This window comes from Streptomyces sp. NPDC045470, from assembly GCF_040646595.1.
GTDB lineage: Bacteria > Actinomycetota > Actinomycetes > Streptomycetales > Streptomycetaceae > Streptomyces.
Window position 1 is genome coordinate 645,374 of record NZ_JBEZAN010000001.1, and the last position, 45,643, is coordinate 691,016.

43 protein-coding genes and 1 riboswitch (1 of these 44 only partly in view) are annotated in these 45,643 nt (G+C 73.2%); of the genes, 22 read left to right on the forward strand and 21 right to left on the reverse strand.

Going from position 1 to position 45,643, the window contains the following annotated elements; genetic code table 11:
* Nucleotides 1-561, reverse strand: the 5' portion of a protein-coding gene (locus AB0A97_RS02780; protein WP_361143491.1) for a maleylpyruvate isomerase N-terminal domain-containing protein. 243 nt of this gene lie to the left of the window's left edge; only the first 561 of its 804 coding nucleotides appear in the window; the start codon lies at nucleotides 559-561; the stop codon falls past the left edge of the window.
* 108 nt (nucleotides 562-669) lie between these two features.
* Here AB0A97_RS02780 and AB0A97_RS02785 point away from each other — a divergent pair, with 108 nt between their 5' ends.
* A complete protein-coding gene (locus tag AB0A97_RS02785) occupies nucleotides 670-969 on the forward strand; it encodes a hypothetical protein (RefSeq protein WP_361143494.1) in 300 nt (99 codons plus the stop codon).
* A 34-nt stretch (nucleotides 970-1,003) separates the two neighbouring features.
* On the opposite strand, the gene AB0A97_RS02790 is transcribed toward AB0A97_RS02785, so the two are convergent.
* The 3 genes from AB0A97_RS02790 to AB0A97_RS02800 all read right to left on the reverse strand — a co-directional run bounded on the left by AB0A97_RS02790 (nucleotide 1,004) and on the right by AB0A97_RS02800 (nucleotide 4,398).
* Entirely contained in the window at nucleotides 1,004-2,074 is a 1,071-nt protein-coding gene (locus AB0A97_RS02790; protein ID WP_361143496.1) for a prenyltransferase, read from the reverse strand.
* Nucleotides 2,071-2,862: a class I SAM-dependent methyltransferase gene (locus AB0A97_RS02795; protein WP_361143499.1), complete on the reverse strand. Its 792-nt coding sequence runs from the start codon at nucleotides 2,860-2,862 to the stop codon at nucleotides 2,071-2,073. Before AB0A97_RS02795 ends, AB0A97_RS02790 begins: the two co-directional genes overlap by 4 nt.
* Nucleotides 2,863-2,985: 123 nt before the next feature.
* Entirely contained in the window at nucleotides 2,986-4,398 is a 1,413-nt protein-coding gene (locus AB0A97_RS02800; protein ID WP_361143502.1) for a glycosyltransferase family 4 protein, read from the reverse strand.
* Nucleotides 4,399-4,681: 283 nt separating this feature from the next.
* On the opposite strand from AB0A97_RS02800, the gene AB0A97_RS02805 reads away from it, so the two are divergent.
* Together AB0A97_RS02805 and AB0A97_RS02810 are read left to right on the forward strand one after the other, a co-directional pair.
* Nucleotides 4,682-5,314: a TetR family transcriptional regulator gene (locus AB0A97_RS02805; RefSeq protein ID WP_361143505.1), complete on the forward strand. Its 633-nt coding sequence runs from the start codon at nucleotides 4,682-4,684 to the stop codon at nucleotides 5,312-5,314.
* Nucleotides 5,315-5,492: 178 nt separating this feature from the next.
* Nucleotides 5,493-6,110, forward strand: a complete 618-nt coding sequence (locus AB0A97_RS02810) for a response regulator transcription factor (RefSeq protein ID WP_361143508.1) — start codon at nucleotides 5,493-5,495, stop codon at nucleotides 6,108-6,110.
* Between the two features lie 84 nt (nucleotides 6,111-6,194).
* Here the strand turns inward: AB0A97_RS02810 and AB0A97_RS02815 are convergent, their stop codons facing one another.
* The 6 genes from AB0A97_RS02815 to AB0A97_RS02840 form a co-directional block, all read right to left on the reverse strand.
* Nucleotides 6,195-7,982 carry an ABC transporter ATP-binding protein gene (locus AB0A97_RS02815; protein WP_361143511.1) on the reverse strand — a complete coding sequence of 596 codons (1,788 nt, stop codon included), beginning with the start codon at nucleotides 7,980-7,982 and terminating at the stop codon, nucleotides 6,195-6,197.
* Nucleotides 7,975-9,681 carry an ABC transporter ATP-binding protein gene (locus AB0A97_RS02820; RefSeq protein WP_361143513.1) on the reverse strand — a complete coding sequence of 569 codons (1,707 nt, stop codon included), beginning with the start codon at nucleotides 9,679-9,681 and terminating at the stop codon, nucleotides 7,975-7,977. The genes AB0A97_RS02815 and AB0A97_RS02820 overlap by 8 nt, the downstream gene beginning before the upstream one ends.
* Nucleotides 9,682-9,799: 118 nt before the next feature.
* Nucleotides 9,800-9,916, reverse strand: a complete 117-nt coding sequence (locus tag AB0A97_RS02825; RefSeq protein WP_063726143.1) for a SapB/AmfS family lanthipeptide — start codon at nucleotides 9,914-9,916, stop codon at nucleotides 9,800-9,802.
* A 148-nt stretch (nucleotides 9,917-10,064) separates the two neighbouring features.
* On the reverse strand, nucleotides 10,065-12,725 hold the full coding sequence (gene lanKC / locus AB0A97_RS02830) for a class III lanthionine synthetase LanKC (RefSeq protein WP_361143516.1): 2,661 nt from the start codon (nucleotides 12,723-12,725) through the stop codon (nucleotides 10,065-10,067).
* Nucleotides 12,726-12,948: 223 nt separating this feature from the next.
* The gene (locus AB0A97_RS02835) at nucleotides 12,949-13,230 is read right to left on the reverse strand and encodes a ferredoxin (protein WP_361143519.1); all 282 of its coding nucleotides are present in this window, start codon (nucleotides 13,228-13,230) and stop codon (nucleotides 12,949-12,951) included.
* Between the two features lie 8 nt (nucleotides 13,231-13,238).
* On the reverse strand, nucleotides 13,239-14,690 hold the full coding sequence (locus AB0A97_RS02840; protein WP_361143522.1) for an aldehyde dehydrogenase: 1,452 nt from the start codon (nucleotides 14,688-14,690) through the stop codon (nucleotides 13,239-13,241).
* Nucleotides 14,691-14,898: 208 nt separating this feature from the next.
* Here AB0A97_RS02840 and AB0A97_RS02845 point away from each other — a divergent pair, with 208 nt between their 5' ends.
* The 7 genes from AB0A97_RS02845 to AB0A97_RS02875 all read left to right on the forward strand — a co-directional run bounded on the left by AB0A97_RS02845 (nucleotide 14,899) and on the right by AB0A97_RS02875 (nucleotide 23,216).
* A complete protein-coding gene (locus tag AB0A97_RS02845; protein ID WP_361143525.1) occupies nucleotides 14,899-15,972 on the forward strand; it encodes an MBL fold metallo-hydrolase in 1,074 nt (357 codons plus the stop codon).
* 134 nt (nucleotides 15,973-16,106) lie between these two features.
* A riboswitch (cobalamin riboswitch) is annotated at nucleotides 16,107-16,242 on the forward strand.
* Nucleotides 16,243-16,448: 206 nt separating this feature from the next.
* Nucleotides 16,449-17,780 carry a prenyltransferase/squalene oxidase repeat-containing protein gene (locus tag AB0A97_RS02850; RefSeq protein WP_361143528.1) on the forward strand — a complete coding sequence of 444 codons (1,332 nt, stop codon included), beginning with the start codon at nucleotides 16,449-16,451 and terminating at the stop codon, nucleotides 17,778-17,780.
* On the forward strand, nucleotides 17,780-18,493 hold the full coding sequence (locus AB0A97_RS02855; RefSeq protein WP_361143531.1) for an SCO2322 family protein: 714 nt from the start codon (nucleotides 17,780-17,782) through the stop codon (nucleotides 18,491-18,493). Before AB0A97_RS02850 ends, AB0A97_RS02855 begins: the two co-directional genes overlap by 1 nt.
* Nucleotides 18,490-19,692, forward strand: a complete 1,203-nt coding sequence (locus AB0A97_RS02860) for a CbiQ family ECF transporter T component (RefSeq protein ID WP_361143534.1) — start codon at nucleotides 18,490-18,492, stop codon at nucleotides 19,690-19,692. Before AB0A97_RS02855 ends, AB0A97_RS02860 begins: the two co-directional genes overlap by 4 nt.
* Nucleotides 19,689-21,527 carry an ATP-binding cassette domain-containing protein gene (locus AB0A97_RS02865; RefSeq protein ID WP_361143537.1) on the forward strand — a complete coding sequence of 613 codons (1,839 nt, stop codon included), beginning with the start codon at nucleotides 19,689-19,691 and terminating at the stop codon, nucleotides 21,525-21,527. Before AB0A97_RS02860 ends, AB0A97_RS02865 begins: the two co-directional genes overlap by 4 nt.
* Nucleotides 21,524-22,414, forward strand: a complete 891-nt coding sequence (locus AB0A97_RS02870) for an ECF transporter S component (protein WP_361143540.1) — start codon at nucleotides 21,524-21,526, stop codon at nucleotides 22,412-22,414. The genes AB0A97_RS02865 and AB0A97_RS02870 overlap by 4 nt, the downstream gene beginning before the upstream one ends.
* A gap of 355 nt (nucleotides 22,415-22,769) precedes the next feature.
* Complete coding sequence (locus tag AB0A97_RS02875; RefSeq protein ID WP_361143543.1) at nucleotides 22,770-23,216, forward strand: transglycosylase SLT domain-containing protein; 447 nt, start codon at nucleotides 22,770-22,772, stop codon at nucleotides 23,214-23,216.
* A gap of 75 nt (nucleotides 23,217-23,291) precedes the next feature.
* Here the strand turns inward: AB0A97_RS02875 and AB0A97_RS02880 are convergent, their stop codons facing one another.
* Together AB0A97_RS02880 and AB0A97_RS02885 are read right to left on the reverse strand one after the other, a co-directional pair.
* Nucleotides 23,292-23,873: a DinB family protein gene (locus AB0A97_RS02880; RefSeq protein WP_361143546.1), complete on the reverse strand. Its 582-nt coding sequence runs from the start codon at nucleotides 23,871-23,873 to the stop codon at nucleotides 23,292-23,294.
* A gap of 97 nt (nucleotides 23,874-23,970) precedes the next feature.
* Nucleotides 23,971-25,140 (reverse strand): steroid 3-ketoacyl-CoA thiolase, encoded by a 1,170-nt coding sequence (locus AB0A97_RS02885; protein ID WP_361143549.1) that lies wholly within the window; start codon nucleotides 25,138-25,140, stop codon nucleotides 23,971-23,973.
* Nucleotides 25,141-25,459: 319 nt separating this feature from the next.
* Here AB0A97_RS02885 and AB0A97_RS02890 point away from each other — a divergent pair, with 319 nt between their 5' ends.
* From AB0A97_RS02890 to AB0A97_RS02905, 4 genes are all read left to right on the forward strand, one after another.
* Nucleotides 25,460-26,692: a cytochrome P450 gene (locus tag AB0A97_RS02890; protein ID WP_361143552.1), complete on the forward strand. Its 1,233-nt coding sequence runs from the start codon at nucleotides 25,460-25,462 to the stop codon at nucleotides 26,690-26,692.
* Between the two features lie 295 nt (nucleotides 26,693-26,987).
* Nucleotides 26,988-27,608 carry a DUF6230 family protein gene (locus AB0A97_RS02895; RefSeq protein ID WP_361143554.1) on the forward strand — a complete coding sequence of 207 codons (621 nt, stop codon included), beginning with the start codon at nucleotides 26,988-26,990 and terminating at the stop codon, nucleotides 27,606-27,608.
* Entirely contained in the window at nucleotides 27,599-28,096 is a 498-nt protein-coding gene (locus tag AB0A97_RS02900) for a DUF6114 domain-containing protein (protein ID WP_361143557.1), read from the forward strand. The genes AB0A97_RS02895 and AB0A97_RS02900 overlap by 10 nt, the downstream gene beginning before the upstream one ends.
* 341 nt (nucleotides 28,097-28,437) lie before the next feature.
* Nucleotides 28,438-29,148, forward strand: a complete 711-nt coding sequence (locus tag AB0A97_RS02905) for a hypothetical protein (RefSeq protein ID WP_361143560.1) — start codon at nucleotides 28,438-28,440, stop codon at nucleotides 29,146-29,148.
* Nucleotides 29,149-29,285: 137 nt separating this feature from the next.
* Here AB0A97_RS02905 and AB0A97_RS02910 read toward each other — a convergent pair whose 3' ends face one another.
* Nucleotides 29,286-29,639 (reverse strand): hypothetical protein, encoded by a 354-nt coding sequence (locus tag AB0A97_RS02910; protein WP_361143562.1) that lies wholly within the window; start codon nucleotides 29,637-29,639, stop codon nucleotides 29,286-29,288.
* Nucleotides 29,636-31,261 carry a cytochrome c oxidase subunit I gene (ctaD, locus tag AB0A97_RS02915; protein WP_361143565.1) on the reverse strand — a complete coding sequence of 542 codons (1,626 nt, stop codon included), beginning with the start codon at nucleotides 31,259-31,261 and terminating at the stop codon, nucleotides 29,636-29,638. Before ctaD ends, AB0A97_RS02910 begins: the two co-directional genes overlap by 4 nt.
* Nucleotides 31,262-31,342: 81 nt before the next feature.
* Here ctaD and AB0A97_RS02920 point away from each other — a divergent pair, with 81 nt between their 5' ends.
* Nucleotides 31,343-32,071 (forward strand): sigma-70 family RNA polymerase sigma factor, encoded by a 729-nt coding sequence (locus AB0A97_RS02920; protein WP_361143568.1) that lies wholly within the window; start codon nucleotides 31,343-31,345, stop codon nucleotides 32,069-32,071.
* Nucleotides 32,064-33,158 carry a CU044_5270 family protein gene (locus tag AB0A97_RS02925; RefSeq protein WP_361143570.1) on the forward strand — a complete coding sequence of 365 codons (1,095 nt, stop codon included), beginning with the start codon at nucleotides 32,064-32,066 and terminating at the stop codon, nucleotides 33,156-33,158. The genes AB0A97_RS02920 and AB0A97_RS02925 overlap by 8 nt, the downstream gene beginning before the upstream one ends.
* 93 nt (nucleotides 33,159-33,251) lie before the next feature.
* On the opposite strand, the gene AB0A97_RS02930 is transcribed toward AB0A97_RS02925, so the two are convergent.
* Nucleotides 33,252-34,253 carry an aldo/keto reductase gene (locus AB0A97_RS02930; protein ID WP_361143573.1) on the reverse strand — a complete coding sequence of 334 codons (1,002 nt, stop codon included), beginning with the start codon at nucleotides 34,251-34,253 and terminating at the stop codon, nucleotides 33,252-33,254.
* A 160-nt stretch (nucleotides 34,254-34,413) separates the two neighbouring features.
* The gene (locus AB0A97_RS02935) at nucleotides 34,414-34,980 is read right to left on the reverse strand and encodes a superoxide dismutase family protein (protein WP_361143576.1); all 567 of its coding nucleotides are present in this window, start codon (nucleotides 34,978-34,980) and stop codon (nucleotides 34,414-34,416) included.
* Nucleotides 34,981-35,499: 519 nt separating this feature from the next.
* Here AB0A97_RS02935 and proP point away from each other — a divergent pair.
* Entirely contained in the window at nucleotides 35,500-37,077 is a 1,578-nt protein-coding gene (gene proP, locus AB0A97_RS02940) for a glycine betaine/L-proline transporter ProP (protein ID WP_361143578.1), read from the forward strand.
* 104 nt (nucleotides 37,078-37,181) lie between these two features.
* On the opposite strand, the gene AB0A97_RS02945 is transcribed toward proP, so the two are convergent.
* The gene (locus AB0A97_RS02945) at nucleotides 37,182-37,445 is read right to left on the reverse strand and encodes a hypothetical protein (RefSeq protein ID WP_361143581.1); all 264 of its coding nucleotides are present in this window, start codon (nucleotides 37,443-37,445) and stop codon (nucleotides 37,182-37,184) included.
* A gap of 174 nt (nucleotides 37,446-37,619) precedes the next feature.
* Nucleotides 37,620-38,135 (reverse strand): nitroreductase family deazaflavin-dependent oxidoreductase, encoded by a 516-nt coding sequence (locus AB0A97_RS02950; RefSeq protein ID WP_361143583.1) that lies wholly within the window; start codon nucleotides 38,133-38,135, stop codon nucleotides 37,620-37,622.
* Nucleotides 38,136-38,269: 134 nt separating this feature from the next.
* Between AB0A97_RS02950 and AB0A97_RS02955 the strand changes: the two genes are divergently transcribed.
* Nucleotides 38,270-38,734 carry a DUF2000 domain-containing protein gene (locus AB0A97_RS02955; protein WP_361143585.1) on the forward strand — a complete coding sequence of 155 codons (465 nt, stop codon included), beginning with the start codon at nucleotides 38,270-38,272 and terminating at the stop codon, nucleotides 38,732-38,734.
* A 50-nt stretch (nucleotides 38,735-38,784) separates the two neighbouring features.
* Nucleotides 38,785-39,117, forward strand: coding sequence for an antibiotic biosynthesis monooxygenase (locus AB0A97_RS02960; protein WP_361143588.1), 333 nt, complete (start codon nucleotides 38,785-38,787; stop codon nucleotides 39,115-39,117).
* 30 nt (nucleotides 39,118-39,147) lie between these two features.
* On the opposite strand, the gene AB0A97_RS02965 is transcribed toward AB0A97_RS02960, so the two are convergent.
* Together AB0A97_RS02965 and AB0A97_RS02970 are read right to left on the reverse strand one after the other, a co-directional pair.
* Entirely contained in the window at nucleotides 39,148-39,738 is a 591-nt protein-coding gene (locus AB0A97_RS02965; protein ID WP_361143591.1) for a hypothetical protein, read from the reverse strand.
* Nucleotides 39,735-40,520: a hypothetical protein gene (locus tag AB0A97_RS02970; protein ID WP_361143594.1), complete on the reverse strand. Its 786-nt coding sequence runs from the start codon at nucleotides 40,518-40,520 to the stop codon at nucleotides 39,735-39,737. The genes AB0A97_RS02965 and AB0A97_RS02970 overlap by 4 nt, the downstream gene beginning before the upstream one ends.
* A 203-nt stretch (nucleotides 40,521-40,723) precedes the next feature.
* Here AB0A97_RS02970 and AB0A97_RS02975 point away from each other — a divergent pair, with 203 nt between their 5' ends.
* A complete protein-coding gene (locus AB0A97_RS02975; protein ID WP_361143597.1) occupies nucleotides 40,724-41,266 on the forward strand; it encodes a GNAT family N-acetyltransferase in 543 nt (180 codons plus the stop codon).
* A 30-nt stretch (nucleotides 41,267-41,296) separates the two neighbouring features.
* On the opposite strand, the gene AB0A97_RS02980 is transcribed toward AB0A97_RS02975, so the two are convergent.
* Complete coding sequence (locus AB0A97_RS02980) at nucleotides 41,297-43,345, reverse strand: MFS transporter (protein ID WP_361143600.1); 2,049 nt, start codon at nucleotides 43,343-43,345, stop codon at nucleotides 41,297-41,299.
* Between the two features lie 222 nt (nucleotides 43,346-43,567).
* Between AB0A97_RS02980 and AB0A97_RS02985 the strand changes: the two genes are divergently transcribed.
* A complete protein-coding gene (locus tag AB0A97_RS02985; protein ID WP_361143602.1) occupies nucleotides 43,568-44,653 on the forward strand; it encodes a peptidoglycan-binding domain-containing protein in 1,086 nt (361 codons plus the stop codon).
* A gap of 145 nt (nucleotides 44,654-44,798) precedes the next feature.
* Nucleotides 44,799-45,461: an HAD-IA family hydrolase gene (locus AB0A97_RS02990; RefSeq protein ID WP_361143605.1), complete on the forward strand. Its 663-nt coding sequence runs from the start codon at nucleotides 44,799-44,801 to the stop codon at nucleotides 45,459-45,461.
* Nucleotides 45,462-45,643: the final 182 nt, after the last annotated feature.

Consider the following 45,643-nt stretch of genomic DNA (forward strand, 5'->3'; position numbering starts at 1 on the left):
GCGGTCGCCGCCGAGGAGGGTGGTGAGCGGGTGGTCGGGCCGGAGGGTGGGGAGCAGGCACATCAGCTGCGACCACTCCTCTATGGTGTCGGCGGCCACCTCCGGGTCGAGGGGGAAGGCGGCGCCCGTGGTGGCGGCCGCGTCCGCCCGGTGGACGATCGTCTCGTGGGTCATCCGGCGGGGCCAGAAGCCGGAGGGCTGCCCCGGGGCCCAGGCCCAGACCGGCGCGTCGGGGCCCGCCTCGCGCATCGCCCCGGCGGCCAGCCGTGCGCCTTCGTCGAGCCAGGCGTCCAGGGCCGCCGGGTCGTCGGCGGACGGGCCTCGGCCCTCCGGGACCGCCTCGTAGGCCACCATCTCGGTGGCCCGGGTCCGTACGGTCATGGCGGCCCAGCGGTAGGCGCCACCGACGTGCCGGACGAGGTCTTCCAGGGTCCAGTCCGGGCAGGTCGGTACGGTCGCCTTCAGGTCGGCGCCCCGGATGGTCTGCCGGAACCGGTCGCTCTCCACGAGGACTTCGGCACAGTAGCGGTCGTGGTCGAGTGTTCCGTTCATGGTCGTCATGGACCGCACAGTAGCGGCTGAGAGCGGTGGATGCCTCCGTTTATTGTGGAACGGAGGGCGCGGAGCGGGGAGTTGTTTATCACGGGTCGGCGCGGCTACCCGGGGGTCATGTCCAGGAGACACCGGTACGGAAGCAGTCACGCGGCCACGGCCGTCACCGTCGTCGCGGACGTCATGGCCGTCATCCTCGGCCTGTGGATCGCGATGTACCTGCTCGACGCGAACCGCGCCAACGACCTGGTGCACTTCGTCCAGGGCGCGGCGCGGTGGCTGGCGGGCTGGTCCTACAACCTCTTCACCTTCGACGCCGACTGGCTGCGGACGCTGCTGAACTACGGGCTGCCCGCGCTCGTGTACCTGTTCGTCGGCCACGCGCTGGCCGCCCGTATCCGGCGGATCGAGCGGTGAGGAGGGGCGGCCCCGGGGCGCCCCTCCGTACCCGTCAGGCGCAGCAGTCGGGGTCCAGCCCCGTCGGCAGGCGTTCGCCGCCGAAGACGGCGGTGGTGGCCTCGTCTCCCCCCAGCGCGGCCACGGCCAGCAACATCGATCCGGCCGTCCAGGAGGTCTGCTCCTCGGGCCAGACCGCGTCGTCGTCGAAGACGTAGCCGGTCCAGTACATGCCGTTGTCGGCGCGCAGGTGCTGGACCCACTTGAGGATCTGCACGGCGCGGTCGGACTCGCCCATCGCCCAGAGCGCCAGGGCCAGTTCGGCGCTCTCGCCGCCGGTGACCCACGGGTTGGGCAGGACGCAGCGCACGCCGAGGCCGGGGACCACGAAGTCTTCCCAGGCGGACTCGATGCGGTCCTTGGCGGCGGTGCCGCGCAGGGCGCCGCCGAGGACCGGGTAGTACCAGTCCATGGAGTAGCGCGCCTTGTCGAGGAAGCGTTCGGGGTGGTGCCGGACGGCGTGGCCGAGCCGCCCGAGGGCCAGTTCCCAGTCGGGCTGGGGCTCTTCGCGCTGTTCGGCGAGGGCGAGGGCGCAGCGCAGGGCCTGGTAGACCGAGGAGGAGCCGGTCAGCAGGGCGTCGGTGACGGGTGTGCCGTCGTCCTCGCGCTTCCAGCCGATCTCGCCGCCGGGCTGCTGGAGTTCCAGGACGAACTCGATGGCCGCGTACACGGCGGGCCACATGCGGTCGACGAAGGTGTCGTCGCCGGTGGACAGGTAGTGGTGCCAGACGCCGACGGCGAGGTACGCGCAGAAGTTGGTCTCGCGGCCGCGGTCGGTGGGGGCGGCGGCGTCCCCGTCGGCGTAGGCCGCGTACCAGGAGCCGTCCGGGTTCTGGTGCCGGGCCAGCCAGTCGTACGCGGCCTCGGCGCGCTCGTGCTCACCGGCCGCGTCCAGGGCCATGGCGGCCTCGGTGTGGTCCCACGGGTCGAGGTGGTGGCCGCGGAACCAGGTGATGGCGCCGTCCTCGCGCTGGGCCGCCAGGATGCCGGCGACCGTGCGGGCCGCCTGTTCGGCGGTCAGCACTCCGGGCAGGACCAGGCGTTCGGTACGTCCTGGTGTGGTCACTTGGCGGCCCCGGCGGCGGCAGCGTCGGTAGCAGCGGCGGCGTCCCCGGCGGTCGGGCCGGCGGCCTGGGCCGGCAGGTGCGGCTTGGTGGCGTACGCGACGAAGCTCTTGCCGATGACCGGGTTGAGCAGCTGCTCGGCCATCCGCGTGGCCAGCGGCTTCTTCATGATGTCCCAGACCAGCAGCTTGTGGTACGCCTTGACCGGCAGCGCCTGGTCGTTGTCGACGCCGAAGGCGCACTTGAGCCACCAGTAGGGGCTGTGCAGCCCGTGCGCGTGGTGGGTGCCGTACGGCTTCAGGCCCGCCTCGCGCATCTTGCCGAGGAGTTCGTCGGCCTTGTAGATGCGGATGTGGCCGCCCTCGACCTCGTGGTACGCGTCGCTCAGCGCCCAGCAGACCTTCTCCGGACCGTAGCGCGGGACGGTCACCGCGATCCGCCCGCCGGGCCGCAGCACCCGCACCATCTCGGCGAGCACCCCCTTGTCGTCGGGGATGTGCTCCATGACCTCGGAGATGATGACGACGTCGAAGCTCTCGTCGGGGAACGGCAGGGCCAGCGCGTCGCCCTCCATGGCGGTGGCGGTGGCGCCCGCGGGGGCCTCCCCGGCCTCCTTCATCGCGGCGAACCACTTGGCGACCTCGCGGATCTCCTCGGCGTTCTGGTCGAGCGCCACGACCTGCGCGCCGCGCCGGTAGCACTCGAAGGCGTGCCGGCCCGCGCCACAGCCCAGGTCCAGGACGCGGTCGCCCTGCGCCAGCGGGAATCGGGAAAAGTCGACGGTCAGCAAGGGCTCTCTGCTTTCGTCCTGGGGGGGAAGCCGGGGCGGGTTAAGCCCGGCGGCGGCGGGTCCTGGCGGTGGTCGTGACGGTGGTGGTCGTGACGGTGGTGGTCGGTGCCCGTCCGGGCCGCATCAGGCGCGGCCTGCGGGGGCCGGGGCGGACGCGATGGCGCGGCGGGTGCGTGCGGCGCGCCCGCGCGGGTTCTGCAGGGCGATGGCCTCCCGGTAGCGCTCGGCGGTGCCGATGGCGGCCTGGCGCCAGGTGAAGCGGGCGAGGACGCGTTCGCGTCCGGCGGCGCCGAGCCGGCGGCGCAGGTGGTCGTCGTCCAGCAGCCGGGTCAGCCCGGCGGCCAGCGCGTCCGCGTCGCCGGGCGGTACGGACAGACAGGTCTCGCCGTCCGGCCCGGCGACCTCGGGGATGGCGCCGCCGGTGGTGGCCAGCAGCGGCGTACCGGTGGCCATGGCTTCGGCGGCGGGCAGCGAGAAGCCTTCGTAGAGGGACGGGACGCAGGCGATCTGGGCGCCGCGGACCAGGTCCACGAGTTCGGTGTCGCTGATGCCCTTGACGAATTCGATGGCGTCGCCGAGGCCGTGCCGGGCGATGGCGGCGGCCACCGGGCCGTCGTCGGCGCGCTTGCCGACGACCACCAGGTGGGCCCGCGGGTTGCCGGTACGGACCTTGGCGAGGGCTTCGACCAGGTGGACGAGGCCCTTGAGGGGGACGTCGGCGCTGGAGGTGGTGACGATGCGGCCGGGGATCTCGGGGACCGACGGATCCGGCGAGAAGAGGTCGGTGTCGGCGCCGATGTGCACGACGTGGATCCGGCCGTCCCGTACGCCGAGGTGGTCCACGATCTCCTGGCGGGAGGAGCCGGAGACGGTCAGCACCGACGGCAGACGGCGGGCGACGCGCTTCTGCATCCGGGTGAAGCCGTACCAGCGGCGGACCGAGGCGCGCCGCTTCCAGCCGTCGGCGGCGTCGAGGTCGAGCTGCCGGTCGACGGTGATGGGGTGGTGGATGGTGGTGACCAGGGGCGCGCCGAGGTCGCCGAGCAGGCCGTAGCCGAGGGTCTGGTTGTCGTGCACGACGTCGAAGTCGCCGCGGCGGGCGGCGAGGTGGCGGCGGGCGCGCAGGGAGAAGGTGAGCGGTTCGGGGAAGCCGCCGGTCCACATGGTGCCGACCTCGACGGCGTCGATCCAGTCCCGGTACTCGCCGCGCTTCGGCGTGCGGAAGGGGTCGGGCTGCCGGTAGAGGTCGAGGCTGGGCAGTTCGGTGAGGGTGACGCCGCCCCCGGACTCCGTCCGGACGGTGTCCGCGTCGTCGAGGACCGGGTACGGCTGGGCGCCGATCACTTCGACGGTGTGGCCGAGGCAGGCCAGTTCGCGGGAGAGGTGGCGGACGTAGACGCCCTGACCACCGCAGAACGGGTTGCCCTTGTAGGTCAGCAGGGCGATGCGCAGGGGGCGGTCGCCGTCCGGCCCGGCGGAGGCGGCGGGGGCCTCGGCGGGGTGCTGCGCGGCTGCCTGGACGGCCTCGGCGGACACTCTCGGCCCCCTTCTCGCTGGACTTTCGCCGGAGCGTAACCGCTGGCGCTAATCTAGAACAAGTTTCAGTACGGTTCGGCCGCGGCCGGCCGGCGGCACCCGCGGGCCACGGCGGCCGGCAGGCTACTGATCAGTTCAAGGAGCTTCGAATCTACCGGCCGGAAACCCGGCGGAAAGAGCCGCACCAGGTGATTCGCGCCACCACCTGCGCCCCTGCCATGCTGTGCCGATCGCAGGACCGGTACGCGCCGCACCGCGGACGGACTGTCACGGAATGGGACATATGACTACGGACTCCACAGCGGCCGGAGCGGCACTCCCTCCCAGTCCGCCCCTGACCGCACGTCAGGAGGCCCGGCGCCGCCGCATCCTGCACGCCAGTGCCCGGCTGGCGGGCCGCGGCGGGTTCGACGCCGTGCAGATGCGCGAGGTCGCCGAGTCGTCGGACGTGGCGCTCGGCACCCTCTACCGGTACTTCCCCTCCAAGGTGCACCTGCTCGTGGCGACCATGCAGGACCAGTTGCAGCACATGCACGAGACGCTGCGCAAGCGCCCGCCGACGGAGCGGGAGCCGGGCGCCCGGGTGGCGCAGACCCTGATGCGGGCCTTCCGGGCGCTCCAGCGCGAGCCGCAGCTGGCGGACGCGATGGTGCGCGCCCTGACGTTCGCCGACCGCTCGGTCAGCCCGGAGGTGGACACCGTCTCCCGGCTCACCACCGCGATCATCCTGGACGCGATGGGGCTGGACGGCGCGCCGACGCCGGAGCAGCTCTCCGCCGTCCGGGTCATCGAGCACACCTGGCACTCGGCGCTGATCACCTGGCTCTCCGGGCGCGCCTCGATCGCCCAGGTGAAGATCGACATCGAGACCGTCTGCCGGCTCATCGACCTCACCGCGCCGCAGCCCCGCGCCTGACGTAAAGGCTACGAACGGGTAACCCCTGACGTGGCGCATTCGGGGCGCGCACTCCCCCAACGCGCGCCCCCACGCCTCCGCTTGGCCAATTCTCCGGGTCCATGACAGCGGCATTGCCGGTATGAATTCCGGGTACTCGCAACGGTGCCGGTACGCGGGGTCTTGGAGGGGGACTGCAGTGATCCGGGTGCTACTCGTGCATGACATCTGTCTGTTCCGGTGGGCATTGGCAGAGGTGCTCGACCGGGAGAACGACATCGACGTCTCCGCCGCCACCACCCGTGACGCGGCGGAACGGGTGCGCGCCGTGCGCCCCGACGTCTGTGTGGTGGACGCGGAGAGCCCGGAGCCCACCGGGTCAGGCATATTGCGCAAGTTATCCAAACTCGCGAAAGGGAAAGGCCCGGGGAAATCACCGGCCCTGCTGGTGCTGGGCTCGGCACACCGGCCGGGCCCGCTGCGCCGGGCGTTCGAGGCGGAGGCCCTCGGATACGTCGACAAGGAGGCCTCACCGGTGCAGCTGACCACCGGGATACGGCAGGTGGCGGCGGGGAAACGGTTCATCGACGGATCGCTGGGCTTCGGCTTCCTGCAGGCCGCCGACATCCCGCTGACCCGCCGGGAACTGAGCGTGCTGTCACTGGCCGCCGAGGGCTCCTCGGTCTCCGAGATCGCCGGCGTCCTGCACCTGTCGGCCGGGACCGTGCGCAACTACATGTCCGCCATCACCCGCAAGACGGGTGCCCGCAACCGCGTCGACGCCATCCGCATCTCGCGCGGCGAGGGCTGGCTGTAGGGGGTGCCCGATGGAACAGGGGCGGACACGCCGCGGAGTCCGGCGCGGTGCGTCGCGAGGCGCCGGAGCGTCCTGACAGCGGAGCTATCGGGGCGTTTCGGCGACGCCGCGAGGTGCCGTGCCAGGCGTCGCGGCCCCGGCCCCGGCCCAGCGGGCACCCCCTGTCGGCGCGGCGGCCGGGGGCTCCTCGTGGGCCCACCCGCCCGCCAGCTCGCGGTAGAGCGCGGACCGCCGCAGCAGCTCGCCGTGCCGTCCCGTACGGACGTGCGTACCGTCCATCACCAGCACCCGGCCGGCCCGCAGCGCCGAACTGATGCGGTGCGCGACGACGATCAGCGTGCCGCCGGGCCGGGCCGCGAAGGCACGTTCGGCGCGGGCCTCGGCCTCCGGGTCCAGGTGGCAGGTCGCCTCGTCCAGGACCACCAGCGACGCCGGCGCGAGGTAGGCGCGCACCAGCGCGAGCAACTGACGCTCCCCCGCGGACAGTTCGGCGGGGACGAGCGTGGCGTCCGGCCCGCCCAGGCGTGCCAGCAGCGCGCCCGCGCCGAGCTCGGCGGCGGCCGCCAGGAGGTCGGCGTCCGGGACCCGGCCGCCGGGACACAGGTAGGCCAGGTTCTCCCGTACGGTGCCGGAGAAGACGTACGCCTCCTGCGGTACGAGCACCCGGTCCGCGGTGGCGGGGCGGCGGACCTCGCCGCTGCCGGGCTCCAGCATGCCCGCGACCAGCGCGGCGAGGGTGGACTTGCCGATGCCGCTCGGGCCGACGACGGCCAGGTGCCCGCCGGCCGGCACGGTCAGGTCCAGGTTGCGCACGACCGGGTCGGCGTGCGGGCCGTACGCGAAGGTCACACCGGCGAGTTCGACGGCGTACCCGTCGCGGGGCGTACGGTGCGGCCCGGCGTCCGCCGCGCCGGTGGCCGGTTCGGCGGTGAGGCGGCGCAGCACCACACCCAGGCGGGTGCCGGCCGTACCGAGTCCGTGCATCAGGCTCTGCAGCGCGGGCAGCAGCGACTGTGTGAGGTACGCGAGGGCGCCCACCAGCGCGCCGGGCGTCACCCCGCGGTCGAGCAGCCAGGGCGCGGCGAGCAGCAGCAGGACGATGGGCAGCCGGCCGCTGATGCCGAGGGCGAGCACCCGGCTCACGCTCCAGCGGGCCAGGGCGCGGGACGCCCGCAGTTCGGCGTCGAAGCGTTCGCCCGCCGCGGCGGCCACGGTCCGCTCCGCGCCGGCCGCGGTGATGTCGCGCAGCCCGCCGACCGCCGTACCGGTCTCCGTGGCGATGGCCTCGTCCGCGGCGAGGAACGTCTCCTGCCGCCGGGCCATCGGCCGCAGCGCCCCGGCGAACAGCGCCAGGCCGAGCACCAGCGGCGGCACCACCAGCAGCAGGAGTACGGGCGCGAGCGAGCACAGGCCGACCAGCGCGCCGGCGGTGACGAAGACGAACGAGCGGGACACCAGCACCAGTCCGGCGAAGGTGTCGCGGGCGATCTCGACCTGGTGGGTGAGCCGGGAGACCGCCGCGCCGTCCGGGGCGTACAGCCCGCGGGCGACGACCTTGCGCACCAGGGTGTCGCGCAGCGGTTCCACCAGGTCGGCCACGGCCCCGTAGACCCGGGCCGTGCCGTACGCGCCGGCGCCGACGCAGACCGCCGCGGCGGCCAGCCAGGCGGCGCCGACGACGGGGCTGCCGCGCAGGAACCCGTCGTCGATGGCGTGCGCGAGCGCGAACCCGAACAGGAACGTCTGCCCGGACTCGACCAGCGACCACCCCGCGAGCCGGGCCAGGACCGTACGCCGCCGCTTGAGGAAGCGCAGCCCGGACCGCCGCAGCGGGGCCCCCGGGACGACCCCCTGCCGCTGGGCTTCAGACATGCGCGGGCTCCTTCGGGGCCGAGGCGAACAGCGCCCGGTACGCGGGCAGCTCCCACAGTTCGACGTGCGGCGCAAGGGCGCGAATCCGCCCGTCGTCGAGCCAGGCCACCAGGTCGGCGCGGGCGGCGGTGGCGGCGCGGTGCGCGATGACCATCCGGGTGGCGGCCTTGACGTCGTGCAGCAGGGCGCGGGTGACGTTCAGTTCGGTGACGGTGTCCAGGCTGGAGGTGGCGTCGTCGAGGACGAGCAGCCGCTCGGCGTGCGCGAAGGCGCGGGCCAGGCCGAGGCGCTGCGTCTCGCCGCCGGACAGCGGGGCGTCGGCGCACGGGGTCGCGTAGCCGTCGGGCAGCCGGTGGATGAACGGCGCGGCGCAGGCGGCTTCGGCGGCGGCCTCCACCTCCTCGCGCCCGGGGGCGTACGAGCCGAGCGTCAGCGTGTCGCGGAGGGTGGTGCCGAGGAGCGCCGGGCGTTCGAAGGCGTAGCCGACCGCGCGGCGCAGGGCGTCGTGCGACAGGTCGCGCAGCGGTACGTCGTCGAGGGTGATCATTCCGGAGTCGGGGTCGGCCAGCCGTCCGGCGACGGCGGCCAGCACGGACTTGCCGGTGCCGGAGCGGCCGACGACGGCGAGCGAGGTGCCGCCGGGCACGGTGAGGTCCAGGCCGCGCAGCACGGCGCGGTCACCGCGCCGCACGGTCACGCCGTGCAGCTTCAGCGTGCCGTCGCCCGTGCCGAGCTGCCGCCTCCCGTAGGGCATCGCGGGGACCGCCAGGGCCTCCGCGATGCGCCGGGCGGCGGCGCGGGCGTGCACCAGGCTGTTCAGCCGGCCGACGATCTGGCCGACGCCGGTGGCCAGCGCCGCGTAGCGGGAGGCCGCGAGCAGCGCGCCGACGGTCAGCGCGCCCTGTGACAGCCGGACACCCGCCACGCACAGCACGGCGATCTGGAGCAGCGGTACGAGCATGGCGGCCTGGGCCGTGGACCGTCCCAGGACGTGCCACATGCGGTGCCCGTGCCGGGCCAGGCCGGGCAGCGGGGCGAGGATGCGGGCGGCTTCGCGGCGCTGGGTGCCGGCGGCGGCGATGGTACGGGCGCCGCCGACCGCTTCGACCAGGCGTCCGGCCATGTCGCCCTGGCTCTCCTGGTACCGCCCGACGCAGTCGCCGGTGTCGCGCGCGAACGCGCGCAGCAGGAGGGCCAGCAGCGGCATGCCGAGAAGGAAGGCGACGGCGGTCCACACGTCCACCAGCGCGAGGGCGGCCAGCGCGCCGACCGGCGTGATGACGGCGGCGACGGAGGCGGCGAGGGCGGTGGGCGCGGTACCGGCGTGCGTGGCGTTGCCGACGACGCGGGTGACCAGGTCGCCGGTCCCGTACCGCTCGGTGGCGCGCGGTCCGGCGGCGAGCAGATGGTGGGTCAGGCGGCGGCGTATCCAGGCGGTGCCGCGGGCGTCGGTGGTGCCGGTGAGCAGCCCGTCGAGAGCGTCCAGCAGGACGATCAGACAGGTCAGGGCCGCGCAGAGGGTGAGCCAGCCGGCCGCGGGGCGGTGGTCGAGCAGCAGGTCGAGGGTGCGCCCGAGGGCGGCGGGCAGGGCCAGGCCGAGGCCGGCCGATGCGGCGGTGAGCAGCAGGAGCGCGGTGGCGCGCAGGGCACTGTGGCGCAGGGCGCCGGCCAGCAGCCGGTCGGCGGGGGTCACGGTCACAGCCTCTCGACGGGGTGTGCGTGCGGCCCGCGCAGGGGCCGCACGCACGTCCGGATCACAAGTCCCGGATCTGGGCTACCGGTTCAGGCATTCCGGCAGCGGTGTCCGACCGGTCAGGTCAGAGACACAGGACGATGCTGGCCTCGCTCCAGCAGAGCAGCAGGCTGGCCTCGCTGCCGCCACCGCCGCCGCCGTGCTCGGGAGCGTCCATCGCCTGGAGGTCGAGAAGCGCCATGACACTTTCCTCTCACTATGGGGACGTAGTCGTACTGGTGTTGCTGTGTTGCTGGTGGTGCTGTGTTGCGGGTGTTGCTGCGGTTCCGGGTGACGGGTCTCCCCGTGGCACCCGGGGTACGGCTCCGGCACTGCGGCCGGGGCCGGCTCTAGGGCCGCCTGGCCTCCGCGGAGGGGGGCGGCAGGAAGGGCAACTGGACGGGCCGGTCGTGCAGCGCGGCACCGAGGGCCAGCAGGCAGCCCGCCGTACCGGTCGCCAGGTCCATCGACAGGCGCATCATCTGGTCGCCGGGGAAGGCGAGGTGCTTCCGGTAGGGCATGGCGTACCAGCCCAGGTAGGAGATCTGGGCCGCCAGCGCGCCGTCCAGGTCGGCACCCGGTGTGGTCGTACGCGCCAGGTGCAGGACGCATCCCGCGCGGCCGCGGAAGAGGCCGGGCTGCGCGTAGAAGCGGGATCGGGCGGCGGGCAGGATGGCGGTCCGCGCCTCCTGGAACTCCTCGTCCGCGCGGTGCGCCAGGTAGTCGTCCAGCACCGCCGCGATGCCGACACTGCCGGCGCCGAGGTACGGCAGCGTCCGCCAGCCCTCGTCGACGACCAGGGTGCCGTTCTTGTTCCGTACGCAGCGCGCCAGGTCGCGCCGGAGCGCCTCGGCCGCGAGGTCGAGCAGGCCCGGGTCGCCGGTGGCCTCGTACAGCCGCAGGAACAGCAGCGCGGGTCCACTGGCGCCGCGCAGCAGGCCGGCCCGCTTTCCGCAGGCGTCCAACCGGTCGGCGGTGTGCCCGGCGGCCTCCAGGGCCCGGTCGCGCAGTTCCCGTTCGCCGCGGGTGCGGGCGAGGTGGTCGAGGGCCAGGCCGACGCCGGCCAGGCCGCCGTGCAGGTCGGGCGCGAGACGGTGCCACTTCTCGGCGAGGACCCGCTCCATCAGCTCCATGGCCCGCTCGGGGTGGCCCAGCCGGTCCAGTACGCAGGCGACGCCGGACAGCCCGTCGTAGAAGCCCAGCGAGGTGCCGGGAGGAGGCGGGGCGGTCTGCCGCAACAACCACTCCTCGCCTTCCCCGTACCTCCCGGCACCGGTCTCGGCGAGCGCGTACAGGACGCCGGCGGCGCCGTACGCGATCCCCAGCCCGCCGCCGTCCGTGAACTGGGCGATGTCGCCGGGGAAGAGCCGGTCGGTGCGTTCGGGGGTGGCCGAGGCCAGGATGCCGGCGACCATCGCGTCGCGGCTGTGCGGCCAGTCGGCGGGCTCGGCGGGGAGGTAGGGCGCGGGGCCGGTACGGCGCTTCGCGGGCGGGGCCGTCACCGGAGCGCTCCTGGACGCGTCCGGGGCCGTCACCGGCGCGGCCGCGTCGGGGACCGGGGCCCCCTGGATCACGTCCACCGCCTCGGCCAGGAACTCCGCGGGTACGTCGGGGAACTCGTGCGCCACGATCTCGGCGAGGTGCGCGGCCTTGTCCCGGTCGATCACCAGCAGCGTGGTCATCGGCAGGAACAGCGCGAGCCGCAGACAGGCGAGCGCGTACCGGTCGACCTCGAAGCCGGTGCGGTCGGCCGGGGCGATGAAGCCCGGGTGGGCCAGCGTCTGCCGCTGCGCCTCGCCGGCCTCCGCCGCCGCCTCGAAGTCCAGGAGTTTCACGCCGCTCTCGTCGGGCGCGACCATGATGTTGAACATGTGCAGGTCGTTGAAGACGACGCCGCGGCGGTGCACGGCGGCCACCACGTCCTCGACCGCCGCGTGGATGCCCAGCGCCCACCGCGTGTAGTCGGCCAGCGCGGACGGCTCCGGCGCGGGCCCCATCAGCGGGTGCCGCTCGGCGAAGAACGCGTTGAGGGTGCGCCCCTCCAGGAAGTCCATGACCAGGAAGCGGTGGTCGTCCAGGGTGAACCAGTCGCGGACCTCCGGCGCGACGCCGAGCCCGGACAGCTTCTCCAGGGCGGCCCGTTCGCGCTCCAGGCGGGTGACGGCGTCGGCGCGGTCGGCGGCCAGCCCGGCATGCGGACGGGCTTCCTTGAGCACCACCTTGTCGCCGGTGCGCCGGTCGCGGCCGAGGTAGACGCCGCCGCCGTTGGAGAAGTGCAGTGCCGACTCGATCTGGTACGGCAGGTCGGCGACGGTGGTGGAGTTGCGGGCGGCGAGCTGCGGGGCGAGGAAGTCCGGCAGGTCGATCCACTCCGGCACGTGGAACCTCGGCTCGCGCCGGTCGGGAACCAGCTTGCCGTCGGCGTTCTCGATCGCGCCGACCAGGTTGCCGTGCTCGTCGACGCAGTAGCGCCGGGTGAATCCGCCGTACCGCACGTAGAGCGGGCCGTCCTGCCAGCGCAGGTCGCTGAGGATGTACGGGCCCGGCTCGCCGGCCAGCAGCGCGCCCAGCTCCCGCAGGACGGTGTGCAGTTGCTGCTCGTCCGACGGATAGATCGTGGCGAACTTGCCGCTCGAACCGCGGTCGGCGTACTTGGAGTTGCGCAGGTGCAGCGGGCGCGGCCCCGGTACGAACTTGAACGGTATCCGCCGGGCGACGCAGTAGTCCCACACCTGGGACGCCAGCTTCTCGGCGTTGTCCGTACAGGCCGAGACGTGGATCTTCCAGCCCTGCGGGGGCAGTCCGGTACCCGGCTGTCCTTCCGCCTCGACCGGGTTCACGTGGAGCCAGTCCCCGGAGAGGAAACACCGCCACCCTTCGGGGACTGCGCGCTGCGCCGCTTCGTACAGGGGGCCGTGGCCCGACGCGGCTGCGGTCCCTGCGGACAGACGGTCCGGGGTCTCGTAGAAGAACCTGTCGGCGAGACAGTAAACCTCGTACCGCTTGTCCATCGTCTCCCCCCTCGGCGGCGTGGCACAGAGATTTCCACGCCGCCGGGGAGCGTTAACAGTCACAGATGTCACGAGATCACCGTGAGAAGTTCACGGGTTACCGACGGTACGTACCGGTGGGCGCGGGGCTCGCACCCGTACCGCCCGGCGGGGACGGCCACCGCCCCGGTGGCCGGAAGCCGCTCTCCCCGGGCCCGCCCGCGCCCGCGCCGGGCGGGGCCGCTCACTCGTCGGGCGGGAAGACCGCCTCCCCCGTGACGGCGTCCGTCACGGTGATCGCTTCGACGGGGCAGCCCTCGGCCGCCGCCAGCACGTCGTCGGACGCGTCGCACTCGGGCCGTACGGGGTGCGACTGGCGGGCCGCGTCCAGCGCGAAGCCGCCGGGGGCGGTGGCCACGCACAGGCCGGAGCCGATGCAGACGCCCCGGTCGACCGTCACGCGCCAGCGGGGCCCGTCCGGCCCGGCCTCCGCGCCCTTCCTGCCCTTGTCGGCCGTACCGCTCATTCCGTCCCTCACCCCTCCGCCGGCAGATGGATCATCTTGTGCTCCAGGTATTCGCCGAAGCCCTCGGGCCCGAACTCCCGCCCGATTCCGGAGTTCTTGTAACCGCCGAAGGGACCGAGCATGTCGATGCTGAAGGTGTTCACGGAGTACGTACCCGTCCGCACCCGCCGGGCGACGTCGATGCCGCGCTCGGTGTCCGCGGTCCACACCGAGCCGGACAGCCCGTACTCGGAGTCGTTCGCGATCCGGACCGCCTCGGCCTCGTCCTCGTACGGCAGCAGGCAGATCACCGGGCCGAAGATCTCCTCGCGGGCGATGCGCATGGAGTTGGACACCTCGCCGAACAGCGTCGGCTCCACGTACCAGCCGGTCTCCATCCCCTCCGGCCGCCCGCCGCCGGTCAGGATCTTGGCGCCCTCGCGCTGTCCGAGGGCGATGTAGTCCAGCGACCGCTGCTGCTGGCGCCGGGCGACCAGCGGTCCGATCTCGGTCGCCGGGTCCAGCGGGTCGCCCACGCGCAGGGCGGACGCGACGGCGGCGAACCGCTCGGCGATCTCGTCGTAGTGCTCGCGGGGCGCGAGGATGCGCGTCTGCCCGATGCACGCCTGCCCGTTGACCAGCCACGCGAACGGCGCGATGCCCGCCACCGCGGCGTCCAGATCGGCGTCCGGCAGGATGACGGCGGCCGACTTGCCGCCCAGCTCCAGCGTCACCCGCGTCAGGTTGCGCGCCGCGACCTCCATGACGCGCCGGCCCGCGGCGACCGACCCGGTGAAGGCCACCTTGTCCACGTCCGGGTGCCCGACCAGGTACTCGCTCACCTCCCGGTCCGCCGGGAGGATGGACAGCACGCCCGGGGGCAGCCCGGCCTCGCTCACGATGTCCGCCAGCAGATAGGCGTCGAGCGGTGTCTCGGGCGACACCTTGAGGACCACCGAACAGCCGGCCAGCAGCGCCGGCGCCAGCTTGGCCGCCGCGGTGAACTGCGGCACGTTCCACGGCACCACGGCCGCCACCACACCGACCGGCTCGCGCCGTACCAGCAGCGGCCCGAGCACACCGGCCCGGCGTTCCTCGAACGGGAAGTCCCGGGCGACCGTGACCGCCGCGTCCCACGCCATCATCGCGGCCAGCGCCTGCACCATCACGCTGGAGGTGTACGGGGTGCCGTTCTCCGCGCTGATGACCCTGGCGATCTCCTCGCTGCGCACGGCGAACGCGTCCTTGATCCGCGTGACCACCGCGATCCGCTCCGCGAGCGGCGTACCGGCCCACACCCCGGAGCCGAAGGAGGCGCGGGCCGCGGAGACGGCCCGGTCCACATCGGTCCGCGAGGCGTGCGGCACCCGGCCGATGACCTGCTCGGTGTGCGGCGAGACCACCTCGATGTTGCCGCCGCCGGCCGGGTCGGTGAACTCGCCGCCGATGTAGAGCTGTTCGTACTCGACGAGTGCGCTCATGGCTGCCGCCTCCTGAGGGTCGGACGGGGTTCTCGTGGCGATCCAGGACGGTGCGGAGAGTTTCTGACGCCGCATCAGGACTAGTACCAGTTCTAGTTATGCTGGGCAATGCTCGTACGGGGCCGGGTACGGCTGCCCGGTACGAGGGGCTCGGTACGGTGCTCGGTACGAGGGCGCGGCACGTCCGCGCGGAGGCGGAGGTGCGCGGATGACAGCAGCGGCCCGGACCGGGACGGCGGAGGCCGGGCCCCGGGTGACCGACCACCGGGGCGGCGTGTGGTCGATCGCCGTCCCCATCCCGGACAACCCGCTCGGCCACACCCTGGTCCACCTCCTGGAGACCGGCCGCGGCCCGGTCCTCGTGGACACCGGCTGGGACGACCCGGACGCCTGGGACACCCTGACCGCCGGGATCACCGCCTGCGGCTTCGACGTCACCGGTCTGCACGGCGTCCTCGTCACGCACCACCATCCCGACCACCACGGCCTGTCCGCCCGCGTACGGGAGGCGTCCGGCGCGTGGATCGCCATGCACGCGGCGGACGCCGCCGTCGTACGCCGCACCCGGGCGGCCGAACCCGGCCGGTGGCTGGACCACCTGATCGCCAAGCTGGCCGCGGCCGGCGCGCCCGACAGTCACCTGACGCCCCTGCGTCAGGTGCGCGCCAAGGAGCCGGTGCGTGACCTCCCCGGGCAGCGGGCGGCACTGCCCGACCGCGAGATCGAACCCGGCGCACTCCTCGATCTGCCCGGCCGCCGGCTGCGCGCCGTCTGGACGCCCGGCCACACGCCCGGCCATGTGTGCCTGCACCTGGAGGAGGAGCACCCGGCCCGGCGGCCGGGGCACGGCCGGCTCTTCTCCGGTGACCACCTGCTGCCGGGCATCAGCCCGCACATCGGGCTCTACGAGGACCCGGACGACGCGACACCCGGCGACCCCCTCGGTGACTACCTGGCCTCCCTGGAACGCGTCGCCCGGCTGGCACCCGCCGAAGTGCTCCCCGCCCACCAGCACGCCTTCACGGACGCGGCCGGCCGGGTGCGCGAACTGCTCGCCCACCACGAGGAGCGGCTGGCCGGGCTGCGCGCGCTGCTCGCCGTACCCCGCACGCCGTGGCAGCTCGCCGAGGCCATGGAGTGGAACCGGCCGTGGGAGCGCATCCCGTACGCGTCGCGCACCATCGCGGTCGCGGAGGCGGAGGCGCATCTGCGGCGGCTGGTGCGGCTGGGGCTGGCGGAGGCGGTGCCGGGGGCGGAGCCGGCGGAGTACCGGGCGGTGTGAGGGAGCAGGACGGGTGGCTCCGGGGCCGGGCGGCGCGCGGCAGGCGGGAAGGTGACGGCAGGCCCTGGCGGTCCGGGTGCGGCGGCGCCTCCCGGGCCCGTACCCGGGACTCGCCCGGACCGCCGGTTAAGGTGTGCGAGACAATTTCATCCCGTGCCCGATCGGGGGAAGCCGGTGGAAATCCGGCGCTGACCCGCAACCGTGATCCGGGACGTACGTCCGCCGTACACCCGCCGAGCCGGAGCACCCGCTGGGGCACGACCAAGGCTCCCGCCACCGGAAGGCCGCGCCTCCTCGCGCGGGCGCCCGGTGCGCGGCACCGTCGAGGTATGCGGAGCTGAGCCCGGTGCCACCGCGGCCGGTCGTCGACCGGCGGAGGGCGGGGCGTCCGAGTGCGGCTGCGCACCCACCGCAGCACCCACCACCGGCCCACCGCGGACCCACCGCAGCGACCTGACCCGAGAGGCACCGACCCGATGGCCACCACGGCTTCCCAGGCTTCCCTGGCTCCCAGGGCTTCCACGGCCCCCACCTTCGCCGCCCTGGCGCGCCGCGCCGCCGCGGCGCTGGCCGGGGCCGCCGTGCTGTGCGCGGCCGGTGCCCCCGTGGCGGCCGCCGACTCCCCCGCACCCGCCGCGCAGGCGTCGAAGCTGCCCGACGGGCTGTACGGCACCAAGGACCCGAAGTTCGACGGCGTGTGGCGGCAGTCGCTCGCCCTCCTCGCGCAGCGCACCGCCGGTGTGCGTCCGTCGGTGACGGGCGTCGACTGGCTCGCCGGGCAGCAGTGCTCCGACGGCGCCTTCAGCGCCTACCGCGCCGACCCGGCCACGGCGTGCGACGACAAGACGATGCGGGACACCAACCAGACGGGTGCCGCGGTGCAGGCGCTGGCCGCGCTCGGCGGGCACGACGACGCCGTGCAGAAGGCCGTGAAGTGGCTGAAGTCGGTACAGAACGACGACGGCGGCTGGCCGTCGATGAGCGGCTCGCCCAGTGACGCCAACTCCACCTCCGTGGTGATCGGCGCGCTCAAGGCGGCGGGTCAGAAGCCGGAGTCCGTGCAGAAGGGCGGCAAGTCCCCGTACGACGCACTGGTCACCTTCCAGCTGGGCTGCGACGCGAAGGAAGGGGAGCGCGGCGCGTTCGCCTTCCAGCCCGAGGACGGCAAGCTGGCCCCGAACGCGGACGCCACGGCCGCCGCCGTGCTCGGCGGGCTGGGCGACGGCTTCGTGGTCGACCCGGCGGGCAAGGACGTCAACGCGCCGGTCAAGCCCCTGAAGTGCGACGGCGGCGCGGCGGACAAGGACGCGCGGCGGGACCCGAAGCAGGCCGCCGAGGGCGGTGCCGCCTACCTGGCCGCGGTGCTCGGCGCCAACGGCCAGCACCTGAAGTCCGCGATGCCCGGCGCCGGGGACCAGCCCGACGTCGGCAACACCGCCGACGCCGTGGTGGCCCTCGCCGCCGGCTCGCACGGCGACGCCGCGCAGGCGCCGCTGAAGTGGCTGGAGAAGAACTCCGCGAACTGGGCCAAGGAAGCCGGCCCGGCCGCGTACGCGCAGCTCGTGCTCGCCGCGCACGCCGCGGGCGCCGACCCGCGCTCCTTCGGCGGCGCCGACCTGGTCGCGCAGTTGAACGCCACCGGCCCCAAGCCGGCCGGCAGCTCGGCGCCGTCCGCCGCGCCCGAGAAGGACGCGCAAAACCAGGACGAGCAGAACTCCGGCGTGTGGTGGATCTTCGGCATCGTGTTCGTGGCGAGCATCGGCGCCGGGTTCCTGCTCAGCGGCCGCCGGAAGAAGAGCGACGTCTGATGCGCCCGCCGCGGTCCCGCTCCGCCCGCCTCCTCGGCGCCCTGGTCCTGGCCGGTACGGTCACGGGCCTCGGCGCGGCGCCCGCCCAGGCGCAGGAGTACCGGTACTGGTCCTTCTGGGACGGGCCCGCCGCCGGCGCCCCGGCCTCCGGGGACGGCGGCTGGTCGTACGCGACCGAGGGGCCGGCCACCAGCCGCCCCCGGGACGGCGCCGTGGTGGGGTTCCGTTTCACCGTCAGCGCCGGCTCGGCGGCGGCCGGCAAGCCGCGCCGTGCCGCGGACTTCGCCGCGATCTGCGGGAAGACGCCCGCCCAGGACGGCACCAAGCGCGTCGGCCTGGTCCTCGACTTCGGTACGAAGGCGGACGCGGCGGCCGGGGAGAACCCGCCGCCGGTCCGTACGGAGTGCGCGCGGCTGCCCGAGGACGGGACGGCCGGGGACGCGCTGGCGGCCGTCGCCAAGCCGCTGCGGTACGACGCGAACTCGTTGCTGTGCGCCATCGCCGGTTATCCGAAGGCGGGGTGTGCGGACCAGGCTTCCGGTTCCGGTTCAGCTACGCCGGACCCGGGTGCTTCCGAAGGTGCGTCCGCCGCCGGGAAGCAGGCGGACGACGACGCCTCGGGCGGCCCCTCCGCCGGACTGATCGGTGGCCTCGCCGTCCTGGTCGTCCTGGGCGCGGCGGCCGGGTGGCAGGCTCGCCGCCGCCGCGGATGAGCGCCCGCGTCCTCGGCGCGCCCCGCGCCACCCGCTCCACCGCGCTGCACGCGGGTGCCTGGTGGCTGTGGGCGCTGGGTTTGGCCACCGCGGCCTCCCGGACGACCAATCCGCTGCTGCTGGGCCTGCTGATCGGCGTCGCCGGATACGTCGTCGCGGCGCGCCGCACGGACGCCCCGTGGGCCCGCTCGTACGGCGCGTTCCTGAAACTCGGCCTGCTGGTGATCGGCATCCGGCTGGTCTTCGCGTTCTTCCTGGGCTCGCCCGTCCCCGGTACGCACACCCTGGTGACGCTGCCGGAAGTGCCGTTGCCCGAGTGGGCGCGCGGTGTGCGGATCGGCGGCCGGGTCACCGCCGAGGGGATGCTCTTCGCCTTCTACGACGGGCTGAAGCTGGGCACCCTGCTGATCTGCGTCGGCGCCGCGAACGCGCTCGCCAGCCCGGCACGTCTGCTGAAGTCCCTGCCGGGCGCCCTGTACGAGGCGGGCGTCGCGGTCGTCGTCGCGATGACCTTCGCGCCCCATCTCGTCGCCGACGTGCAGCGGCTGCGCGCCGCACGCCGGTTGCGCGGCCGCCCGGACCGGGGCGTCAAGGCGCTGCTCCAGGTCGGGCTGCCGGTCCTGGAGGGCGCGCTGGAACGTTCGGTGTCGCTGGCGGCGGCGATGGACGCGCGCGGTTACGGCCGTACGGCGCAGGTGCCGCCCGCCGTACGGCACACCACCACCGCCCTCACCCTCGGCGGCCTGCTCGGCGTCTGCGCCGGTACGTACGGGCTGCTGGCCGACACCGGAGCGGCGTACGGCCTGCCGGTGCTGCTCGCCGGGCTCGCCGCGGCCCTCGCCGGGCTGTGGCTGGGCGGCCGCCGGTCCGTACGCAGCCGCTACCGGCCCGACCGGTGGGGCGTGCGCGCCTGGCTGGTGTCGGGCTCCGGCATCGCGGTGGCCGCCCTGATGATCTGGGCGAACTCCTCCGACCCGGCCACCCTGCACCCGCCCGCCGTCCCGCTCACCGCGCCCGTCCTCCCGCTGTGGCCCGCGGCCGGCGTCCTGGTGGGGCTGCTTCCGGCGTTCGTCGCGCCGCTGCCGCAGCGGGCCGCGGGGGTCGAGGCGGAGCCGGGGACGGAGTCGGGGGCCGGGCGGGTACGGGCAGAGAAGTCTCCGGCGCAGGGCGCGCCGCACACGAAGGAGTCCCCTCAGTGATCCGCTTCGACCAGGTGTCGGTCACCTACGGGGACGCCGCGGAACCCGCCGTCCAGGGCATCGACCTGACCGTGCCCGAAGGCGAACTGTGCCTGCTCGTCGGCCCCTCCGGCGTCGGCAAGTCCACCGTGCTGAACGCCGTCTGCGGCCTCGTGCCGCACTTCACCGGCGGCACCCTGCGCGGCCGCGTCACCGTGGCCGGCCGGGACACCCGGACCCACAAGCCGCGCGAACTGGCCGACGTGGTCGGCACCGTCGGCCAGGACCCGCTCGCCCACTTCGTCACCGACACCGTCGAGGACGAACTCGCGTACGGCATGGAGTCCCTGGGCCTGGCCCCGGACGTCATGCGGCGCCGCGTCGAGGAGACCCTGGACCTCCTCGGCCTCGCCGACCTGCGCGATCGCGCCATCACCACGCTCTCCGGCGGGCAGCAGCAGCGGGTCGCCATCGGCTCGGTGCTCACCACCCACCCCAAGGTGCTGGTCCTGGACGAACCGACCTCCGCCCTGGACCCGGCCGCCGCCGAGGAGGTGCTCGCCGTGCTGCAGCGCCTGGTGCACGACCTCGGTACGACGGTCCTGCTGGCCGAACACCGGCTGGAGCGCGTCGTCCAGTACGCGGACCAGGTCATCCTGCTGCCCGCGCCCGGCGCGCCCCCGGTCGTCGGCGCGCCCGCCGACATCATGGCCGTCTCCCCCGTCCACCCGCCGGTGGTGGCCCTGGGCCGGCTCGCCCACTGGTCACCGCTGCCGCTGTCGGTACGCGACGCCCGCCGCAAGGCGTCGTCCCTGCGCGAGCGGCTGGCGGGGGTGGAGCCGGGGGAAACCGGGGTGACGGCGCCGGACACCGGTTCCGGGGCGTCCGGTCCCGGCAACGGCTCCGGCCCCGTCACCGGCCGCGGCTCGGAGGACGCTGTCTCCAGCCGTAAGCGCTTCGGGCGGTGGCGCCGCCGCGAGGAACGTCACCCCGCCGGGGCGACGCACGGGCCCGGGCACACGTCCGCCTCCGGGCACACGTCCACGCCGGGGCACACCTCCGCGTCGGGGCCCGCGCCTGCGGGCTCCGGTGGCCCGCTCGCCGCCGAGACCGCCGGGCTCTCCGTACGGCGCGGCCGGATCGACGCCCTGCACCGCGTCGGCCTGACCGTCCGCGCCGGCGAGACGATCGCCCTCATGGGCCGCAACGGCGCGGGCAAGTCCACCCTGCTCACCACCCTCGTCGGCATGCACGAGCCGACCGCCGGGTCGGTACACGTCGGCGGCGCGGCTCCGCACCGCACCGCGCCGCGTACGCTGCTGCGGCACGTCGGCCTCGTACCGCAGGAGCCGCGCGACCTCCTGTACGCGGACACCGTCGCCGCCGAGTGCGCCGCCGCCGACCACGACGCGGACGCCGCCGCCGGCACCTGCCGCGGCCTGGTCACCCGGCTGCTCCCGGACGTACCGGACAGCACCCACCCGCGCGACCTCTCCGAAGGCCAGCGGCTCGCCCTCGCGCTGGCCGTCGTGCTGACCGCCCGGCCGCCGCTGCTCCTGCTCGACGAGCCGACCCGCGGTCTGGACTACGCGGCCAAGGGGCGTCTCGTGGAGCTGCTGCGCGGGCTGGCCGCCGAGGGGCACGCGATCGTGCTGGCCACCCACGACGTCGAACTGGCCGCCGAGCTGGCCCACCGGGTCGTCATCCTCGCGGACGGCGAGGTCGTCGCGGACGGCCCGACCGCCGAGGTCGTCGTCTCCTCCCCCGCCTTCGCACCGCAGGTCTCCAAGGTGCTGGCGCCGCTGCCGTGGCTCACCGTGCCCCAGGTCGCCCACGCTCTGGAGGCCACGGCATGACCCGTACGCTCCCCGCTCCCCCGGACCGGCAGGCACGGGCGGTCCGGCTGGGCCCGCGCGCCGTGGCCGCACTCGTCCTGATCTCCGCCATCGGTGTGATGGCCTTCGGCTGGCCCCTGCTGGCCGGCTCCGCCTCCGGCCTCGCGCACTCCAAGGACGCGCCGTGGCTGTTCGCGGCCCTGCTGCCGCTGCTGCTCGCCGTCGTCGTGGCCACGATCGCCGACACCTCGGCGTCCTCGGCGACGGGCGGCGCGCCCAGCCTGGACGCGAAGGCCATCGCCATGCTCGGCGTCCTCGCCGCCGCGGGCGCGGCGATGCGCCCGCTGGGCGCGGGCACCGCCGGCATCGAGCCGATGTTCTTCCTGATGGTGCTGTCCGGGCGGGTGCTGGGGCCGGGCTTCGGGTTCGTGCTCGGCTCGGTGTCGATGTTCGCCTCCGCGCTGCTGACCGGCGGGGTGGGGCCGTGGCTGCCGTTCCAGATGCTGTCGATGGGGTGGGTGGCGATGGGCGCGGGCCTGCTGCCGGGCCCGGACCGGCTGCGCGGCCGCCGCGAACTCATCATGATCGCGGTGTACGGCGGGGTCTCCGCCGTCCTGTACGGCCTGGTCATGAATCTCCAGGGCTGGCCCTACATCGGCGGCATGGCCACCGGCGTCTCCTTCGTGCCGGGCGATCCGCTCCCCGACAACCTGGCGCGCTTCGTCGCCTACTGCCTGGCGACCTCACTGGGCTGGGACCTGCCCAGGGCCCTGGTCACGGTGGTCCTCACCCTCACCCTCGGCCCCACCCTCCTCAAGGCTCTGCGCCGCGCCACGCGCCGCGCGGCGTTCGACGCCCCGGCGACGTTCGCCCCCGAAGCGACGCCCCCGCAGCCGGAGAAGCGGTAAGGGCTGAAGCAAGGGCCCGAAGCAGGCGGCAGTAGTGCCCGAGATTGAGCAGTAATACCTGTACTCCCGCCCCGACCCTTACCTCCACCCGACTCCGTGTGACCCCACCCACAGGACTTCCGCCCCCGTACGGCTCTCCTTCGTAGATCCGGCCTCCCGCCGATCCGCTCCCCCTCGGGCCGGAACGGGCAGGACCTTTCACCCCGCGTGCGAGATCCACTAGTACGTCCGGGTATTGCCAACCCCGCCGACCACTTCCCAGGGTGGATGTTGTCGCCGAGCGCAGCGTGCTTCTTCCCCCCTGGCCGCAGCCTCGGCGGCGCCCCTTGCACCCCGTCGGAAGGTTCCCCCTCCCGTGAGCGTCACCTCGTCCACGATCACCAGCCGTCTCGCCGCCCGCAAGAAGGCCGTCGTCGCCGTCGGTGCCGTCGCCCTGGGCACCTCGGCCGTCGCCTTCGGCGCCACTCCGGCCCAGGCCGCCGCCCCCGCGCAGGCCCCGTCCTCCGCGAGCGCGAGCGACGCCAAGGCCGCGGCGCACAAGCTGATCCCGGACCAGGCCCAGTACCAGTGCTTCAGCAACATCGTCGAGCGCGAGAGCGGCTGGGACCCGACCGCCACCAACCCGTCCAGCGGCGCCTACGGCCTCGTGCAGGCACAGCCGGGCTCGAAGATGGCCTCGGCGGGCCCGGACTGGAAGACCAACCCGGAGACCCAGATCAAGTGGGGTCTGGACTACATGAACTCCACCTACGGCAGCCCCTGCGACGCCTGGAAGTTCTGGCAGTCCCACAACTGGTACTGAGCGGCCCGCGGCAGTTGACCTCCCCTGAAGCGGCCGACGCCTCCGGCGTCGGCCGCTTTCGCGCACCCGCCCCGGTCAGCGCCCGGTCGCCCCGTCGATCCGCTCGCGCAGCAGGTCGGCGTGGCCGTTGTGCCGGGCGTACTCCGCTATCAGGTCGACCATGATGCGGCGCAGGGAGACCGGCTCTCCCGAGGCCGCGTGGGTGCCCGTCGCGTCCAGGGACGGTGCGCCGGCCACGATGCGGCGGGAGTACTCGCACTGCTCCCGCCAGACGGCCAGGGCCTCCGCCGGGTCGCCGGACAGGTCGTCGAAATCCTGGTCGGGGTCCTCGTCGGAGTAGTGGAGCATCGGGGTCCGTTCGCCCGCGAACTGGAGGTGGAACCACCACCGCTCCACGCCGGCGAGATGCCGTATCAGCCCGTGCAGGCTCATCCCGGACGGCGGCACCGTCCGCTCCGAGAGCCGCTCGGCGGGCACTCCCGAGCACTTCAGCTCGAAGGTGGCGCGGCGCCACTCCAGATAGCTGGTGAGGATGTCCCGCTCGTCCCCCACCAGCGGCGGGCGCTGCCGCACACCGCCGTCGTCCGCCCACATCGGCGCGTAATTCTCCCGCGGCACCGCCGCAGGCTTCGTCTCCCGCACCCCTGATTCGGTCATGAGGCGAGTGTGACAGGGACCACTGACAACGCCCCTCGCTGCGCCGTCCCCCGCGCCCCTCGCCCGCCGCGTCGTATCGCCGTCCCGGCCCCGCCCCTCACAGCCGCTGAAGGATCGTCCCCGTCGCCAGCCCTCCACCCGCGCACATCGTGACCAGGGCGAACTCCTTCCCCGTCCGCTCCAGTTCGTGCAGTGCCGTGGTGATCAGGCGGGCACCCGTGGCGCCGACCGGATGGCCCAGGGCGATGGCGCCGCCGTTCACATTGACCTTCTCCAGATCCTGGTCGAAGACCCTCGCCCAGGACAGCACGACCGACGCGAACGCCTCGTTGATCTCGACCAGATCGATGTCCTTCAGTGACATCCCGGCCTTGCCCAGCACGGCCCGCGTCGCGTCGATGGGCCCGTCGAGGTGGTAGTGGGGGTCCGCGCCGACCAGCGCCTGGGCGACGATGCGGGCCCGTGGCTTGAGTTTGAGCGCGCGGGCCATCCGCTTGGACGCCCACATCACCGCGCTCGCGCCGTCCGAGATCTGTGAGCAGTTGCCCGCCGTGTGCACGGCGGTCGGCATGACCGGCTTGAGCCCGCCGAGCGCCTCCATGCTCGTGTCGCGCAGCCCTTCGTCGCGGTCCACCAGCCGCCACATGCCCTGCCCGGCGGCCTGTTCGTCCTCCGTGGTCGGCACCTGCACGGCGAAGGTCTCACGCTTGAAACGTTCCTCGGCCCAGGCCGCCGCGGCCCGCTCCTGCGAGCGCAGCCCGAGCGCGTCGACGTCCGCGCGGGTCAGCCCCCGGTTGCGGGCGATGCGTTCGGCCGCCTCGAACTGGTTGGGCAGGTCCACGTTCCACTCGTCCGGCCAGGGTTTGCCGGGGCCGTGCTTGGAGCCGCTGCCGAGCGGCACCCGGGACATCGCCTCCACGCCGCACCCGATGCCGATGTCGATGACGCCGCCCGCGACCATGTTGGCGACCATGTGGTTGGCCTGCTGGGACGAGCCGCACTGGCAGTCCACGGTGGTCGCGGCCGTCTCGTACGGCAGGCCCATCGTCAGCCAGGCGGTGCGGGCCGGGTTCATGGACTGCTCGCCGGCGTGGGTGACCGTGCCGCCGACGATCTGTTCCACGCAGTCCGGCTGGATGCCGGTGCGGGCGAGCAGTTCGCGGTAGGTCTCGCCGAGGAGGTAGGCGGGGTGGAGGTTGGCGAGCGCGCCGCCGCGCTTGCCGATCGGGGTGCGTACGGCTTCCACGATGATGGGTTCCGCGGCCATGACTGACTCGTCCTCTCCTCACGTCCCGCAGGACGTCCCGGCACCCCCGACGACGGAACTGGTACGCGTTCTAGTTCCCCGGCCAGTCTCTTTGAGCCGCGGGCGGCGGCGCAAGGGTGCTGCACGGGCCTTCCACCCCCAACAGGCGCGCCGAGCCGGTACTTGACGCCCCGCGCCCCCTTGCCACTTATAGAACTCGTTACTACCTTCACCGCCATGAGCTGACGGCCCGTCAGGACCGCCGGTCGGCATCCGTACGACGGCGGGCCGCCAGGACCCCCGACCGGCACCGGGCCGGACCAGAGCTGGAGTCGCCGAGATGCCATGCCCCGCGCTGCCCGACGGGTTCGACTTCACCGACCCCGACGTCTACCACCACCGCGTCCCGCTGCCCGAGTTCGCCCAGCTGCGGCGCACCGAGCCCGTCTGGTGGAACGCCCAGCCGCACGGCATCGCCGGCTTCGGCGACGACGGCTACTGGGTGGTGACCCGGCACGAGGACGTCCGGGAGGTCTCCACCCGGCCGGAGGTCTTCTCGGCGAGCCTGAACACCTCGATCATCCGCTTCAACGCGGCCATGACCCGCGACAAGATCGACGTGCAGAAGCTGATCATGCTGAACATGGACCCGCCGGAACACACCCGGGTCCGGCAGATCGTCCAGCGCGGCTTCACGCCCCGCGCGATCCGCGCCCTCGAAGGGGCCCTGCGCGAGCGCGCGCGGACCATCGTCGCCGCGGCCCGCGGCAAGGAGTCCGGCGACTTCGTCACCGACATCGCCTGCGAGCTCCCGCTCCAGGCCATCGCCGAGCTGATCGGCGTCCCCCAGGACGACCGGTCCCGGATCTTCGACTGGTCGAACAAGATGGTCGCGTACGACGACCCGGAGCTGGCCATCACCGAGGAGGTCGGCAACACCGCGGCGGAGGAGCTGATCTCGTACGCGATGAACCTGGCCGCGGCCCGCAAGGAGTGCCCGGCCCAGGACATCGTCAGCCGGCTCGTGGCGGCGGAGGACGAGGGCAACCTCGCGTCCGACGAGTTCGGGTTCTTCGTCCTCCTGCTGGCCGTCGCGGGCAACGAGACGACCCGCAACGCGATCACCCACGGGATGCACGCGTTCCTGACCCATCCCGACCAGTGGGAGCTGTACAAACGGGAACGGCCCGGTACCGCCGCCGAGGAGATCGTGCGCTGGGCGACGCCCGTCGTCTCCTTCCAGCGCACCGCCACCCAGGACACCACCCTGGGCGGCGCGCGGATCGGCAAGGGGCAGCGCGTCGGCCTCTTCTACGCCTCCGCCAACCACGACCCCGAGGTCTTCGAGGACCCCGGGACGTTCGACATCACCCGCGATCCCAACCCCCACCTGGGGTTCGGCGGAGGCGGCCCGCACTTCTGCCTCGGCAAGTCGCTCGCCGTCCTGGAGATCGATTTGATCTTCCAGGCCATCGCCGACACCGTGCCGGACATCGCCCTCGCGGGCGCCCCGCGCCGGCTGCGGTCGGCCTGGCTGAACGGGGTGAAGGAGCTGCGGGTCCGGTACGCGTAGGGCGTGCGCGTACGCGAAGACGCGGCGGAGCCGAGCCGTACGGGGCGCGCCGGTACGGCGGGGCTGCCGGGCGACGTGCCGCCGCGTCTCTTTTGCGTCTCCTGTGGTTCCTTCGGTCCTCAACCTTGCCAACGGCTACTGGCAGACTTACATTCAACTCGCCAGTAACACCGGCCAGTTCTTCACACCCTCCACCCGATCACCACACGCTTGCCGTTTCCTGGCCCGGTGCCCAGCACGTCCCCCCACAACTCTCGGCTGCGCGATCCACCGCACTTCGAAGGGGACCACTCTCATGAAGGACGCACACGGCAGACACGTCACGGGGCGCGTCAGCTGGCGCAAGTTCGCCGTGCTGTCCGTCCCGGCCCTCGCCGGGACCGCCGCGCTGGGCATCGCCCTGGCCAACGGCGCGCTGGCGGCTTCGTTCGCCGTATCGGGACAGCAGTTCAAGGTGTCCGCCGCCTCCCTCAACGGCGAAGGCTTCGCCCAGTACGGCGGCGTCGACCAGAACGCGCGCGGCGAACTGCTGCCCGTGGCCGTGACCGCCATCAAGAAGGCCGACCTGCACAAACTGTGCCAGTCGGTGGTCACCACACTGCCGGTCATCGGCGACATCTCACTCAACCTCACCGCGGGCGGCGGCAAGACGCCGGTCAAGGCGACCGACCTCTTCGTCGACGCCACCCAGCTCTCCGGCAACGCGGACTTCAACAACATCGAGATCGGCCGGGACGCCTCCACCCTCGACAAGGGACCGGCGACCGCCCAGGGCATGCAGGACCTGTTCGCCCAGCAGGCCGACGACGTCAACATCACCAACCTCAAGCAGACGGCCTGGGCCACCAACGCCGGGACGTTCCGGCTGGCCGGCCTGAGCATGAAGATCTCCAAGGGCAAGAAGGAATGCTTCTGACCGGGAAGGGCTCCTGGCGGCGCGGGCGTGCGGCCTGGCGGCGCTGGCGCAAGGGCCGCCCCTTCTGGGGCGGGCTGGCGGCCGTCGTCGCCGGTGCGGAGATCTGCGCCATCCCGCTGGCACCGCTGAAGATCATGCTCCAGCAGGGCATCGCCGGGATCCCGTCCGTCCTGATGGGCCTGGTCATGATCCTGATGGGCCTGTCCGCGTGGTTCGCGCCGCACTACCGGGGGCTGGCCGGCGTCCTCACCGTCCTGGTGGCCACCGCGGCACTGGTGATGTCCAACCTCGGCGGGTTCCTGTTCGGCACGATCGTCGGCATCCTCGGCGGCGGCATGATCTTCGCCTGGCAGCCACGCCCACTGCCGGAGCCCGAGCCGGAACCGCGGGCGGACGCGGGTACGAGCACGGGCCCGCGACCGGAGCCGGGTGCGGGCCCGTCCGGCAGCGAGCCGTCCGCACCGCCCCGCACCCAGCCGCAGAGCTGACCGGGCCGCGCGGCAGGACCGCGTCGTACGCGTACGGCGACGCCCTCGTACCCGTACGGTGCACGCCCTCGTGCGGGTACGGCGACGCCTCGTGCCCGTGGAGCGGCGCCTCCGTACCCGCACGGCGACGCCTCGTGCCCGTGGAGCGGCGCCTCCGTACCCGCACGGCGACGCCCTCGCCCGTAAGACAGCACCTCCGTACCCGTACGACGGTGTCCGCCACGGGCGGCCCGCCGGGCTCCGTCCTCCGCGTACGGCGGGCTCGCACACCCCCCAGACCCGCAGGTGTTCGCAGGCACCTGCGTCGCCCCACCAACACCGCTCGCAGAAGGAGAACCGCGATGACGCACAGACCCGCACGCTCTCGCGCACACCACTCCGTCGCACGGCGGCCGCGCGCCCTGCTCGCCGCCGGTACGGGCATCCTCGCGACCGCGTCCCTCTCCCTGGCCCTGACCGGCTCGGCCACCGCCCAGCCCACCGGGGCGCCGGTCGCCGCCGGCCCGACCACCGTCACCCCGGCCGGTCACTCCTACGCCGCCACCCTCAGCGGCAAGGCCACCTTCAAGGCCGGTTCGGTGACGGTGACCTGCACCGTCTCCAACGCCACCGGCCAGGTCCCGCAGGCCCCGGACAATGCCAACGCCTCCGGCCCGGTCAGCAACGGCATCTCGGCGCCCAGCTACACCTCGTGCACCACCAGCATGCCGGGCGTCAGCGCCACCATCCAGACGTCCGGCGCCTGGGGCGTCACCATGCAGAACGGCGCGCCGAGCACCGCCGGGCTGACCATCCCGACCGGCGGTTTCGTCCTCAGGACCAGCGGCCTGGCCAGTTGTACGGTGACGGCCGCTCCCACCGGCGCGGCGACCGTGAGCGGTACCTGGGCGAACGGCGCGCCGTCCACCCTGACCTTCACCAACGCCTCGGTGCCGGTGAAGGTCGTCGGCGGCTTCGGCTGCCCGACCAGCGCCACGACGTCGACCTTCAACGCCACGTACAAGGTGGCCGACACCACCGACCCGGCGTCGCAGATCACGGTCACCGGCTGACGGGCGGTCCCTGCTGACAGGCGGACCCGGCTGACAGGCGGTCCCGCCTGACGGCCGGCTCCGGCTGACGGCCGGGAGGCGTCCGCCGGCCGCCCCCTCAGCCGCGGACGCCCCCGGCCGTCGTCAGTCCGTCGCCCTCACCCGCCGGTGAGGGCGACGGCAACCGCCACCGCGCCGATCACGAGCGCCCCCGCCACGGCGAGCAGGCCCGTCACCAGGCGGCGTCGCAGCACCCGGTACACGCCCTCGTACTCGGCGCGGAGTTCGCCGCTGCGTGCGGCGATCCGCCGCAGATAGGCGCGGGAGAACTCCAGTTGGTCCGCCTGGTACTGCCGCTCGACCTCCTCCCGCTGCGCGCGGGTCAGCCACGGCAGCCGGTCGCTGAAGTCGCGGGCACGGGTGCGCGCACGGTCCTTCTCCGCCTCCCAGAGCAGATATCCCTCGATCTCGTTGATGGCCTCGGCCGTGCTCACCGGCGTGCCTCCGCTCATACCAGCACCTCGCGTTCCTTCGCACGGTCCAGTCCGGGCGCACCGACTTCGGGGTGGTGCAGGTCGAATGCCGGGGATTCGGACCGGATACGCGGCAGGGAGGTGAAGTTGTGCCGCGGCGGCGGGCAGGAGGTCGCCCACTCCAGCGAGCGTCCCCAGCCCCACGGGTCGTCGTCCGTGACCCTTTCCCCGTACTTCGCGGTCTTCCAGACGTTGTAGAGGAACGGCAGCAGCGACAGGCCGAGCAGGAACGAGGCGATCGTCGAGACGGTGTTGAGCGTGGTGAAGCCGTCGGCGGCCAGATAGTCGGGAATGCGGCGCAGCATGCCTTCGGCGCCCAGCCAGTGCTGGACGAGGAAGGTGCCGTGGAAGCCGATGAACAGCGTCCAGAACGTGATTTTCCCGAGCCGCTCGTCGAGCATCTTGCCGGTGAACTTCGGCCACCAGAAGTGGAAGCCGGCGAACATCGCGAAGACGACCGTGCCGAAGATGACGTAGTGGAAGTGGGCGACCACGAAGTACGAGTCCGTCACGTGGAAGTCCATCGGCGGCGACGCCAGGATGACGCCGGTCAGCCCGCCGAAGGTGAAGGTGATCAGGAAGCCGACCGCCCACAGCATCGGTGTCTCGAAGGACAGCGAGCCCTGCCACATCGTGCCGATCCAGTTGAAGAACTTCACACCGGTCGGTACCGCGATGAGGAACGTCATGAAGGAGAAGAACGGCAGCAGCACGCCGCCCGTCGCGTACATGTGGTGCGCCCAGACGGTGACCGAAAGGCCCGCGATCGAAATCGTCGCCGCGATCAGACCGACGTAACCGAACATCGGCTTCCGGGAGAAGACCGGAATGACCTCGGAGATGATGCCGAAGAACGGCAGCGCGATGATGTAGACCTCGGGGTGGCCGAAGAACCAGAAGAGGTGCTGCCACAGCAGCGCGCCGCCGTTGGCCGCGTCGAAGATGTGCGCGCCGAATTTGCGGTCCGCCTCCAGCGCGAAGAGGGCCGCGGCCAGCACGGGAAAGGCGAGCAGGACCAGTACACCGGTCAGCAGCACGTTCCACGTGAAGATGGGCATGCGGAACATCGTCATGCCGGGCGCGCGCATGCAGATGATGGTGGTGATGAAATTGACCGCGCCCAGGATCGTCCCGAAGCCGGAGAAGGCCAGACCCATGATCCACATGTCGCCGCCGATGCCCGGGGAATGCACGGAGTCGGAGAGCGGCGCATAGGCGAACCAGCCGAAGTCGGCGGCGCCCTGCGGCGTGAGGAATCCGCCCACCGCGATCAGTGAACCGAAGAGGTACAGCCAGTACGCGAACATGTTCAGCCGGGGGAAGGCGACGTCGGGGGCGCCGATCTGCAGCGGCATGATCCAGTTCGCGAAACCGGAGAACAGCGGCGTCGCGAACATCAGCAGCATGATCGTGCCGTGCATCGTGAACGCCTGGTTGAACTGCTCGTTCGACAGGATCTGGTGGCCCGGCCTGGCCAGCTCGGCGCGCATCAGCAGGGCCAGCAGGCCGCCGACGCAGAAGAACGCGAACGAGGTGATCAGGTACAGCGTGCCGATGGTCTTGTGGTCGGTGGTCGTCAACCACTTCACGGGGGACTTCATGCACCGTAGGTGTCCGGGGCCGCCAAAAACTTCACCGCGGCAGGGTGTGAAGATCGCAGGCGTGCCGGACACCAACAGATCATGAGCAAGGACGCAGCCGCCGGGGACGGCCCGGACGAGGACTTCGGCGCGGGCCCCGGCACGGACCTCGGCCAGGACGTCGACGAAGCCTTCGCCGCCGCCTACCGCGCGCATTACTGGGCGGTCAGCCGCTTCGTCGCCCGCCGGCTGGACAGCGGGCAGGAGGACGACGTCGAGGAGGTGGTGGCGGAGGTCTTCTCCATAGCCTGGCGGCGGCGCACCGAGCTGCCGCCGTCCCCGCTGCCCTGGCTGTACGGCGTGGCCCGTAACTGCCTCTCCAACACGGTGCGCGGCTTCGGCCGCTACCGGCGCCTGCTGCACCGTCTCGGCAATCACGAGGCCGCGCACCGCCGCCAGACCGTGGACAGCCCCGATACGGAACGGCCGGGGTCCTGGGTGCACGAGGCGCTGGAGCGCCTCTCCCCCGCCGACCAGGAAGTGCTGCGCCTGACGGCCTGGGAGGAACTGACGCTCCAGGAACTGTCCGTCACCCTCGACTGCAGCCAGAGCGCCGCGGCCATGCGACTGCACCGGGCGCGCAACCGGCTCCGTACGCAGATAGACCGCCTCCGGCCCAAGGGAGCGCCGGAGCCGGGCCCCGACCCGGGCCCCGTCACGCCCCCGCCGCGCCCCCGCGCGCACCGCACACCCGCACGCCGTACCCCCGCCCGTCCCCCCCTGCCCGCATCCGCGGTGCCGACCCGAGCCGGAGGCCGCAGCCTTGACTGACGAACTGGAGCTGCTGCGGCAGGCCGATCCCGTACGGTCCGACGAGGGACCCTGGCGCGACCGCCCGCTCACCGCGCGCGCCGAACACCGGCTGGCCGCGCTGACGAGCGCCGACGCGCCGTCTTCCCCGCCGGCGCATGCCCCCGAGCGCGCCTCCCGCCCCGCCCGCCGCCCCCGCGCCGCCCGGCCGCGCCGTACCCGCCGTCTGCTCATCGGCGCCACCGCCGCCTCGGCCGCCGCGATCGCAGCCCTCACCCTCACCTTCTCCGGCGTCGGTACGGCACCGGCGGCGGCCTCCCCCACCGCGCTCGTCGTGCAGCCCGACGCCCCGGCGCTACCGCTGGACGAGGTCGCGCGCCGGGCGGAGGCGTACGCCCGTGCCCTGCACGACGCGCCCAAGCCGCACCGGGGCAGCCACCTCCAGAGCTGGTACCTGAGCATGGAGACGGGCCCCGACGCGCAGCCGCCGGTCACGATCCCGGAGGAGCGCATCACCCGCTGGAACCCGGACGGCAGCGGCTCCGAACTCGTCGTCGCCACCGACCCCCGGCACCCCGGCCGCCCGGTGATCAACGATGCGGACGGCGAGTGGCGCACCGTCAACGACGGCAAGGTCCTGCACCGCAGGACGTATCCGCCGGGCACCCGGCTGGACGACCCGGCCACCGGTGACGGCACCCTGCCCGCCCGGCCGCCCGCCGACCCGGACGAGCTGCGTTCCTACCTGTCCACCTTCTACAGCGGCGCCGGCACCGAGACGCAGCCGCTCCTGATGGCCCTCTCCTCCTTCCTCCAGGAGTGGACCCCGGGTCCGCGCGAGTCGGCGGCGCTGGTCCGGATGCTCTCCCGGACGAAGGACCTCCGCCCGGCCGGCCAGGTCATCGACCGTCTCGGGCGGCGCGGCCAGGCGTACGCGTACCGCGGCACGGACGCGTCGGGCGGGTCCATGGACGGCACCCTGCAACTGGTCATCCTCCACCCGGAGACCGGCCGGCTCCTCGGCATGGAGACGACGTTGACGAAGGACGTCCCCGACTTCAAGATCAAGGCGGGTGACGTGCTGTCGTACGAGGCGTGGATGCCATGAGGTGAAGGCGGGCCGCCGGCTGACGCCCTTCCGACGGCCCCGCGTCCGTCCGCTCAGTGGCTGATGTCCCTCCGGCGGCCCCGCGCCGACCGTTCAGTGGCCGAGCCGTTCCAGGGCCTGCCGCGGGTAGCGCGCGCCCGCCACGGCATCGGCGGGCACCGCCGCGCGCAGCCGCGCGACCTGCTCCCCGGTGAGCGTCAGATCCGCCGCGGCGGCGTTCTCGGCGACGTAACGCGCCCGTTTCGTCCCGGGAATCGGCACGATGTCCTCGCCCTGCGCCAGCAGCCAGGCGAGCGCCGCGCGCGCCGGCGGCACCCCCAGCTCGTCGGCCACGCGGCGCACCGCGCGGACGAGCGCCAGGTTGCGCTCGATGTTCTCGGCGGAGAAACGCGGCCAGCGACGCCGGTTGTCGTCCTCGCCCAGCTCCTCGCGCGAGGCGAGCGCCCCCGCGAGCATCCCGCGCCCGAGGGGCGAGTACGCCACCACGGTCACGCCCAGCTCGCGGCAGGTGGCGAGCAGCTCGCCCTCGACCACGTCCCGGGTGAACAGCGAGTACTCGACCTGGACCGCGCTGACGGGGTGCACGGCGTGCGCCCTGCGCAGCGTCTGCGGGCTGACCTCCGAGAGGCCCAGGTGACGCACCTTGCCCGCCGCGACCAGCTCCGCCATCGCGCCGACGGTCTCCTCGACCGGTACGGCGGGGTCGCGGCGGTGCGCGTAGTAGAGGTCGAGGTACTCGACGCCGAGCCGGCGCAGCGACGCGTCGCAGGCGACCGGCACGTACGCAGGCGAGGTGTCCACCGTGTCGACCCGCCCGGTCGCCGGGTCGTGCCGCAGCCCGAACTTCGTCGCGAGGACGACGTCCTCCCGCGCGCTCCGGCCGCGCAGCCAGTCGCCGACGAACTCCTCGTTCGCCCCGCGCCCGTACGCGTCGGCCGTGTCGAGGAACGTCACCCCCAGGCCAGCGGCCCGGTCGAGCGCCCGTCGCGCTTCCGCCGGATCGGCGGGCCCGTACGCGACGGACATTCCCATGCACCCGAGCCCCACGGCCGACACCGCGGCCCCGCCCGGCCCACCGAGCCGTCGATACCTCATGGCGTTCCTCCATCACTCGCCGGGCCTGCTCCGCCGAGTGGCAGGGTACGGCCGGATGGCTGATGCTTGATGGGCGCGACGATCCCGCGGCGCGGCAGCGAAACGCTGCCGCGCCGCTCGCGTGGGGTGCCCGGCATCCCGCGCCGGGCGCCCGAGGACGTCAGGCCAGGGGAACGTTGACGCAGGCCAGGCGGGCGCCCGCGGTCCCCGCGTGGCCCGGTTCGGTGTGCGTCCTGTGCTCGTGGACGACCACCGAGCGGGCCTGTCCTTGGCGGACGTGCCAGGTGACCCTGGCGACCGAGGCACCGTCGCCGTCCGCGTCCGTCTTCAGGTCGAGCCACACCTCGTTGCGCGGGTTGGCGTAGGCGGGGTCGGTGGAGGGCTGCACCGGGTCGGGCACGTTCTGGTAGTGCGGGCCGGAGTCGGCCGGTACGGGCCCGCACGGCTTGGTGTGGACATGAGCACCGTACGTACGGTCCGGAACCAGACCCGCCAGCCGCAGACCGACGACCGTACGGGCGTCCTTGCCGGACCCGTAGCGCTTCTCCACGACCGTGACCCGGCTGCCCTCGGGCACCAGGGCCGGATCGTGGGTGACGGCCTCACCCGTCGGCGACGCGGTGAAGTGGGCACGGACGGTCACGCTGGTGCTCTGCACTCCCATGGACGGCGCGGCGGCGGGCGCCATCGCCAGTGATGCGGTCAGCACTGCCGTAGCGATAGACATGCGACGCACCCTCGCGTCCCGGCGCGCCGACCGGAACCGGGTATCCGGCCAGGCGGGGCGCACGGAAAAGTTATGTACGCGGGGTTGGGGAAGGGCGCGCGGGGCACACGGGGAGCGCGCGTGACGGCCCTGGAAGCGGGGGCGTGGACGCGGGCCCGGGCAGGAGCCCGGGGCCGGGCGGATGCGCGTCCGGAACCGGCTTCGACAGCATCAGGAAGGCCCCCTCGAAGTTTCTTCCGCGCTGCCTGCATACATCGGTCAGGAGTGGGCAGGGTCAGGTCCGTGCGTTGCGCATGTGGCGCAAGAGAGGGCATTTCGGTTGCGGCGATCGCCGCGAGATGGATCACATCCATAAAGGCCGGATAAAGACCCTCGGGACGCCGCTTCCCCTGCCAGGAGCAGGGTTGCACGCTGTTGCGCGGTCAACCGTGCACTGTCCGTGATGAGGCGCTCTGCCCCTATGGTCGACCTTTGCCCCGTCACGCCATGGCGGGCCGGACCCGCCAGTGCGGGTGTTCCATGCAGTCGTCCCAGAGAGCGCAGGCGAGCGAGCACGTGCCGACGCAGTCACCCGTCGCACCGCGGACCCGTACCGGTGGTCCCGTACCCGATCCGGCAGAGCCGGAGAAACCGGAGAAGCGGGGGCAGGGCAGCGGCGACGTCACCGTCGTCGATCCGTCCATGGTCAAGCGGGCCGTCTCGGCAGCCGCCGTCGGCAACGCGATGGAGTGGTTCGACTTCGGCGTCTACAGCTACATCGCGGTCACGCTCGGACAGGTCTTCTTCCCGTCCGGCAACCCGACCGCGCAGTTGCTGTCGACGTTCGGCACCTTCGCCGCGGCCTTCCTCGTCCGCCCCATCGGCGGCATGGTCTTCGGGCCGCTCGGCGACCGTATCGGCCGCCAGAAGATCCTCGCCATCACCATGATCATGATGTCGGCGGGCACCTTCGCGATCGGCCTGATCCCCTCGTACGCCTCCATCGGCGTCGGGGCACCGATCCTCCTGCTGGTCGCCCGGCTGATCCAGGGCTTCTCGACCGGTGGTGAGTACGGCGGCGCCTCCACCTTCATCGCCGAGTACGCGCCCGACAAGAAGCGCGGCTTCATGGGCAGTTGGCTGGAGTTCGGCACCCTCGCCGGTTACGTCGGCGGCGCCGGCCTGGTCACGCTGCTGACCTACCTCTTCCGCCACGACCACGACGCCCTGCTCTCCTGGGGCTGGCGCATCCCGTTCCTGGTCGCGGGCCCGATGGGCATCATCGGCCTCTACCTGCGGATGCGGCTGGAGGAGACCCCCGCCTTCGCGCAGTTGGAGAAGGAGGCGCGGTCCAAGGAGAAGGAGCGCCGGGAGGCCGAGAAGAGGATCGGCCTGCGCGAGATGATCTTCGGCCAGTGGCGCCCGATGCTGCTCTGCGTCGGCCTGGTCCTGGTCTTCAACGTCACCGACTACATGCTGCTGTCGTACATGCCCAGCTACCTGACCTCGGAGCTGAAGTACGACGAGACGCACGGACTGCTGGTCGTGCTGGCGGTCATGGTCGTGATGATGTGCGTGCAGCCCTTCGCGGGCCGGCTCACCGACCGCTTCGGCCGCCGTCCGGTCATCGCGACCGGCTGTGTCGGCTTCCTGGTGCTGTCCGTGCCGTCGCTGCTGCTGATCCGGCAGGGTTCGCTGGCCGGCATCGCGCTGGGCATGGCCGTCCTCGGCCTGCTGCTGGTGTGCTTCACGTCGACCATGCCGTCCACGCTGCCCGCGCTGTTCCCGACGAAGGTGCGCTACGGCTCGCTGTCCATCGGCTTCAACGTCTCGGTCTCCATCTTCGGCGGTACGACTCCGCTGGTGGTGACCGCGCTGATCGGCGCCACGGGCAACAACATGATGCCGGCGTTCTACATGATGGCCGCCGCCGTGGTCGGCGGGATCGCGGTCCTGCTGATGTCGGAGAGCGCGGGCAAGCCGCTGCCGGGTTCGCCGCCCGCGGTCGAGACGGAGTCGGAGGCGCGCGCGCTGCGCCGGGCCGTCGGCACGGGCTCAGGTCCGGGTTCCAAGGCCGCTTCGGGCAAGCGACGGGTGACAGCGGAGTCGCCTGCCTGATACGGCCGGTGGCGCGAGCCCCTGCCCCGTACATCTGAAACGCTTGTGCGCGAGGACGAGAGCGTCCTCGCGCACAGGCGTTTTCCCGTGTACGGGGCCGTACCTCAGGTGTCGCTCGGGCGGTTCGGGCCCACCCACCCGCCGTTGTCGCAGATGCGCCCCGTCGGGTCCTTCCGGCCGTGCGCGTACAGCCCGTCCCCCGTGGTCGCGCCGGACGGCGAGGGGAAGAAGCTGGTGTAGGCGAAGCGGCAGCTGTCACCGCCCGCCGCACGGCCGTGCGCGGGGCAGGCCGACGCGGCGGGAACGGCGGCCAGGACGGCGCCGACCGCGGACACCGACACCACCGCGGCACGGGTGAACTTCCGCATGGAGTACAAGAGGTTCCCTTTCGTCACCGGGCCGCGCCCTCGCGCGCCCCGGCCGCCATGCTGGCGGGAAACCGCCGTCCCGGCCCGGCCACACTCCGGCGTCCCGGCGGCTGCAACCCCAACAGCGGACGCGACCGTCACCGCCGCGCCGCCGCCCCGTTGAACCCCTCCGGGTCACTGCTCCACGAGCCGTACGAACGGTATGTTCTCCCCCGCCTGCCGGTAGCCCTCCGCCGTGCCGTCGACCTCGAACCCCATGTACGCCGTCAACTGGCGGGCCGCCTTCGGATGCTTCGGCGCGTACCGCGCCATGATCCGGCCGCCCTCGTCGGCGGGGAGGAAATGCGCGATGACGGCACACCGCCTGCGCCCCACCTGGATGGTGGCCCTGGGCTGCGCCTGGAGGTTGCGGTACCACTGCGCGCCCGGACCGAAGCCGGAAGCCAGCGTCCACGTACGGGCCTGCCGGTCGTACGACACCACCTCCAGGACGACGCGCCGGGTCTTGCCCGACGTACGGCCGAGGTGCTCCAGAAGCAGCAGCCGCTTGCCGAAGAGACCGCCTAGACCGAGCCGGTAGAGGTGGATCGGAGCGCGTAGGGCAAGCCGCTTCCAGCCCGTCGGCCGCGCCGGTCTGCCGACCCGCCGCGCCGCCCGCGGCGGCTCCTGTCCCGCTTCTGAGTTCGACATACTCCGACGCTAACCCCGCCCACCGACAACGGAAGTGGCGCAACCGGCCGAGCTGCGGCACTCGGGCGGGCCGTTCCGCCCCGGGGCGCACCAGCGTTCAATACGGCGCTCCGCGTCCGGACGAGACTCACCGCATGAGCACAGACCTGACGGCCGGAACGCCCGCCGGAACACCTGCCGAGACCGCCGAACGCTTCCCCACGAAGATCGCCCTCGTGGTCCGCGAAGACCTCGCCACCTGGCAGAAACTGAATGTGACGGCCTTCCTGGCGAGCGGCGTGGCGCATGCCGCCGACGACATCATGGGCAAGCGCTACGAGGACGCCTCGGCCAACGACTACCTGGCGCTGCTCCGCGAACCGGTCCTGTGCTTCGCCGCCGACTCCGCCGGCCTGGCCCGTACCCGTGCCCGTGCCGTCTCCCGGGAACTGCCCACCGCGCTGTACACCGCGGAGATGTTCACCACCGGCAACGACGACGACAACCGCGCGGTCGTACGCGCCGTCGCCGCCGACGACCTCGACCTGGTCGGCGTGGCGGTCCACGGTCCCCGCAAGCTGGTCGACAAGGTGGTCAAGGGCCTGAAGCTGCACGGCTGATCCCCGCCCTGGCCTCCGCCCGCCGGACGGTATGGGGCACGATGTTCGGTATGAGCATCGTGAAGATCAATGTGCTGACCGTTCCCGACGAACAGCGGGAGGTTCTGGAGAAGCGCTTCGGCGCGCGGGCCGGTTCCGTGGAGTCCTCGGACGGCTTCGAGTGGTTCGAGCTGCTGCGCCCGGTCGAGGGCACCGACCAGTACCTCGTCTACACGCGGTGGCGCGACGAGGAGTCGTTCCAGGCATGGATGGAGGGCCCGATGAAGGCCGCGCACCAGGGCGGCGGCGCGGAAGGCGGCGAGCGGCCCAAGCCCGCCGCTTCCGGGTCCACGCTCTGGTCGTTCGAGGTGGTGCAGCAGGCCGGGCCGAAGGAACAGGGCTGAGCGGCCGGGTTCCGGGGCTTCCGGGGCGGCTCAGAAGTCGAGCAGACGCTGGGCGGTTTCCCGGTAGTGGCGCAGGGCGACGCGGAGCTGTTCGGTGTCGGCGTTGCCCTGCTCCCAGGACGAGTGCAGGGCGCGGCGGCGGGCGGCCAGGGCCTCCGGCAGGAGGGCGGCCAGCTCTTCGTAGATGCCGTCGGCTTCCTGCACGGCCTCGCGGGGACGGTCGACGAAGCCGTTGACGGCGTGGTCGAGCCGCTGCCGCAGCTTCTCCCGGGCGTCGGAGGGGAGCAGGGGTTCGGCGGAGCCCGTCCGGCCGAAGCCCTCGCCGTGCGTGGAGGAGCCGGGGGTGGACGAGGCGGGGGTTCCTGGGTCGCCTGCCGTGCCGGGGCCGCCGGGCGTTCCCGCCGGGTAGTCGGTCTCGGTTCCGGGCAGGCCGGCGTACACGCCCGGTCCGGACCCGGTGGCGCCCGACGTGGCGGTGGGCGGCGGCGCGGCCGGCTGCTGCGCGCTGCGGTCACCCTCGTACGCGGCGGCTCCGCGCTCCGGCGGCGGCATGCCTTCGCTCGCCGCGCGCTCCTCGGGCGTCTCGACGGGACCGGTACCGCGCTCGTCGTAGGTGCTCATCGCGCACCGCCTTCCGCAGTGTCGTGCCCGTGGCCGCGGCCGTGCGTCCAGGGGGAACGCAGCCGGTCACCGAGCCGCCGGGTGGTGGGCTTGTGGTTCCGGGTGCCGGACCGGCCGGCCGACGGGTCGTGACCGTCGCGGGCCGGGTCGGTGCGGCCGTGCGCCGTGCCGCCGCGGCCGTGGTCACGGTGGCCGTGGTCACGGTGGCCGTGCGAGGTGGAGCGGCCCGTGCCGGCTTCGAGGAGTTCGGTGAACAGGGCGCGCGCGTGCACCACGGCGGCGCGCAGTTCCTCGGTCCCGGCGGCGTTCTCGGGCCGGTTGTTCCGGGCGCGTACGGCGGTCTCGTGGGCCTTGCGGTAGTCGTGGACGCCCTGCGCGTGGTGGACGGAGAGCGCGTCGGTCTGCTCGTCGTAGGTGTCCGCGGGGTAGCCGCGCTCGCGGGCGAGCCGGCCGATCAGCAGGTCGGCCTCGACGACGGCCTGTTCGGGCTCGTCGACGAACTGCCGCTGTACGGCCTCCCACCGCTCCTCGTACTGGAGGCGCAGTTCGGCGGTCAGCGGCAGCGGACGGAACGCGCCGTGGCGGTCCAGCCGCTGGTTCAGTTCGCGTTCGGCGGCCGCGGTGTCGCCGTCGTGCACGGCGACGGCCCGTTCGTACTCCGGGCCGAAGCGGCGCCGCAGACCTCTGCTGCCACTGCGGGCGACCTTGGCGCGTGCCATGAGGACGAGAGCGGCGATCACCAGGAGCGCCACCACAGGGACGATGATCAAGGTGATGGACATACGGATCGGGTAGCCACGCCGCCGGACACCAAACCCCGCCTGCCGACGGGCCCTTGGGGCGCCACGGCCCGGCACGGCGGAGTGTGACGGTCCGGCCCGGCAGGGTGTGGCGGCCCGGCCCGGCGGGCGCCACGTCCCGGCACGGCGGGGCGCCGCGCGATATCCGGAGGCGGCGCTCCCGCCCGTACGGGCACAATGCCGCCATGACTGACGCCGCCACCAGGCGCCCGCCCGAGACCTGGCACCTCTCGGTCGAGCCCGACGACTCGCCCGCCGCCACCGCCTTGTTCCGCGAGTACTACACCGAGGTCGCGCAGCGCTACCACACCCTGCACGGGTGGCCCCGGATCACGCCCGAGGAGATCGACGAGGCCGTGGCGGAGTATCCGCCCGGTCAACTGACGGCACCGGGCGGCGCGTTGTTCGTCGCCCGACAGGCCGGCGAAGCCGCCGGATGCGCCGGGCTGCTGCTCATCGACGGCGGGCGTACGGCGGAACTGAAGCGGGTGTTCGTCCGCGAACCCCGGCGCGGCCGGGGCGCGGCGGGCGTGCTGATGCGCGCAGTCGAACGCCGGGCGGCGGAACTGGGAGCCGAACGGCTCCGGTTGGACACCCGGCGGGACCTCACCGAGGCCGTCGCGTTGTACCGGGCGTACGGGTACGGGGAGATCCCCGCGTACAAGGAGGACCGGTATGCGGAACTGTTCTTCGAGAAGGCGGTGGCGGGGGTGACCGCGGCCCGCTGAGGCCGGCGCGCCTCCGGGGCGGGGCTCTGCTCAGTGCCCCGCCGGCGGCCGGCGTCTGCGGGTGTCGTCCTTGCGCGGGCTCTCCGCGTCCGAGCCGCACAGTTCCGTCGTCAGTTCGTCGACCAGTTCCGTGAGGTCGGTCGGCCGGTCCTCGGTCCACCAGTCCCCGAGCAGTTCGGCCAGCGACTCGCGGCGCGCGGCGGCCAGCCGTTCCGCGATCGCGCGGCCCTTGTCGGTGAGGACCAGCGGCAGCCCTTCCCGTACGGCCAGGCCGCGCTCCTCGATCTGCCGGGTGGCCTCGGCGATCACCCGGAACGGCACGATGCTGCGCTCGGAGAGCAGCGCGGGCTCCACCGAACCGAAGCGGTTGATGCGCAGCAGCATCCAGCTCGCCGCGGGTCTGAGGTCCAGCCCGGCCTTTTCGGTGATCCGCTCGTAGACCGCCTTGCGGCCCTCCAGGCTGCCCAGCCGGGACAGCGCGCGGCAGACCTCGTCGTACGAGGAACGGTGTACGGGGTTCGAGGAGAGCACCTCGGAGGTGTCGGGCGCGGTGACGCCCCGGCGCAGCGGCTCCTCACGGAGGAACCAGGCCAGGACGAAGGCGATCAGGACGACCGGGACCGCGTAGAGGAAGACGTCGGTGATGGAGGTCGAGTAGGCGTCGAGCACACCGGCCGCGGCGTCGGGGGGCAGTTGTCCCACCGTACGCGGATCTTCCGCGATCTTGGACGGGTCGGTGCCGGGCGGCAGCGGTTTGCCCGCGAGGGCGTCGGCGATCCGGGGTCCCAGCTTGTTGGCGAAGATCGTGCCGAAGACGGAGACGCCGAAGGAGGAGCCGATCGAACGGAAGAAGGTGGCGCCCGAGGTGGCGACGCCGAGGTCCTGGTAGTCGACGGCGTTCTGCACGATGAGGACGAGGACCTGCATGACCAGGCCGAGCCCGAAGCCGAAGACGAAGAAGTACAGGCTCATCACGGTGGTGCTGTCGGCCGGGCCGAGCTGGTGCAGGAGCAGCAGGCCGACGGCCGTGACGGCGGTACCGGCCACGGGAAAGACCTTGTAGTGCCCGGTACGGCTGACGAGCTGCCCGGACCCGGTCGAGGACAGCAGCATGCCGATGACCATCGGCAGCATGTGCACCCCGGACATGGTCGGCGAGACGCCCTGCACCACCTGGAGGAAGGTCGGCAGGTAGGTCATCGAGCCGAACATCGCGAAGCCGATGACGAAGCCGATGACCGCGGTGAGGGTGAAGGAGCGCAGGCGGAACAGGCGCAGCGGGAGGACCGGTTCGGCGGCCCGGCGCTCGACGGCCACGAACACGGCCAGCAGGACCAGGCCGAGCACCCCTAGGCCGATGATCTGCCAGGAGCCCCAGTCGTAGCTGACGCCGCCGAGCGAGGTCATCAGGACGAAGCAGGCGGCGACCGCGGCGATCAGGACGGTGCCGAGGTAGTCGATGCGGTGCGGGGTGCGGCGGACGGGGATGTGCAGCACCGCGGCGATCACGGCCAGGGCGACGATCCCGATGGGCAGGTTGATGTAGAAGACCCAGCGCCAGCTGAGGTGGTCCACGAACAGACCGCCGAGCAGGGGCCCGAGCACACTCGTCGCACCGAAGACCGCGCCGAACAGGCCCTGGTAGCGGCCGCGGTCGCGGGGCGGCACGATGTCGCCGACGATCGCCATCGACAGCACGATCAGACCGCCGCCGCCCAGCCCCTGGACGGCGCGGAACGCGATGAGCTGCGGCATGTCCTGCGCGATGCCGCACAGCGCGGACCCGATCAGGAAGATCACGATGGCGGTCTGGAACAGCCGCTTGCGCCCGTACTGGTCGCCGAGCTTGCCCCACAGCGGGGTCGCGGCGGTCGAGGCCAGCAGGTACGCGGTGACCACCCAGGACAGGTGGTCCAGACCGCCGAGATCGCTGACGATGGTGGGCAGCGCGGTGGCGACGATGGTCTGGTCGAGTGCCGCGATGAGCAGCCCGAGCAGCAGCGCGCCGATCGCGACGAGGACCGTCCGCCGGGACTGCCCCTCGCCGGGCACGGGCGGGGCACCGGTGTCCTGCGCCATGAGCGTCTCTCCTCGTGCGGGTCGTGCGGGCCGGTCTTACGGACCGGTCGTGCGGGCGGGTTCCACGGGCGGGCTCGGGTTTCCCTCCATCCTGATCGTTTCGGTGGGATACGGCCTGCTGAGCGGCGTGCCGCCGGGCGGTGCCCGAAGGCTCCCTGTGCAGGAAGGGACCAGACCGGGATAATCACTGACCGATCGAGAGGTTCAGGAGGGGGAACGCTCGTGACGGCTCAGTCCTGCCCGCACTGCTCGGCACCCACGCGTGACGACGGCCGGCCGAGGTGTCTGTGCGAGGCGGCCGGCGCCGAGGACTTCGATCCCCTGCGGGTACGCCCGTACGTGCGGCTGCCGGACGGGGCGGATGTCACCGGAACGGCGGCGGGCACGACGGCGGACGCCATGCGTCCCGAACCGCGTCCCGCGCCGCGGTTCGGCTCGCGTACGGTGCCCCCGGCCGGGTCCCGGACGGGGACGCGCGCCGGGTCACGCGCGGGCCTGCGCTCCGGAGGGCGGACGGAGGCACCCGCCGGTCCGCACCGCGATCCGCACGCCGGACCGCACGCCGGTTCACCTGCCGACGCCTGCGCCGCCCCGCACACCGACACCGGCGCCGGGGCCGAGCCCGACGCCCACGCCCGTACGGGCGCCCGAGCCCGCACCGGTGCCCGCACCCCCACCCCCGAAGCCTCCCGGCGCCGGAAGAAGCAGGCGGCCCTGGCCGCCATGGCGGTCTCCGCGGCGGGCCTGGCCGCGGGCGCGGTGCTGCTCAGCGGCGCGCTGCTGTCCGATGCGGACCAGGACCGCGCGCTGCCCGACAACCACCGGCACATGCCCAGCGCCGCCCGTCCCTCGGGCAGCGGCGACGGCAACCCCGGAGGAGGCGGCCCGGGGCGCCGCGCCGCGCCGCCGCCCGCGGCCCCCACGCCGGTGCCGCAGCAGGTGACCAGGGCGCAGCCGTCCGCCGGTCCGTCCCGTGCCTCTTCCCCGACGCCCGGTCCGACGTCGGCCCCGAGTACGGCCACGGCGTCCGGCAGCATCACCAGCGCCCCGGAGAGCCGTACGCCGAGCAGTCCGCCGGACGGGCCGATGGTGCTGCGGGAGGGGGCAAGCGGGCCGGAGGTGCTGGAGTTGCAGCGGCGGCTGGAGCAGGTGGCCGTGTATCCGGGTCCGGAGGACGGGCGTTTCGACGTCGCCGTACGCGAAGCCGTCGCCGCGTTCCAGCGGTTCCACGGGCTGCGGCAGGACCCGGCCGGTGTCTACGGGGTGCAGACCCGCCGGTCGCTGGAGGCCCGTACGGTCGAACCGTGAGCCGGGGCGTGCGGGTCGGCCGAGGGGGCGGTTGGCCTCTCGCGGAGGCTCTTTGTATCGTGTAGGAACAAAGTGGTTCCGCCCGCACTCCCTGACCGGCGGGCGGAGCCGCTTGACTCTTTCCTCAGCGCCCAGGAGCCCGCCGATGCCGGCAACCACCCCGCTCATAGCCCGCGCCCTGCTGCTGGACATGGACAGCACGATCGTGAACTCCGAGGCCGTGGTCGAGCGCTGCTGGCGCCGCTGGGCCGCCGAGCAGGGTCTCGACGCGGACGAGGTGCTCAAGGTGGTGCACGGCCGGCAGGGCTGGGCCACGATGGCCGCCCTGCTCCCCGACCGCCCGATGGAGCTCAACCACGAGGACAACCGGCGGATGCTGGAGCAGGAGACCGCCGACGTGGACGGCGTCGTCCCGGTGCCCGGCGCGCCCGCCTTCATGGCCGCCCTCGCCCGGCTCCCGCACGCCCTCGTGACCTCCGCCGACCTCGCCCTCTCCGACGCCCGCATGGGCGCGGCCGGGCTGCCGATGCCGGACGTACGGATCACCGCCGAGTCGGTCAGCGCCAGCAAGCCGGACCCCGAGGGTTTCCTCAAGGGCGCGGCCGAGCTGGGGTACGCGCCCGAGGACTGCGTGGTCTTCGAGGACTCCGAGGCCGGCATCGCGGCCGGGCGCGCGGCGGGGATGCGCGTGGTCGGCGTCGGCGAGCGGGCCGCGGCCTTCGGCCCCGACGTCCACGTGCGCGACCTGGAGCAGGTCCGGGTCGAGGCGCTCGCGGACGGGTCGATCGCGCTGCACATCGAGGGCTGAGGCCGTACGTCGAGGGCTGAGGCCGTAGGTCGCGGCTGAGCCGTACCTCGACGACCGAGGCTGACATCGAGGGCTGAACCGGGCGGGGGGGGGGGGCCGCCCCCGGGGCGCCCCCCCCCCGGCCCCCCGCACCCCCCCCACAACCCCCAAACACCACAACACACACCCCCAAACCACACAAC

Bases quoted from the DNA above. Each gene is read 5' to 3' on its own strand.
- AB0A97_RS02785 (WP_361143494.1), top strand. From the start codon at position 670: ATGTCCAGGAGACACCGGTACGGAAGCAGTCACGCGGCCACGGCCGTC.
- AB0A97_RS02805 (WP_361143505.1), top strand. From the start codon at position 4,682: ATGACTACGGACTCCACAGCGGCCGGAGCGGCACTCCCTCCCAGTCCG.
- AB0A97_RS02815 (WP_361143511.1), bottom strand. From the start codon at position 7,982: ATGTCTGAAGCCCAGCGGCAGGGGGTCGTCCCGGGGGCCCCGCTGCGG.
- AB0A97_RS02825 (WP_063726143.1), bottom strand. From the start codon at position 9,916: ATGGCGCTTCTCGACCTCCAGGCGATGGACGCTCCCGAGCACGGCGGC.
- lanKC (WP_361143516.1), bottom strand. From the start codon at position 12,725: ATGGACAAGCGGTACGAGGTTTACTGTCTCGCCGACAGGTTCTTCTAC.
- AB0A97_RS02835 (WP_361143519.1), bottom strand. From the start codon at position 13,230: ATGAGCGGTACGGCCGACAAGGGCAGGAAGGGCGCGGAGGCCGGGCCG.
- AB0A97_RS02840 (WP_361143522.1), bottom strand. From the start codon at position 14,690: ATGAGCGCACTCGTCGAGTACGAACAGCTCTACATCGGCGGCGAGTTC.
- AB0A97_RS02845 (WP_361143525.1), top strand. From the start codon at position 14,899: ATGACAGCAGCGGCCCGGACCGGGACGGCGGAGGCCGGGCCCCGGGTG.
- AB0A97_RS02850 (WP_361143528.1), top strand. From the start codon at position 16,449: ATGGCCACCACGGCTTCCCAGGCTTCCCTGGCTCCCAGGGCTTCCACG.
- AB0A97_RS02855 (WP_361143531.1), top strand. From the start codon at position 17,780: ATGCGCCCGCCGCGGTCCCGCTCCGCCCGCCTCCTCGGCGCCCTGGTC.
- AB0A97_RS02860 (WP_361143534.1), top strand. From the start codon at position 18,490: ATGAGCGCCCGCGTCCTCGGCGCGCCCCGCGCCACCCGCTCCACCGCG.
- AB0A97_RS02870 (WP_361143540.1), top strand. From the start codon at position 21,524: ATGACCCGTACGCTCCCCGCTCCCCCGGACCGGCAGGCACGGGCGGTC.
- AB0A97_RS02880 (WP_361143546.1), bottom strand. From the start codon at position 23,873: ATGACCGAATCAGGGGTGCGGGAGACGAAGCCTGCGGCGGTGCCGCGG.
- AB0A97_RS02885 (WP_361143549.1), bottom strand. From the start codon at position 25,140: ATGGCCGCGGAACCCATCATCGTGGAAGCCGTACGCACCCCGATCGGC.
- AB0A97_RS02890 (WP_361143552.1), top strand. From the start codon at position 25,460: ATGCCATGCCCCGCGCTGCCCGACGGGTTCGACTTCACCGACCCCGAC.
- AB0A97_RS02895 (WP_361143554.1), top strand. From the start codon at position 26,988: ATGAAGGACGCACACGGCAGACACGTCACGGGGCGCGTCAGCTGGCGC.
- AB0A97_RS02900 (WP_361143557.1), top strand. From the start codon at position 27,599: ATGCTTCTGACCGGGAAGGGCTCCTGGCGGCGCGGGCGTGCGGCCTGG.
- AB0A97_RS02905 (WP_361143560.1), top strand. From the start codon at position 28,438: ATGACGCACAGACCCGCACGCTCTCGCGCACACCACTCCGTCGCACGG.
- AB0A97_RS02910 (WP_361143562.1), bottom strand. From the start codon at position 29,639: ATGAGCGGAGGCACGCCGGTGAGCACGGCCGAGGCCATCAACGAGATC.
- ctaD (WP_361143565.1), bottom strand. From the start codon at position 31,261: ATGAAGTCCCCCGTGAAGTGGTTGACGACCACCGACCACAAGACCATC.
- AB0A97_RS02920 (WP_361143568.1), top strand. From the start codon at position 31,343: ATGAGCAAGGACGCAGCCGCCGGGGACGGCCCGGACGAGGACTTCGGC.
- AB0A97_RS02930 (WP_361143573.1), bottom strand. From the start codon at position 34,253: ATGAGGTATCGACGGCTCGGTGGGCCGGGCGGGGCCGCGGTGTCGGCC.
- AB0A97_RS02935 (WP_361143576.1), bottom strand. From the start codon at position 34,980: ATGTCTATCGCTACGGCAGTGCTGACCGCATCACTGGCGATGGCGCCC.
- proP (WP_361143578.1), top strand. From the start codon at position 35,500: ATGCAGTCGTCCCAGAGAGCGCAGGCGAGCGAGCACGTGCCGACGCAG.
- AB0A97_RS02945 (WP_361143581.1), bottom strand. From the start codon at position 37,445: ATGCGGAAGTTCACCCGTGCCGCGGTGGTGTCGGTGTCCGCGGTCGGC.
- AB0A97_RS02950 (WP_361143583.1), bottom strand. From the start codon at position 38,135: ATGTCGAACTCAGAAGCGGGACAGGAGCCGCCGCGGGCGGCGCGGCGG.
- AB0A97_RS02955 (WP_361143585.1), top strand. From the start codon at position 38,270: ATGAGCACAGACCTGACGGCCGGAACGCCCGCCGGAACACCTGCCGAG.
- AB0A97_RS02960 (WP_361143588.1), top strand. From the start codon at position 38,785: ATGAGCATCGTGAAGATCAATGTGCTGACCGTTCCCGACGAACAGCGG.
- AB0A97_RS02965 (WP_361143591.1), bottom strand. From the start codon at position 39,738: ATGAGCACCTACGACGAGCGCGGTACCGGTCCCGTCGAGACGCCCGAG.
- AB0A97_RS02970 (WP_361143594.1), bottom strand. From the start codon at position 40,520: ATGTCCATCACCTTGATCATCGTCCCTGTGGTGGCGCTCCTGGTGATC.
- AB0A97_RS02975 (WP_361143597.1), top strand. From the start codon at position 40,724: ATGACTGACGCCGCCACCAGGCGCCCGCCCGAGACCTGGCACCTCTCG.
- AB0A97_RS02980 (WP_361143600.1), bottom strand. From the start codon at position 43,345: ATGGCGCAGGACACCGGTGCCCCGCCCGTGCCCGGCGAGGGGCAGTCC.
- AB0A97_RS02990 (WP_361143605.1), top strand. From the start codon at position 44,799: ATGCCGGCAACCACCCCGCTCATAGCCCGCGCCCTGCTGCTGGACATG.